Raw genomic sequence first — 56,108 nt, forward strand, 5'->3', positions numbered from 1 at the left:
CTCGGCGCGCCCAACTACCCCGGCGACACGATGGTGCTGACCGGCGCCGTCACCGCCAAGCACGACGAGGACCACCGGGTCGAGATCGCCGTACGCGGCGTGAACGACCGGGGCGTCCACGTCTCCGGCACCGTCGCCGTACGGTTGCCGGCCGCAGACCCGAAAGCCGCAGACCCGAAGGCCGCAGATCTCAAGGCCGCAGACCCGAAGAAGGGGACATGAGCAGCCGCCCCCATCCGCTCAGCGGCGCCGCGGCCGTCGCGGGTATCGGCGCCACGGAGTTCTCCAAGAACTCCGGCCGCAGCGAGCTGCGGCTCGCCTGCGAGGCCGTGCTCGCCGCCGTCGCCGACGCCGGGCTGAAGCCGTCCGACGTCGACGGGATGGTCACGTTCACCGCCGACAGCAGCTCCGAGATCCACATCGCCCGCAACACCGGGATCGGCGAGCTGACCTTCTTCTCCCGCATCGGTCACGGCGGCGGCGCGGCCTGCGGCACGCTCCAGCAGGCGGCCATGGCCGTCGCGACCGGCGTCGCCGAGGTCGTCGTCTGCTACCGGGCGTTCAACGAGCGCTCGGGCGAGCGTTACGGCCTCGGCCAGGCGGACCGGCCGATGGACACCAGCGCCGACCGCGCCGCCTACTCCTGGATGACGCCGTTCGGCCTGGCGACGCCGGCGCAGTGGGTCGCCATGTTCGCCCGGCGCTACATGCACGAGTACGGCGCCACCAGCGAGGACTTCGGCCGGGTCGCGGTCGTGGACCGCCGGCACGCCGCCACCAACCCGGCGGCCTGGTTCTACCAGCGGCCCATCATCCTGGAGGAGCACCAGGCGTCGCGCTGGATCGCCGAGCCGCTGCGCCTGCTGGACTGCTGCCAGGAGACCGACGGCGGGCAGGCGCTGGTCGTGGTCTCGGCCGAGCGGGCCCGCGACCTGCGGCACCCGCCCGCCGTCATCCGCGCCGCCGCCCAGGGCTCGGGCGCCGACCAGCACATGATGACCAGCTACTACCGCCCCACGATCAGCGGCATCCCGGAGATGGGGCTGGTGGGCCGGCAATTGTACGGGCAGAGCGGCCTCGGCCCTGGCGACATGGACGCGGCCATCCTGTACGACCACTTCACGCCGCTGGTGCTCCCGCAACTGGAGGAGCTCGGCTTCTGCGGCAGGGGAGAGGCCAGGGACTTCGTCGCCGACGGCCACCTCGAACTGGGCGGGCGGCTGCCGTTCAACACGCACGGCGGTCAGCTCGGCGAGGCGTACCTGCACGGCATGAACGGCGTCGCCGAGGCCGTCCGGCTGGTCCGCGGCACCTCGGTCAACCAGCCGGAGGGGGTGAGCCACGTGATGGTCACGGCGGGCACCGGCGTACCCACCAGCGGCCTCGTCCTGGGCGCGGACGGCTGAGCCGCGCGGACGGTCGAGCCGCGCGGACGGTCGAGCCGCGCGGACGGTCGAGCCGCGCGGACGGTCGAGCCGCGCGAGGCGGGCGGCCCGGTCAGGTCCGCGTGGCCGTGTAGCGGGCCGGGAACTCGCCTCCGCCGTGCACCGCGAGGTCCGCGCCCGTCACGTAGGACGCGAGATCGCTGGCCAGGTAGAGGCAGGCACCGGCGACGTCGGCCGGCACCGCCATCCGCTTCATCGGGACGACCGCGGCGACCGCCGCGCCACCGTCCTCGCCGTAGACCGCCGCCGCCGCCTCCGTACGGGTCAGGCCGGTGGTGATGTGGTTGACCCGCACCTTCGGCGACCACTCCAGCGCCAGCGCCTTGGTGAGCATGAGCAGGCCGGCCTTGGCGGCAGAGTAGGCGGCGGTGCCCGGCTGGGGGTCCACGCCGGAGACGCTGCCGATGTTGATGATCGAGCCGCCCGTCTCCTGGGCGCGCATGACCAGGTTGGCGGGCTGGGCCACGTAGAAGGGGGCGAGCAGGTTCAGGTCCACGATCCGGGCGACGAACCTCGGCGAGACCGTCGCGGCGTCGGCGTCGGGGGAGCCTCCGGCGTTGTTGACCAGCACGTCGAGCCGTCCGAGCAGCTCGACCGTACGCTCCACCAACTGGACGGCGGCGCCCGCGTCGCGGACGTCGGCCGCGACGAACCGGGCCGTCCTGCCGCCCGCGCTCGGCAGCGTCTCCGGCTCGCCGCGGCCGCACACCACCACGTCGGCCCCCGCGGCGAGGAACGCCCGCGCGATCTCGAAGCCGATGCCCTTGGTGCCGCCGGTGACCAGCACCGCCCGGCCGCCGAAGTCCAGCGTCACATCCACCGAAGTCCTCCCGCACAGTCCACTCGCACCGTCCACCCGAACGATCCCCGGACGATCCCTCGGAGGGTACGGGCCGCACGGCCGGACGCGGGGAGCGGATACCGGCCAGCGGGACGGCTGTTCCATCAAGCCCCGGTCACTTGCCACCATGGGGCCGTGACGCACGCGTGGCGCGACACCGACGCCGCCGCGACGGGCCGCGTCCGGACTGAGAAGGCAGGGATGTTGTGAGCGACAACGAGGCACTGACGATTCCCGGCGTCCTTGCGCGGGCGGCCCGCGAGTTCCCCGGCACCGAGGCGGTGGTGGACGGCGCGTCCCGGCTGACCTATGGGCGGCTGCTGGACCGGGTGCGCGAGGCGGCCCGTGGGTTCCTCGCGCTCGGCGCCCGGCCGGGGGACCGCGTCGCGATCTGGGCGCCGAACGGCCTGCCCTGGATCATCACCGCGCTGGGCGCGATGAGCGTCGGCGCGGTCGTGGTGCCGATCAACACCAGGTACAAGGGTGAGGAGGCGCGCTGGCTGCTCGGCCGCAGCCGGGCCCGGTTCCTGTTCGTCGAGGACGGTTTCCTCGGCAACTCCTACCTCGCGATGCTCGGCCTCCCTTCGGCCGAGGGGAACGGCGCGGCCGGGCTGCCCGATCTGTCGGCGGTGGTGACGTACGACGACGGGGCACGGCCGGGAGCGACCTCCTGGGCGGACTTCGTGGCCGGGGCGGCCGGCATCCCCGAGGAGGAGGCGGTCGCCCGCGCCGCCGCGGTGCGTCCCGACGACGTGGCCGACATCCTGTTCACCTCCGGCACCACCGGCCGGCCCAAGGGCGTCATGTGCACCCATCGCCAGAACGTCCGCACCTACCTGGCCTGGAGCGAGCGCAACGGGCTGCACCACGCCGACCGCTACCTGATCGTCAACCCGCTCTTCCACACCTTCGGGTTCAAGGCCGGGGTGTTCGCCTGCGTGCTGCGGGCCGCCACGATGGTGCTCCAGCCGGTGTTCGAGGCGGGGGAGACGATGCGGCTGATCGAGGCCGAGCGGATCACCGTGCTGCCCGGGGCGCCGACCATTTACATCACCATGCTGGACGCGCCCGAACGCGACCGCTACGACCTGTCGTCGCTGCGGCTCGCGGTGACCGGTGCGGCGGTGGTGCCGGTCGCCCTGGTCCAGCGGATGCGGGCCGAGCTCTTCCCCGAGGTCATCACCGCGTACGGGCTGACGGAGGCGTCCGGCACGGTCACCGCCTGCTCGCTCGACGACGACGACGAGACCGTGGCCGGCAGCGCCGGGCGGGCCATCGAGGGCGTGGAGGTGCGCGTGGCGGACGCCGCGGGCGAGCCTGTGCCGACGGGGGCGGACGGCGAGGTGCTGGTCCGGGGCCACAACGTGATGCTGGGCTACCTCGACGACGAGGAGGCGACCGCCGCGACGGTCAGGGACGGCTGGCTGGTGACCGGCGACCGGGGCCGGCTCGACGACCGCGGCAACCTGACCATCACCGGCCGCTCCAAGGACATGTACGTGGTGGGCGGCTTCAACGTCTACCCCGCCGAGGTCGAGCAGGTGCTGGCCGCCGCCGAGGGCGTCGCCGAGGCGGCGGTGGTCGGCGTGCCGGACGCCCGGATGGGGGAGGTGGGCCGAGCGTACGTCGCGGCCCGGCCCGGCGCGGACCTCGCCCCCGACGCGCTGATCGCCTACTGCCGGGACCGGCTGGCCAACTTCAAGGTGCCCCGCGAGGTCGTCCTCGTCGACCGCCTGCCCCGCAACGCGGCCGGCAAGATCGACAAGGCGGGTCTGCCCGCCCTCGCCCCAGAGTCCCGGTAGGGCGGGCGCGCGCGGGGCGTTCGGTCAGGCGCCGTAGACGGGCTCCGGCGGGGTGGCGTCGGCGAGGAGGGCGGAGATCCGGGGGCCCAGCTCGGCCGGCTCCCAGCGGTCGCCCTTGTCGGTGGCCGGGCCATGACGGAAGCCCTCCATCACGCAGATCCGGCCGCCCTCGACCTCGAAGACCCGGCCCGTCACATCTTTGGACTCGGCGGAGCCGAGCCAGACGACCAGCGGCGACACGTTCTCGGGCGCCATGGCGTCGAACGTGCCCTCCTCGGGGGCCGCCATCGTCCGCGCGAAGACCTCCTCGGTCATCCGGGTGCGGGCGGCGGGCGCGATGGCGTTGACGGTCACGCCGTAGCGGCCCAGCTCGGCCGCCGCGACCAGGGTGAGCCCCACGATGCCCGCCTTGGCGGCCGAGTAGTTGCCCTGCCCGACGCTGCCCAGCAGCCCCGCCCCGGAGGAGGTGTTGATCACGCGGGCGTCCACCGGCCGGCCGGCCTTGGACTCGGCCCGCCAGTGCAGCCCGGCGTGCTTCAGCGGCAGGAAGTGCCCCTTCAGGTGGACCCGCGTCACCGCGTCCCACTCCTCCTCGGACAGGTTGACCAGCATCCGGTCGCGGACGAACCCGGCGTTGTTGACCAGCGTGTCGAGCCGCCCGAAGTGCTCCAGCGCGCTCGCCACCAGCCGCCGCGCCCCCTCCTCGGTGGCGATGTCGGAGCGGTCGGCCACCGCCTCGCCGCCCAGCGCGCGGATCTCCTCGGCCACCATCTGGGCCGGGCCGTCCGACCCGCCCTCGCCGGAGGGGCCGACCCCGAGGTCGTTGACCACGACCCGGGCGCCCTGCCGGGCGAACTCCAGCGCGTGCGCGCGGCCGAGGCCGCGCCCGGCGCCGGTCACGATGACGACTCGGTCTTCGCAGATCATTTCTCGGGTCTCCTTGCGGTCTTACGAAGCGACGTGCGGTCCTGCGGAGCAGCGTGCTCACCGAGCCGCGTGCGGCCGTGCGGTCCTTGCGGTCTTGCGGTCGTGCGGTCTTGCGGAGAAATCGGGCGGCGTCGAGGAAAACGGGCCGCTCTGCTAGCTTAGTTTCTAACAAATGTTAGGTCGAAAGGTAGCTTATGGGAATCTCCACCAGCACCCACGGCGAGGGCATCGCCGAGGTCGTGATGGACGTGCCGCCGGTCAACGCGCTGACCGTGCGGGGCTGGTTCGACCTGGCCGACGCCGTACGAGAGGCCGGACGTGACCCCGGGACCCGCGTGGTGGTGCTGCGCGCCGAGGGCCGGGGCTTCAACGCCGGCGTCGACATCAAGGAGATGCAGGCCACCAGCGGCTTCGAAGCCCTGGTCGGGGCCAACCGGGGGTGCTACGCGGCCTTCGAGGCGGTCTACGAGTGCGAGGTTCCCGTGATCGCCGCCGTGCACGGGTTCTGCCTGGGCGGCGGGGTCGGCCTGGCCGGCAACGCCGACATCGTGGTGGCCTCCGACGACGCCTACTTCGGGCTGCCCGAGGTCGAGCGGGGCGCGCTCGGCGCGGCCACCCACCTGGCCCGGCTGGTGCCCCAGCACCTGATGCGCGCGATGGTCTACACCTGCCGCAACGTCACGGCCGCCGAGCTGCACGCGTTCGGCTCGGTGCTGGAGATCGCGCCCCGCGACGGGCTGCGCGACGCCGCGCTGGAGGTGGCGGCCCGGATCGCCGACAAGGACCCGTACGTGATCCGGCGCGCCAAGGAGTCCCTCAACGGCATCGACCCCGTTGACGTCAAGCGCAGCTACCGCTTCGAGCAGGGCCTCACCTACGAGCTCAACCTGATGGGCGCCGGTGACCGGCACCGGGACGCCTTCGTCGCCGAAGGGGGCAGCTGATGGGCGCCGTGATGTCCGTGGAGGAGATCGTCGGCTCGCTGGAGAGCGGCATGACGATCGGGATCGGCGGCTGGGGCTCGCGGCGCAAGCCGATGGCCCTGGTCCGGGCGATCCACCGGTCCTCGCTCAAGAACCTGACCCTCGTCTCGTACGGCGGGCCCGACGTGGGCCTGCTGTGCGCCGCCGGCAAGGTCCGCCGGGTCGTCGCCCCGTTCGTGACGCTCGACTCCGTCGCCCTCGAACCGCACTTCCGGGCCGCCCGGCAGAGCGGAGCGATCGAGTTCACCGAGTACGACGAGGGCATGTTCATGTTCGGCCTGCTGGCCGGGGCGCACCGGCTGCCGTTCCTGCCGACGCGGGCCGGGCTCGGCTCCGACGTCATGCGGGTCAACCCCGGCCTGCGCACCGTCCGCTCGCCGTACGAGGACCAGGAGGAGCTGGTCGCGATGCCCGCGCTCACCATGGACGCGGCGCTCGTGCACCTCGATCTGGCCGACACCCGGGGCAACGGCCGCTACCTCGGCCCCGACCCCTACATGGACGACCTGTTCGCCAAGGCCGCCTCCCGCTGCTACCTGTCCTGCGAGCGGATGGTGGGCCCCGGAGAGCTGACCGGCCCGCCGCAGACGTTGCTGGTCAGCCGCATGCACGTCACGGGCGTGGTGGAGACACCGGACGGCGGCCACTTCACCGACCTCGGCTCCGGCCGGGACGAGGCGTTCCAGCGGCACTACGCCGCCTCGGCGGCCGACCCGAAGGAGTGGGCCGCCTTCGAGGACCGATTCCTGTCCGGTGACGAGGACGCCTACCGGCAGGCCGTACGGCAGTGGCGCGAGGAGCAGCGGCAGGAAGGGGCGGGACGATGAGCGCGACCCGAGCGGAGATCTGCGTGGTGGCCTGCGCCGAGGCGTGGCGGGGCGACGGCGAGATCCTGGCCGCGGCGATGGGCACCTGCTCGATCCTGGGCGCCCGGCTGGCCCGGCTCACGTTCGAGCCCGGCCTGCTGACCACCGACGGCGGCGCGCTGCTCACCGCCGAGCCCGTGCCGTTCGGTGCGCCGGCCGGACCGGTCGAGGGGTGGCTGCCATTCCGTGAGCACCTGTGGCTGGTGCAGAACGGCCGCCGGCACGTGATGATGGGCGCCTCGCAGATCGACCGGCACGGCAACACCAACATCTCCGCCGTCGGCGACTGGGCGCGGCCGAAATCGCAGCTCCTGGGTGTGCGCGGCGCGCCGGGCAACACGATCTGCAACCCGACCAGCTACTGGATCCCCCGCCACTCGGCCCGCGTCTTCGTGCCGAAGGTCGACGTGGTCAGCGGAGTCGGCACCGACCGGGCCGCCGAGCTGGGCGCCGGGGCGGCGCGGTTCCACGACCTGCGCCGCGTGGTGACCGACCTCGCGGTGTTCGACTTCGGCGCCCCCGACGGGGCGATGCGGCTGCTCTCGGCGCACCCCGGGGTCGAGGTCGAGCAGATCCTGGCCGCCACCGGGTTCGAGCCGGTCATCGAGGGCGACGTGCCCGAGACCCGGCAGCCGTCCGCCGAGGAGCTGCGCCTGATCCGCGAGGTGCTCGACCCGCGCTCCCTGCGCGACCGCGAGGTCCGCTCGTGACGGGGCAGGGTCTGGACACGCCGCTGACCCGGCTCACCGGCGTCCGCCATCCGGTGGTGCAGACCGGCATGGGCTGGGTGGCGGGCCCGCGGCTCGTCTCCGCCGTGGCCGCCGCCGGAGGGCTCGGCATCCTCGGCTCGGCCACCATGACCCTCGACGAGCTCGCCGCCGCGATCAAGGAGGTTCGCTCCCGCACCGACGCCCCGTTCGGAGTCAACCTGCGCGCTGACGCCTCCGACGCGGCCGGCCGCATCGACCTGCTGATCCGGAACCAGGTGAAGGTCGCCTCGTTCGCGCTGGCCCCGCGCCAGGAGCTGATCGCCAAGTTGAAGGACGCCGGGGTCGTGGTGATCCCGTCCGTCGGCGCGCGGCGGCACGCCGAGAAGGTGGCGGCCTGGGGCGCCGACGCCGTGCTGGTGCAGGGCGGCGAGGGCGGCGGCCACACCGGCGCGGTCGCCACCACGCTGCTGCTGCCCCAGGTGGTCGACGCCGTCGACATCCCGGTCATCGCGGCCGGCGGTTTCTTCGACGGGCGCGGGCTCGCGGCGGCTCTCTCGTACGGCGCCGCGGGCATCGCGATGGGCACCCGGTTCCTGCTCACCTCCGACAGCTCGGTGCCCGAGGCGGTCAAGCGGACCTACCTCGGCATGTCCGAGACCGTGGTCACCCGCCAGGTGGACGGCATGCCGCATCGGGTGCTGCGGACCAAGCTGGTCGACGGGCTGGAACGGTCGGGCCCGGTGTCCGGGATGGTCCGCGCGGTGCGCAACGCGGCGCGGTTCAAGAAGATCTCCGGGATGTCGTGGCCCGCGATGATCCGCGACGGGCTGGCCATGAAGCACGGCAAGGAGCTCACCTGGTCGCAGGTCCTGATGGCGGCCAACACCCCGATGCTGCTGAAGGCGGCCATGGTGGACGGCCGCCCCGACCTCGGCGTGCTCGCCTCCGGCCAGGTCGTGGCGCTCATCGACGACCTGCCCTCCTGCGCGGAACTGATCGACGGGATCGTCGCCCAGGCCGCCGGCGTGATCCGCGGCCTCGACGCCAACCTGGCGAGCTGACCGCGACGGCTCCACGGCCGAACGGAACGAACGCTTCGCCCGGCCGGCCCCACATCAGGGCCGGCCGGTCGGGTCAGGGGCCGGTGAGGGCCGACATCACGCGGGCGCGGTGGTCGGCGGGGGAGCCCCAGGCCGCGCGCAGCGCCCGGGCCTTGCGGATCAGCAGGCTCGGGTCGTATTCGTCGGTGTAGCCGATCGCGCCGTGCACCTGCAGCGCGATCCGGGCCGCCCCGTACGCCGCGTCCGACGCCATCGCCTTGGCCGCCGACACCTCGCGGGAGAAGTCCGGCGACCCGTACGCGAGGGCCGCGCCGTGCACCAGCGGCCGGGCGTACTCCAGCTCGACCAGCGCGTTCGCCAGATGATGCTTGACCGCCTGGAACTCGCCGATCGGCCGCCCGAACTGCCGCCTGGTCCCGGCGTAGTCCACCGACACCTCCAGCAGCCGGCGCCCGACGCCGACGAGCTGGGCGGCGCAGGCCAGCGTGCCCAGGTCGCGTGCCTCCCCGGCGGCCGCCGCCACCTCGGGACCCGCGGCCAGCACGTCGCCCGGCACGACCGGGGACAGCCGCCGGGCCGGGTCCAGCGACTCCCGGACCTGGCCCGGAGCGGCGGTCCGCAGCTCGTCGCCCTCGACGGTCAGCACCACGCTCGCGACGTCCGCGTCCAGCGCGTACGGCACGAGCGGAGGCAGCGCGAGCGACGCCACGACCGTGCCTTCGGCGATACCGGGCAGCCACGCCTCGGCCGTTCCCTCGGCGAGGAAGGACGACGGGGCGTCGGGCGTACCCTCGGCGGCGCCGGACCTCCGGACGGCGGCGGCGCCTTCGGCGGGACCTTCGGCGAGGATGGACAGCCGGTCGAGCAGCACCGCGGTGGCGACGGTCTCGGCGTAGGGGCCGGGCACGCCGTGTCTGCCGAGCTCGTGGAACGCGGTCACCAGCTCGACGGGCAGCACGCCCGCGCCGCCCGCCCGCTCGGGCACGGCGACCGCGAACAGCCCGGCCTCGGCCAGTGACCGCCACAGGGCCAGGCCCGGCTCCGGCCGGCCGGCCGCCCAGTCGCGGGCCACGGCGGGCGTGCCCGCCTGGGCCAGCAGCTTGTCCAAGGTCTCGCCGAACAGCCGCTGCTCGGCGTCGAGGATGAACTTCACGGCCGCCCCGCTCTCGGCAGGCCGAGCACGCGCTCGGCGATGACGTTGCGCTGAATCTCGTTGGTCCCGGCGTAGATCGGGCCGGCCAGGGAGAAGACGTAGCCCTCCAGCCACTCGCCCGCCAGCTCGCCGTCCGGGCCGAGCAGGTCGAGGGCCGTCTCGTGCAGCGCCACGTCCAGCTCCGACCAGAAGATCTTGTTGACGCTGGACTCCGCACCGGCGTCCTCGGTGCGGGAGATCGTCTCGAACCCCTTGAGCCGGTAGGCGCGGGCTCTGATCCACGCGTCGGCCACCCGGTCGCGCAGCGCGGTGTCGGCGGGATCGCCGTACGCGTGCCAGAGCTCCACCAGCCGGTCGGCGGCGGCCAGGAACCGGCCCGGGCTGCGCAGCGTGAGCCCGCGCTCGTTGCCCGTGGTGCTCATCGCGACCCGCCAGCCCGAGCCCGGCTCGCCGATGACGTCGTGGTCGGGCACGAACACGTCGTCGAAGAACAGCTCGGCGAAGGCGGGCTTGCCGTCGATCCGGCCGATCGGCCTGCGGGTGAGGCCCTCGGCGTCCAGCGCGAACATCAGGTAGGTCAGGCCGTGGTGCCGCCCGGCCTCGGGGTCGGAGCGGAACGGGCCGAAGCCGCGGTCGGCGAAGGCGGCGCGCGAGCTCCACGTCTTCTGGCCGTTCAGCCGCCAGCCGCCGGCGACCCGGGTCGCGGTGGCCCGCAGGGACGCCAGGTCGCTGCCCGCGCCCGGCTCCGACCAGGCCTGCGCCCAGATGACCTCACCCGAGGCCATCGGCGGCAGCACGCGGGCGAGCTGCTCGGGCGTGCCGTGCTGGAACAGGGTGGGCGCGAGCAGGTTGATGCCGTTCTGGCCGACCCGGCCCGGCGCCCCGGCCGCGTAGTACTCCTCCTCGAAGACCAGCCACTCCAGCGGCGTCGCGTTCCGGCCGCCGTACTCCTCCGGCCAGGACACCACCGACAGGCCGGCCGCGTGCAGCTCGCGCTCCCAGGCGCGGTGGGCGGCGAAGCCCTCCTCGGTCTCCAGCGACGGCAGGGGAGCGGCGGGCACGTGGGCGCGCAGCCACGCGCGCACCTCCGCGCGGAACGGTTCCACGGACGACAGGTCAAGATCCATCGGCGGCCGCCTTCATGCTCTTGGGGTCCATCCCGGCCAGGGAGTCGGCGGCGGTCTCGGCGTTGTGCGCGTGGGCGAGGTGGTGCAGGCCGAAGACGGAGTCCATGCCGGCGTGCATCCCCTGCAGGTCCTCGGCCTGGTTGACCGCCTTCTTGGTGAGCGCGAGGCCCATCCGCGGCATGGCCGCGATCCGCTCGGCCAGCGCCAGGGTCTGCGCCTCCAGTTCCTCACGGGGCACCAGCCGGTTGACCATCCCCACCTCGTACGCGCGCCGCGCGGGCATCCGGTCGCCGGTGTAGAGGAACTCCTTGGCGATCCGCGGCGGCATCGCCCACGGGTGGGCGAAGTACTCGACCCCCGGGATGCCCATCCGCACCACCGGGTCGGCGAAGAACGCGTCCTCCGAGGCGACGATCAGGTCGCACACCCAGGCCAGCATGAGCCCGCCCGCGATGCACGCGCCCTGCACCATCGCGATCGTCGGCTTGGGGATCTCCCGCCACCGCCGGCACATCCCGAGGTAGACCTCCGACTCGCGGGCGAACCGGCTCTCCGCGCCGTCCTTGCCCACGTGGTCCCACCACAGCCCCGCCTTACGCTCGAACGAGACGTGCGCGTCGCGCTCGGGGGTGCCGATGTCGTGGCCGGCGGAGAAGTGCTTGCCCGCTCCGGCCAGCACGATCACCTTGACCTCGTCGTCGGCGGCGGCCCGGTAGAAGGCCTCGTCGAGCGCGTAGGTCATCGCCGAGTTCTGGGCGTTGCGGTAGTCGGGGCGGTTCATGGTGACCACCGCCACGGGTCCGCGCCGTTCGTAGTTCACCACGGTCATGGGGCCCTCGCATTCTTTCTAACAACTATTTGGTAGAGTAAACCACGTGAAGCTCAGCGAGGAGGAGGACCCGGCTCGGGTCCCTGCCGGTCCGCCGGCCTATGTTCCCGGTCACGGTCTGCTGCGCGGCCGGGTGGCCGTGGTCACGGCCGCCGCCGGCACCGGCATCGGGGGCGCGTGCGCCCGCCGCATGCTGGAGGAGGGCGCGCGGGTGGTGATCAGCGACGCCCACGAGCGCCGGCTCGGGGAGAGCCTGGCGGTCCTGGAGGGCGAGTACGGCGCCGCGGTGACCGCGGTGCCGTGCGACGTCACCTCCGAGGAGCAGGTCCAGCACCTGTTCGCGACCGCCGAGGAGCGGTTCGGCCCGGTGGACGTGGTGGTCAACAACGCCGGGCTCGGTGGCACGGCCAAGCTCGTCGAGATGACCGACGAGCAGTGGAGCCGGGTGCTGGACGTGACCCTGGGCGGCACGATGCGCTGCACCCGGGCCGCGCTGGCGCGCATGCAGCCCCGAGGTCGCGGCGTGATCGTCAACAACGCGTCGGTGATCGGCTGGCGGGCGCAGGAGGGCCAGGCCCACTACGCCGCGGCCAAGGCCGGCGTCATGGCGCTGACCCGGTGCGCGGCGATCGAGGCCGCGCCGTACGGGGTGCGGATCAACGCGGTGGCCCCCTCGCTGGCCATGCACCCGCACCTGGCCAAGGTCACGACCGAGGAGTTGCTGACCGAGCTCACCGGCAGGGAGGCGTTCGGCCGCTACGCGGAGCCGTGGGAGGTCGCCAACGTTATCGTCTTCCTCGCGAGCGACTACTCCTCCTACATGACCGGAGAGGTCGTCTCGGTCTCCAGCCAGCATCCCTGAGAGGTCGCCTTCCGATGAGCGCACGACGCCGAGATTCCCAGAGCACCGCCGCCGCCCGGGCCGGGCGGCGGGCGGAGCTGCTCGCGACCGCCGCCGAGGTGTTCGCGTCACGGGGATACGCGGCCACGACGGTTCGCGAGGTGGCCGACGCCGCCGACATCCTCGGCGGCAGCCTCTACTACCACTTCGACTCCAAGGAGGCGATGGTCGACGAGATCCTGTCCGTCTTCCTCGCCGACATGTGGTCCGCCTACGACAAGGTGATCGCCTCCGGCCTGGGCGCCCGGGAGACGTTCGAGGCGCTGATCACCGAGTCGTTCCGGTGCATCGAGCGCTACCGGCCGGCCGTGGTGATCTATCAGAACGAATCCAAGCATCTGGCGACAAATCCGCGTTTCTCGTACTTGGTCGACTCCCAGCAGCGGTTCCGCGAGATGTGGCTGTCGGTGCTGGATCGAGGGGTCACGGACGGGATCCTGCGTGCCGACCTCGACACCGGACTCATCTACCGCTTCATCCGCGACACCGTGTGGGTGGCCGCGAGCTGGTACCGAACCGACGGCCCACTGCCCGCCGAAGAGATCGCCAGGCAGTACATAGCGATGGTCCTGGAAGGGATCCTGACAACCTGAGGAGTTTCCGATGGCGGAGGCATACATCGTCGAAGCGGTGCGCACCCCTGTGGGCAGGCGCGGCGGCGGGCTTTCCGGCGTGCACCCGGCCGACCTCGGCGCGCACGCGCTGACCCAGCTGATGGCCCGCTCCGGAGTCGATCCGGCGGCGGTGGAGGACGTGGTGTTCGGCTGCCTCGACGCGGTCGGCCCGCAGGCCGGTGACATCGCCCGCACCTGCTGGCTGGCCGCAGGGCTGCCCGAGGAGGTGCCGGGCGTCACCGTCGACCGGCAGTGCGGCTCCTCCCAGCAGGCGCTGCACTTCGCGGCCCAGGCCGTGATGTCGGGCACCAGCGACCTGGTGGTGGCCGGCGGCGTGCAGAACATGTCGATGATCCCGATCGCCTACGCCTCGCGCGGCGCCACCGACGCGCTCGGCCTCACCGAGGGGCCGTACGCCGGCTCGCGCGGCTGGCAGGCCCGCTACGGCGGCCAGGACGTCTCCCAGTTCCGCGGCGCCGAGATGATCGCCCACGACTGGGACATCTCCCGCGAGGACATGGAGGCGTTCGCCTTCGAGTCGCACCAGCGCGCCATCCGCGCGATCGACGAGGGCCGCTTCGACCGGGAGATCACGCCGTTCGAGGGCGTCACCACCGACGAGGGGCCGCGCCGCGACACCTCCCTGGAGAAGATGGCGAAACTGAAGACCCTGGAGGAGGGCGGCCGGCTCACCGCCGCCGTCGCCTCGCAGATCTCCGACGGCGCCGCCGCCCTGCTGATCGCCTCCGAGGCCGCGGTGAAGGCGCACGGACTGCGCCCCCGTGCCCGCGTCCACCACCTGTCCGCGCGCGGAGAGGACCCCATCCGGATGCTGTCCGCCCCGATCCCGGCCACGGCGTACGCGCTGAAGAAGAGCGGCATGTCCATCGACGACATGGCGGCGGTCGAGATCAACGAGGCGTTCGCCTCGGTCGTGCTGGCCTGGCTGAAGGAGACCGGGGCCGACCCGGCGAAGGTCAACCCGAACGGCGGCGCCATCGCGCTCGGCCACCCGCTCGGCGCCACCGGCGCCCGCCTGATGATCACCCTGCTGCACGAGCTGGAGCGCACCGGTGGCCGCTACGGCCTGCAGACCATGTGCGAGGGCGGCGGCCAGGCCAACGTCACCGTCATCGAGCGCCTCTGACTCCTTCGCACGCGGGCCGTCCGGGCCACCCGCCCGTACGGCTCGCACAACCTCCTCAGGCCGTCGCGCCAGGGGCGAGCGGCTTGTAGGTGAGAGCCGCGCCGGGCCGGACGAACACCGGGTCGGCGGTGTGCCAGCCCGCCTCCCGCAGCGAGCGCCTGAGCACCTTGCTCGTGGCCGTGCGCGGCAACTCGGCGGTGACCCGGACATACCGCGGCGGCCACTTCGTGCCGAGATCCGGCTGACCGGCCAGAAACGCGCCGAAGGCGCCCGGGTCGAACTCCCGCCCCTCCGCCAGCACCACCGCCGCCATCACCTGGTCGCCGACGTCCGGATCCGGCACCGCGTAGACCGCCACGTCGGCGAACGCCCCGAACCGCGACAGCAGCCGCTCGATCGGCGCGGCGGCGACGTTCTCCCCGTCCACCCGCAGCCAGTCGCTGTCGCGACCGGCGAAGTACCAGAACCCCGCGGCGTCGCGGTAGGCGAGGTCACCCGACCACGACCAGCCGCCCCGGATCCGCCGCGCCGTCGCCTCCGGATTGCGGTAGTAGCCCTCGAACACCGCCGCCCCCGCCTTGTTGACGATCTCCCCGATGGCCTCGTCGGCGTTGAGCAGCGCGCCGTGCTCGTCGAACACCGCGCGCGGGCACTCCTGTCGCGTCTGCGGGTTCACCACCACCGTGCCCTCCTCGGCCACCCCGAGCGAGCCGGGCGGCGTCCCCGGCACCCGGCTGATCCGGATCTCGCCCTCGCTGGAGCCGTACGCGTCGATCACGGCGCAGCCGAACCGCCGGCCGAACTCCGCGATGTCCCGCTCGGACGCCTCGTTGCCGAACGCGATCCGCAGCGGGTTGTCGGCGTCGTCCTCCCGTTCCGGCACGGCCAGGACGTAGTGCAACGGCTTGCCGACGTAGTTGAAGAAGGTCACGCCGTGGCGGCGTACGTCGGGCAGGAACGCCGAGGCGGAGAACCTGCGGCGCAGCACCACGCAGCCACCGGAGCTGACGGCGGGGGCGATGCCGGCCATGATCGCGTTCGAGTGGAACATCGGCATCACGACGTAGAAGACGTCGTCGCGGCCGAGGCTCCTGCGCTCCCGCTGCTGCACGGCGATCCGGCCGATCCGGCCCTGGCTGCAGATCACCGCCTTGGGCGCGGAGGTGGTGCCGGAGGTGAAGACCAGCGAGAAGATCGTGGCGGGCTCGGGCCGCGGGTCGCCGGCGCCCAGGGGAGAGGCGGCAGCGAGCGTCCGCGCGTACTCATCGGTCCCGGTGACCAGCACGCGGCCAGCCGGGCGGTCCAGGTCGAGCCCGTCCAGCAGCGGCCGCCGCGCGGGCTCGGTGACGATCAGCCCGCAGTCGGTGAAGTCGATGTCGGCGGCCAGCTCGGCGCCCCGGCGGGTGGGGTTGATCCCGACGACGGCCGCCCCGGCCAGCGCCGCCCCGAGCAGCCAGAACAGGTGCTCGGGGGTGTTGTCCAGGAGCAGCCCGACGTGCCAGGGGCCGGGGCGGCGCAGGTCGCTGGCGAGCCCGGCCCGCGACCGCGCCTCCGCCACGACCTCCCGCCAGGTCCAGCACCGGTCCTCGAACCTCAGCCCGGCCCGGTCGTCCTCCGCCCGCGCCTCGATCAGCTCCGCGAACGTGACCTGGCTCGCCGGACGGTCGTCCGTCAGCGCGCCCACGGAATCCTCACGGCTGCTCACCTCTGGCACGGTCCTCTCCTCGTGGTACGGGGCGCACACCGCCGCCTCGCTGGACAGCAGAGCAAGCCGGCTCCGGCCTTCTCGACCGCGATCCCGCTCACCGGGACGCGCGTCGACACCGGGACGAAGGTCCCCTCGCTTCGAAGACCTACGGCACTGCCGCCCCCCGAGGCGGGAGCCCGATGCTGGACACGGGATGAGAACCATCCCCGCTCGCGAGCGAGCCCATGCCGTCGGAGGAGAGGGCTGATGATCGACCGCGCCAGCGCATCGGACATGGCCATTCTGGCCATGGGGGTGGGCACGTCGATGTCCCAGCGAGCCGGCGCGGTCCTCATGCTGGAGACGGGACCGGAGTTCGAGGTGGCAGAGGCGACGGCGGTGCTCGCCGACCGGATCCGGTCCGTGCCGCGGCTGAGGCAGCGACTGGTGTCCGTGCCCCTGGGCTGCGGCCGGCCGGTGTGGGTGGACGACCCCGGATTCGACATCCGGCTGCACGTGCGGCAGCTCACCTGCCCCTCGCCGGGGGACGAGCGGGCGTTGCTGGACATGGCCGCCGCCGTACTGACCGGCCCCCTGCCGCCCTCGCGGTGGACGGCGATCTTCGTCACGGGGCTGAACGATGGCGCGGTCGCGTTGATCGTGGCCCTCGACCACGTGCTGGCCGACGGGATCGGCGGACTCGCCGTGCTCGCGGCGCTCGTCGACGAGTCCGCACGGCCCGCTCCTGCGGGCTTCCCCCAGCGCCCGCCGCCCTTACAGCGCCTCGCCGCCGACGCCCTCGCCGAACGCCTGCGGGCCCTCGGCCGGATGCGGCCTTTCTGGCGGGGCGCCAAGGCCGCCACCGCCGCGACGGGCGGGATGTGGCCGGAGCCCACCGCCCGCTGCTCGTTGCTGCGGCCGACCGGCGCGCGGCGCACGTTCGCCCTCGTACGAGCCGACCTGGCGGCGGTGCGAGCCGCGGCGCATCGTCACGGTTGCACCGTGAACGACGCTCTACTGACGGCTGTCACCGGAGCGCTCCGCAGACTGCTGGAACGGCGTGGCGAGCACGTCGGAGCGCTGACGGTCTCGGTGCCGGTGTCGGTCCGGCGCACCACCACCTCCACCGACCTCGGCAACCGGTTCGGCGCGTTGATCGCCAGCCTGCCCGTCACCGGTCCCCCTGAAGAGCGGCTGGTGAAGATCGGCGCCCTGCTCGCGGAGCGCAAGAAGCAGGCCGCCGACGGCTCCGCGGCCGGCCTGTTCGGCCCGCTGTTCCGGGTGCTGGCGGCGATCGGGCTCTACCGCTGGTACCTACGCCGACAGCGACGCATCCACACCCTGGTCAGCAACGTGCGCGGCCCCGACCAGCCCTTGACCTTCGCCGGCGCGACCATCCGCCGGCTGATCCCCGTGGCGGTCGCCGAGAACGGCAACGTGACGGTGACCTTCGAGATCCTGTCCTACGCGGGCACGGTCACGATCACTCTCATCGCCGATCCCGAGGGCGTCCCCGACCTGGACGAACTCGCCGCCCATCTAAGTGATGAGCTCGCCGGCATCACGGCCTCAGGCGCCGCCTGACGAGGTCGCCCTGGCCGGCGAAGTCCGGATAAGGACTCCCCGGCTGGAGCCCCAACGGCGCCGGCGCGACTGGATCGGCCGGGAACCGCCGCCGGAGCGCTGAGACCGCAGGCCGGTCGAAGGGGCGAGAAGTCGCCGCGCGGGTGCCGGGAGAGTGGGGCTTGGAACTCTCCCGGCACCCGCGGGCGGGTCATCGGGGTGTGCCGCGGCCGGTGGCGACCCGCTTGGGCCTGCCGCGTGACGCCCGGGGGAGCCGGTCCTCGTCGCCGCGGAACAGGATGGCGCGGGCGGCCACGAAGACACAGAAGGCGCCCAGCAGCAGGCCCCAGGCGACGTCGGTGGGGAAGTGCATGCCCCGGTACAGGCGGGAGAAGGCGACCATGAGCGGCGCGGCGAGGCCGAGCGTCCAGATCACCACCCGGAGCGTCCGGTTACGGAGGTGCGTGGTCAGGACGAGCGCGAGCCCGCAGTAGAAGGCCACGGCGGCGCTGGTGTGCCCCGAGGGAAAACTGGAGGTGGGCGGGGCGGGGTCGAGGTGCGGCACCGGCGGGCGGCTCCGCTGGATGAGCACGGTGGTGGCGAGGAAGACGAGCGACTGGCTCCAGACGGCCACGATCAGGAAGATCGACTCCCGCCAGCGCTTGTGGACGAGCCTGAAGACGATCGCGGCGATCGCGGTGAACCCCACGATGTACGGGGTGTCGGACAGGCTGCTGCCGAAGTCGGTCAGGGTGTTCCACAGCGAGGTCCGCTCGGCGGCCAGGTCGCCGTTGGCGGATGCCTCACCGGTGCGCAGCGCGAGGATCAGCCTGCCCACTCCGTACGTCACGCCGAGCATCAGCAGCAGCGGTAAGACGACGGCCAGCGCGTAGTACTTCGCGTGCTCAGTTCTGGTCATGGGTCACCTTCACGGATTCGGGTTCCACTCCTTCGGTCAGCGGTGTCGCGGGCCTGCGGCCCTGCTCGCGCCGCCACGTCTCGAACGCCGCCGCCGTGGCGGCCACCACGGCCACGCCCAGCACGGTCCCCGCGGCCACGTCGCTCACCCAGTGCACGCCGAGGGCGATCCTGGTGTAGCCGACCGAGAGCACCACGAAGACGCCGACAGCCCAGGCGACGTACCGCCCCCATCGGGGCAGCGAGGGCAGGACGAGCAGCATGATCACCCCCACGCCCAGGGTCACGTTCACCGCGTGGCCCGAGGGAAAGGAGTCACCGGGCGCCAGCGCCACGGGATCGGGCAGGTGCGGCCGGGCCCGCGCGACGATGACCTTGAGGGCGAGGCCGAGCAGGCCGCCCACGGTCAGCGTGGTGACCGCCCAAAGGGCCAGCCTCGGGGCGCCCTTGTAGACCAGCCAGCCGGCGTACACGGCCACCGCGATCCGCCACGGCCAGGGCCCGAACAGGTCGGTCCACACGATGAGCACGTTGGTCATCACGGGATGGTCGAGCGCGTACGCGTGCAGGTTCTCGGCGACCTGGGCGTCCAGCCGGTTCATGGGCATCTTGGCGACGACGAGCAGCAGCGTGAACGGGATCATGGCCAGCATGATCGCGACGCTCGCGACCCCCAGGCGCACCCCCAGGCCGCGGTCGGCTCTGATGTCTGATGAAGACCGGTCCTCGTTCCGCATTCGCACATCGCTACCCGGAAGGACGCCGGTGAGTCCTCATCCGACACGCCGAAGAAGATCCGGTGAAAGCCGCGGCGGAGGGTAGTCCCGGTGCATGTCTCCCACCATCGCGGTCGTCGCGCATCGTAAGAAGACGCTCGGCGCGGGCCTGGACAGGCTGCGCGTCCTGATCAGTGAGCAGGATGTCGGTGACCTGCTCTGGTACGAGGTGCCGAAGAGCAGGAAGGCGCCGAAGAAGGTTCGCAGGGCGCTGAAGGAGGGCGCCGAGCTGGTGTTCGTCTGGGGCGGTGACGGCATGGTGCAGCGGTGCTCCGACGTGCTGGCCGGCTCCGGCGTGCCGATGGCGATCCTCCCGGCGGGCACCGGCAACCTGTTCGCCGGCAACCTCGGCATCCCCGCCGACCTGGAGGAGGCGGTCCGGATCGGCTTCGAGGGCCGGCGCGAGCGGCTGGACCTCGGGGTGGTGAACGGCGAGCACTTCGCGGTGATGGCCGGGGCCGGGTTCGAGGCCGAGATGATCGCCGACGCCGACGGGCAGGCCAAGCGGCGGCTCGGCAAGATGAGCTACGTCAAGGCGGCCGTCCGGCACGTGGGCGGGCCACTGGTGCCGATGCGGATCAAGATCGACGGGGAGACCTGGTTCGACGGTGACGCGAGCTGCCTGCTGCTGGGCAACGTGGGCACGATCGCCGGCGGCATCGAGGCGTTCGACGACGCCCGGCCCGACGACGGCTGGCTGGAGGTGGGCGTCTCCACCGCCCAGGGGCCGGTCCAGTGGGCCCGGGTGCTCGGCCGCATGGCCACCGGCCGCTCCGAGGACTCGCCGCTGGTCCGGATCACCCGTGCCCGCAAGGTCTCCGCCCGCTTCGGCAGGCCGCTGCTGTACGAGCTGGACGGCGGCGAGCGCGAGGCCACCGACCGGCTCAAGGCCAGAGCCGTGCCGGGCGGGCTGACCGTCTGCCTGCCCTGACCTCGGCCGGTCAGCCGGTGGGGTGGCCGGCGCCGCCGAGCTCGGCGGCGAGCAGGGCCTTGAGGCGGTCCTGGCTCACCTTGAGCGACGGCGTCCGGGGCAGGGCGTCGACCACGACGAACGCCGTCGGCACCTGGTAGGCGGCCAGCCGGCCACGAACCCACGCGGTCAGGGACTCCGGGTCGAACGCCGCCCCGCGCGCGACCTCGACCGCCGCCACGGGCACCTCCCCGAGCCGCCGATCCGGCAGGCCGACGACCGCCGCGTCACGCACCGACGGATGCTCCTTGACGACCTCGGCGACCCTTCCGGTCGAGACCTTGAACCCGCCGCGGATGATGACGTCGTCGGTCCGGCCGACGACCCAGACGAAGCCGTCCCCGTCGACGCGCGCGAGGTCGGTCGTCTCCTGCCATGTGCCGGGATCCGTGCCCGACTGCGGGGAGCGGACGTCCAGCCGGCCGACCTCGCCGGCCGGCACGGACTCGCCGGTCTCCGGGTTCCTGACCCGGACCTCGACGCCCGGGTGCACGCGGCCGACGCTGCCGCGCTTCGTCTCACGGAACGCCTGCCGGTCCTTGAGCGTCCATCCCGCGATCCCGCCGGCGAACTCGGTCGCTCCGTACACGACCAGGACGGCGACGTCGTACCTCTCCTCGAACCGCTCCGCCACGTCCGGGCTGAGCGGCGCGGTCCCGCAGATGACGACGCGGACGTGCGTGAACACCTCCGGGGCGACGTCCGCGTCCAGGATCATCGCCAGCGACGCCGGGGTGAGGGCCAGCACGTGCGAGTCGTACGCGCTGACCAGCCGCACCAGCCCGTCGACCGTGAACTTCTCCAGCATCGCCACGCCGCGGCCGTCGAGCAGGTTGAGCAGCAGCCGGAACAGCCCGCTGGTGTGCAGGAGGGGCGCCACGAGGATCGCGACCCCGGAGCGGAGCCGCGCCTGCCAAGGCCGCCCCGACTCGTAGTGCGCCGCGCCGGCGAAGCTGGCCGCCAGATTGCGGAAGCCGACCGGGACCCGCTTCGGCGGGCCGGTCGTGCCGCTGGTCAGCATGCTCACCGCGACTCCCGGCAGCGCCCGCGTGCCGATCTCGGCGGGCGTCAGCGAGCACTCGGTGACCACCTCGACCTGGCGCGGATCATCCGCCCGTACCGACAGCCCGAGCACGCCGGCCGCGCCGGCCGCGGCCCGCAGGCCCTCGTCCGCCCAGTCCTCCTCGTCGGCCACCACGGCCACCAGATCGAGGGCCGCGACGTCCCCGGCCAGGGCGGCCCCCGGCTGCAGGTGGCTGAGCGAGACGATGCTGCGGCGCGACACCAGCGCGCCCGTCACCGCGCCGACCACGCCGGGCCGGTTCCGCATCACGATGCCCACCTTGGCGCCCTCGGGAGCCCCGGCGCGCCGCAGGTGCGACTCGACGGCGCCGGCGGTCGCGGCCAGGTCGCCCCATGTGTGCCATCGGCCGTCCAGTTCGAGCGCCGGGGCCGTGGGGTCCACCTCCAGGACGGCTCTCAGCCGTGAGGGCAGGTCGAAGCCCGCCGCGCCGTTCCCAGCGGACATCCGTCCTTCTTCCCGCGCTGAGGCTTCCCGCGCTGAGGCTTCCCGCAGTGAGGACTCCTGCGCTGAGGCCTCCTTCGCGAACGCGTCGTTCTCCAGCGCGACAGACGCGTCCCAGCGCGCGAACACCGAGCGCAGCGCGGCGACGAGCGGGAGCGGCTGGTCGAGCATGACGTGATGTCCCGAGTCGGCGATCTCGATGACCGGCAGCGAGCTGCCCACCCGCTCGTGCATCAGGCGGACCGCCTCGGCGCTCGGCAGGCCGTGCTCGGCGCGGATGAACGCCACCTCGCACCGCGGCGGGAACAGCTGACCGGGGGTCAGCGAGCTCTGGCCGAAGAGACGGGGGTCGAACTTCCAGGTCCAGCCCGCTTCGGTCTCCCGTACGGACGTCTCGGCGAGGTGGTCCACGACGTACTGGAGAGCCCGTCCGACCTCGGGGATGGGGTGGAACCTCGCCATCGCCGCCTCGCGGGTCGGGTAGAGGCGAGGCTGCCGCAGGGCCCGCTGCCGCCGGATGAACATCTCCTCATTCGTGACGTCGCGCACCGCGGAGTCGACGCAGACGACCCCGGCGAGCCGCTCGCCGAACGAGAGCGCCGCCCGCAGCGAGACCAGGCCGCCCATGCTGTGGCCGACGAGGATCGGGCGGCCGGCGATCCCCGCGTCGCCCGCGACGTGGCGGACCTGCTCGGCCCAGCTCTCGTGGCTGTAGCGCTCGGCGTGGTCGCTGTCGCCGTGCCCGGACAGATCCAGCGCCACGACGCGGTGCTCGCCGGCGAACTGGGGGGCGACGTGGTCCCACCACCGCGCGTGGGCGGCCCCGCCGTGCACGAACACGATGCCCGGCCGGCCCTTCCGGCCCCAGGCCCGGTAACGGATCCGGGTCCCGGCGACGACCACGTCGCCCTCGTCCGCCGGACACGCCAGCGCGTCGCGGAACCAGGAGGGAGCAGCGCGCATGATCTAGTACCCCTGTGCGGGGTCGACGGGATTGATGACCGGTTCGCCGGACTCGACGCGCCGGACGTTCTCGGCGAACAGATGGGCCAAGCGCGCCGGGTAGTCCGGGGAGCTCCACGACACGTGCGGCGTGAGGATGGTGTTGGGCGCGCCCCACAGCGGGCTGGTGACCGGCAGCGGCTCGCGTTCGAACACGTCGAGCGCGGCGCCGCCCAAGGAGCCCGCGCGCAGCCTGGCGGCCAGCGCCTCCTCGTCGACGACCTCGCCGCGCGAGACGTTGACGATCAGGCAGCCGGGACGGCATCTGCCGAGGACAGCGGCGTCCAGGAGACGCCGCGTCCGCGCCGTCGCGGGGACCGCCATGACGATGGCGTCGGCCCGCGCGGCCAGCTCCGCGAAGCGCTCGGCGCCGTGCGTCTCGTCGAACTCCGCGACCCGGCCCGTGGTCCGGCGCACCCCGATCACCCGCATGCCGAGCGCCCTGCCGCGCTTGGCCACCTCACGCCCCACCGGCCCGGCGCCCACCACGAGGAGGGTCGCGCCCGAGACCGTCATCGGCGGGTGCCGCCGCCACTCGCGGGCCCGCTGGCTGGCCAGCACGTCGGGCACCCGCTTCGCCAGGGCGAGGAGCATCGCGACGGCGAACTCGGCCATGGCCGGCGCGGACAGGCCCCGCGCGTTGGCCACCCGCACGTCCGGCGACAGCCCCTTCGCGGGGAGCAGGCTGTCGACGCCCGAGCCGATGAGATGGACGAGCCGGAGCCGCCCGGCCACGGACCAGTCCTCCACCGGCATGCCGAAGCCGAGGACGGCCTCGACGCGATGGAGCTCTCCGGCGAACTCCGGCGCCGTCCGGCAGGCGACCAGCTCACGACCGCCCAGGGCCTCCTTCGCGGCCTCCAGGGCGCCGCTGGCGAACCCGCCGTAGCAGTGCACCCTCTCGATCCCGCCGACGCGCATCGATCCGTTCCCGCCGCTCAGTCCGCCCTCTATGATGCCATCTATATTATTATATATATATTAGCGTGGCAATCGTGCGTAGACGGGCCGGGGGGCGCGAGCCGTCAGCCCGGGCCCGGAGCGGATCGCTGACATCTTCGGCCCCTCGTACGTGTACGCGATCCTCACCGATCCGCGGATCGCACTGGGACATGAGCGATGGCCCGGCACGTGACCCGGGTCGCGCGCCGGCCGGGTCAGGAGCGGCCGGCGGCGATGGTGTCGTAGTCGGGGATACGCGAGGCGATGGAGGCGCCGGTGAAGTCGCCGACCCAGCCGTCGTCGTCGTGGAAGAACCTGATCGCGGTGAAGTCGGGCGTGGTGCCCATGTCGAACCAGTGCGTGGTCTTCGCGGGCACGCTGAGCAGGTCGCCGGGCTCGCACAGCACGGCGTGCACCTTGTCGTCCACGTGCAGGTAGAAGATGCCGGAGCCGCTGACGAAGAAGCGCACCTCGTCGTCGTCGTGGGTGTGCTCGTTGAGGAACTTGGCGCGGGCCGCGGCGGCGCGCTCGGCCCAGTCGGCGGTGTCGTCAGGGTGGAGCTGGGCGACGTCGACGAACGTGTAGCCCTCCTCGGCGACGACCTTGGCCACCTGCTCGCGGTAGGCCTCGAGGATCTCGTCCTGCCCGGCGCCGGGGGGCAGATCGTCCACGACGTCCCAGTGGCGCAGCAGGACGTCGATCTCCTTGAGCGCGGCGGAGATCTCGGCCGGGTCCTCGGTGCGCAGGAGTGTCTCGGGGGTGTCGGCGTCCGTGTACACGGTCAGGTATGTCATACCCTGATTGTGCTACCAACCGGACAGTGGTACAAATCCTACAGGAAAAGTGGACAATCGCGGTGACCTGCGCTTAGCATCCGCATGTGATCCGTGCAAGACATATCGGAGCCGCTTTCGCGCTGAGCGTTCTCGCGCTCGCCGGCTGCTCCCAGGGAACGACCAACTCAGGCGCCGCCCCCGTCTCCTCCGAACCCCCGCCGAGCCCCCAGACGGCCCCCACGGCCGCCGTCCCCACCGAGTTCGCGTCCGGCGACGTGCGGATCGCGCTGGTCAGGCAACTCTCCTCGGGTGACTACTTCGAGCAGTGGCTGGCCGGAGCCGAGGCCGAGGCCAAGGCGCTGAACGTGAAGCTGGAGATCTCCAGCGGCGACGGCAACAACGACAAGCAGGCCCTCAACCTGGAGCAGGCCGTCAACCAGAAGGCCGACGCGATCATCGTCGACCACGGCTTCGCCCAGACGGTGCAGCCCGCCGTCAAGAAGGCCGCCGACGCGGGCATCCCGCTGGTCGCCTTCGACGTCGATCCCGGCACCCCCAAGGCCGTCGTGCTCTCCCAGGACGACCACCAGATCGCCGAGCAGGCGCTCGGAGCGCTCAAGGCCGACACCGGCGGCAGTGGTGAGGTCCTCTACGTGTACGTCGCCGGGTTCGCCCCGCTCGACCGGCGCGACGAGACCTGGACCCAGTTCAAGAAGGACAACCCGGGCATCAAGCAGGTCGCGCAGATCGGCGTGGTCAACAGCTCCACCGCGTCCGCCGTCGCCGACCAGGCCAAGGCCGCGCTCCAGGCCAACCCGGACGTGAAGGCGATCTTCGCCCCGTACGACGAGTTCGCCAAGGGCGCCACGCTCGCGATCAAGGAGCTCGGCCTCCAGGACAAGATCAAGGTCTACGGCGCGGACATCTCGACCGCCGACATCGGCGTCATCACCGAGCCGAACAGCCCTTGGGTGGCCACCTCCACCACCGACCCGTCCAACGTGGGCCGCGTCGCCGTTCGCGCCGCCGCCCTGCTCGTCGCCGGTGAGAAGGTGGACCCCGAGCTGAAGGTGCCGCCGGCCCTGGTCACCCAGAAGCAGCTGCGCGACGGCGCGATCACCAACATCGAGCAGCTCACCCAGGCCATCCCCGCCCTCAACACGCCGGACGTGGCCCGCGTCCCCTGGGCGGCGTCGTGACCGAGCCCGCGATCGCGGTGTCCGGGCTGTCCAAGACCTATGGCGCGACCCGGGCACTCGACGGGGTCACGCTGGACGTGCGGCCCGGAGAGATCGCCGGGCTGATCGGCACCAACGGCGCGGGCAAGTCCACCCTGATCAAGGTGCTCTCCGGCGCCACCCGGCCGAGCGCGGGCACGCTCACGCTCGGCGGGCGCCGTTTCGCGCCCAACAGCCCGCTCGACGCCCAGGCGGCCGGTGTGCAGACCGTGCACCAGAACATCGACGACGGCGTCGTCTTCGGCACCACGGTGGCCGAGAACCTCACGCTCGACTCCATCGCCCAAGGCGGCGGCTGGTTCACCACGCGCCGCTCCATCGTGGCGCGGGCCCGGTCGATCGCCGAGGCGGCCCGGCTCCCGCTCCCGCTCGACGCGCCGGTCGAGACACTGCCCGCCAGCGCGCGCCAGCAGATCGTGCTCGCCCGCGCCCTGTCGCGCCAGGCGCGCCTGCTCATCCTGGACGAGCCCACCTCGACGCTCTCCACGAGAGAGGCCGACGCCCTCGCCGTCAAGGTCCGCGAGGCCGCCGCGTCGGGGGTCGCCGTCCTGTACGTGTCGCACCGCCTGGCCGAGATCGAGTCCCTGTGCGACCGCGTGATCGTCCTGCGCGACGGCCGGGTGAGCCGGACCTTCACCGCCCCGCTCACCGGCGCGGCCATCGTCGGGGCCATGCTCGGCGAGTTCGCGGCGCCCGCCACAGCCTCGGCCACGACGTCCGTGGCGGAATCGGCCACCGCCTCCGCCACCGCCACCGCTTCCGCCACCGCCGCCGAGACCGCGACGCCGGGCGACAGGGGAGCGGTCGTGCTGGCCGCCACCGGAATCCGGGTCGCTCCCGGCAGGGAGGCGTTCGACCTGGAGGTGCGCGAGGGCGAGGTGCTCGGCGTCACCGGACTGGTCGGAGCGGGCAAGACCGAGCTGCTCGAACAGCTCGGCGGCGCCCGGCCGCTCGTCTCCGGCGAACTGCGGCTCGACGGCGCGCCGTACCGCCCCCGGGATCCGCACGCGGCGATCGCGGCCGGCGTCGCGTTCGCCGCGGAGGAGCGCTCCGCCCAGGCGATCGTGCCCGGCTGGTCCGTGCGCGCGCACGTGTCGCTGCCCATGCTCCGCGCGCACAGCCGCGGCGGCCTGCTCCGCCGCCGCTCGGAGGCCGCCGCGGCGCGCCGCGTGGCCGGCCGCTTCGGCGTACGCGGACCAGGCCTGTCCGCCACCGCCGAACCCGGCAGGTCCGGCGCGACCGAGAGCGGGAGGCCCGCCGCGGGTGCCACCGGGACGTCGGGCGTGCCCGGAACCGGGACGTCCGGGGGCGATCAGGGCGGGATGTCCGGAAGGAGTCGCGGCGGGACGTCCGGCCGGCGCGGCCACGGGATCGAGGCTCCTATCGAGACGCTGTCCGGCGGCAACCAGCAGAAGGTCGTGGTCGGCCGCTGGCTGGAGGCCGCGCCGCGCGTCCTGCTGCTCGACGAGCCGTTCCGCGGCGTCGACGTGGGCGCCCGCGCCGACATCGGCCGGGTGGTCCGCGAGGCCGCCGGCATGGTGGTGGTGGTCGCCTCGTCCGACCCCCAGGAGATCGTCGAGCTGGCCGACCGGGTCCTGGTGCTGCACGACGGCACGCCGACCGGCGAACTGGCCGTCGCCGAGGCCACCCCCGAGCGCCTGGCGGCCCTCATGTCGGGGACCGAGACGTCGACGACCCCGCCGGGGACCGAGACGTCGACGACCCCGCCGGGGACCGAGGCGCCGACGACCCTGCCGGGGACCGAGACGTCGACGGGAGGAACGGCATGACGGCGGCGGCGCAGCGGACCGAGGACGTCGACGGCGCCGCTCGCCCGACGAACGCGCGGGGCGCGAAGGTGGCGTCGGTGGCCTACCGGTACGGGCTGGTCGTGGTGCTCGTCGCGATGCTGGTGATCTTCGCGGCGCTCCGGCCCGCGTTCGGCACGTTCGCCAACGCGCTGATCGTGCTGCAGTCGGTGGCGGTCGTCGGCGTGGTCGCGCTCGGCGTCACCGTCTCGATGACCACCGGCGGCTTCGACCTGTCCGCCGGCGCCTGCGTCGGCGCGGTCGTGATGGTGACCGCGCTCGCCATGGTCAGGTTCAACCTCACCGGCGCCACCGCGATCGTCGCCGGCCTGGTGACGGGGCTGCTCGTGGCCGGGGTCAACGCGCTGCTCACGGTGGTGGCGCGGGTGCCCGACCTGGTGGCCACGCTCGGCACGATGTTCCTCTTCCAGGGGCTCGCGCTGATCATCACCTCCGGCCAGTCGGTCTCGGCGGGCATGACCGTCGACGGCGCGCCGGCGCCCGGCCGCTACACCGAGGGCTTCGCCTGGCTCGGCGGCGGCAGGATCGGGCCTGTCCCGGTGCCCGTGGTGATCTTCGCGCTGCTCGCCGTCGCCGTGTACGTGCTGCTCAACCACACCCGCTGGGGCCGCGCGCTCTACGCGATCGGCGGCAACGCCGAGGCGGCCAGGCTCGCCGGCATCCGGGTCGCCCGCTACCGGGCGCTCGCCTACGTCGTGTCCGGGCTGTGCGCGGCGGTCGCCGGGATCATGCTGTCCGCCCGGCTGGGCCGGGGAGACGTGGGAGCGGGCGACCCGTACCTGCTCCAGTCGGTGGCCGCGGCGCTCATCGGCTTCGCCGTGCTGGGCGCCAACCGGCCCAACGCGCTGGGTACCGTCGTGGGGGCGCTGTTCATCGGTGTGATGATCAACGGCATGACGATGCTCAACGCCCCTTACTACGCACAGACCTTCGTCCAGGGAGCGCTGCTCGTGAGCGCGCTCGTCGTCAGCTACACCCTGACACCCGGACGTGGAGAGAGGAGCATCCGTTGACCCTGGTGGCGGACGCGGGGCAGTCCTACGAACTGCTCAGCGTCGAGAACGTGCCCGCCTACATCGCCGGCCGGCCCGCGCTGGCCCGGCTCGTCGACCCGGCGCGGATCACGCGGGTCCGCGAGGTCGGCGACGGCAACATGAACCTCGTGTTCGCCGTCGAGGCCGAGGACGGCCCGGGCGTGGTGCTCAAGCAGTCGATGCCGTACGTGCGCGTCGACCCCGACTGGCCCATGACCCCCGACCGCAACCGGATCGAGGCCGCCGTGCTCGCGGCGCACGGCGCGGCGGCGCCCGGGCTGGTGCCCGCGCTGTACGACGTCGACGAGGCCAGGCACGTGGTGGCACTGGAGAACCTGTCCGACCACCAGGTGTGGCGCGGACGGCTCAACGAGGGCCTGCGCGACGAGGGAGTGGCCGGCGACCTCGGGCGCTACGTGGCACGGGTGGGCTTCGGCACGTCGGTGTTCGGCCTCGGCGCCGAGGCGCACAAGGCGGGGCTGGCCGCGTCGGTCAATCCGGAGCTGTGCGAGATCACCGAGGACCTCGTCTTCACCGAGCCGTACATCGAGCACGAGCACAACCGGATCCTGCCCGCCAACGAGCCGGACGTGGCGGCCTACACGGGGGATCCCGGGGTGCGCACCGCCATCGGGCTGGCCAAGCTGGCGTTCATGACGCACGCCGAGGCGCTCATCCACGGCGACCTGCACACCGGGTCCGTTCTCGTCCGGGCCGAGGAGCCCGGCGTCACCCGCTCGACGCGCGCGTTCGACGTCGAGTTCGCCTTCTACGGGCCGGTCGGGTTCGACATCGGGGCGCTGTGGGGCAACTACGTGCTGGCCGCGGCGCGCGGCTTCGCGCTCGGCGACGACGAGCACGCGGCGTGGGCGCTCGGGCTGGCCGCGCGGACATGGGAGGCGTTCGAGGCCGAGTTCACCGCCCTGTGGCCGGACCGCGCCGACCCGCGCGTCTACGGCGACGGCGTCCTCGCCGCCTACCTCGCCAAGGTCCACGCCGACGCTGCGGCGTTCGGCGCGGCCAAGGCGGCCCGCCGGGTGATCGGCTTCTCCCGTGTCACCGACATCGAGACCCTCCCGGAGGAGCGGCGCGTCAAGGCCATCCGCGGCGTCCTGCACGCCGCCCGCCACCTGCTCACCCAGGCCGCCGACCGGCCCGGGCCGCTGTTCGACCGCGTCGGCGCCCTCCTGGCCGACGCGACTTAGCGGATGGCGACTTAGCGGATGGCGGATCAGCGGATGGCGGATCAGCGGATGGCGATGGCGTAGGCCAGCAGCCACTCCACGCACTCGGTGATGTGGCGGGCCCGCTTCAGCGTCGGCGCCCAGGTGTAGAGGCCGTGGTCGGCGACGATCACCCCAGGGGTGCGCGGGTCGTAGGCGGCCTCGAAGCGGTCGCCCAGCTCGGTCATGTCCTGGCTGTTGGTGATCACCGGGATGACCACCTCGTCATCGTGGGCGAGGCGGCCGATGCCTTTGAGGGTTTCGACGTCGCGCAGCCGCACGCCCTCGGGCCAGTGGTGGCCGGCCAGCACCGCGTTCAGCGCGTGCACGTGCACGATCGCGTCGGCGCCGGTCAGCCCGGCGATCCGGGCGTGCAGCCCGGCCTCGGCCGAGGGCGTCAGCGGGGCGATGCCGCCGACCTCGACCGGCGCGCCGTCCGGCCCGACCACGGCGACGTCGGAGGCGGTGAGCTCACCCTTGTCCAGGCCGCTGGCGGTGACCGCGAGCCGCAGCGGATCGCGGGTCACCACCTCCGACAGATTGCCCGAGGTGCCGCGCATCCAGCCGAACGAGGTGAAGCGGGCGGCCTCGACGGCGAGCCGGGCGCCCGCGTCGAGCACGCCCTGCCTGGTGGGGACGTTCACTTGATCTCCTCGATCTCCTTGAATGACGCGACCACGGGATGGGCGCCGAAGCCGGCCTGCTCGCTCGGCTCTCCCGGCCGGCGCACGCCGGTCGTCCGCCAGCCGGCCGCCGCCGCCGCGTCCAGCTCGGCCGGTATGTCCGACAGGAACAGCAGCTCGCCCGGCGGCGTCCCGAGGGCCTCGGCGATCTTCAGGTAGGAGTCCGGCTCCCGCTTCGGCCCCGCGTTGACCGTGTCGAAGTGCCGCTCGACCAGCAGTGACAGGTCGCCGGCCGTCGTGTGCCTGAACCACGGCCGCTGGCTCGCGACCGACCCCGACGAGAACACCGCGAGCCGGCGCCCCTCCTCGTGCCACCGGCGCAGGACGGGTGGCACGTCGGGGAAGAAGTGCGCGGTGAGCTCCCCGGCGGCGAACCCGGCCGCCCAGATCTGCCCCTGCAGCGTCTTCAGCGGCGTCGCCTTGACGTCGCCGTCCATCCAGCCGTGCAGGATCGCCACGGTCTCCTCCGTCGTGGCGCCGCCGGTCTCCGCCACCGCCGCGGCCACGTCGGGATCGTCGCGGTGCGCGTCGATCCACGGGCCGAGCCGAGGACGGGCATAGGCGTACAGCCCCACGTGGACGGACTCGGTCGAGCTCGTCGTGCCCTCGATGTCCAGCACGATCCAGCTGGGCGGGTTGCTCATCTGGTCAGCACCTCCACGAAATCGGCGACGAAGCGCGGCGCGTCGACCGCGGTGATCACCCGCGTGTCGGGCGCCGGCTCGTACGGGAAGGACGGCGGCAGGCCGTCGTGGGTGCGCATCAGCCGCGCCCTCGACATGAAGCCGTCACTCATGATGTTGACAGGCCCGTCGGCCCAGGCGGTGGCGAAGCCCCGGTCCAGCAGGATGCCGGCGGCCAGCGGGTCGTGCAGCGGGATGATCCGGCGGCCCCACTCGTTCTGGTAGAAGTCCATGTAGGCGTCCAGGATCCGCACGGCGAACCTCGCCTTCGGCGTGTCCGTGGCCCGCAGCGCGGCGATGGCCCGCTCGTGCAGGATGGTCGTCCCGGTGACGTTGACGCCGACCATCACCAGCTCGGCGCGCGGCGCGGCGAACACCGCGGCGGCCGCGACCGGGTCGTTGGCGATGTTCGCGTCGACCATCAGCACCGTGCCGGGCGGAGCGTACGGCCCCGACCCGCCCATCAGCACCACCGACCGATACCTCGTGAGCAGGTCCGGGTCGAGGCGCAGCGCCTCACCCAGGTTGGTCAGCGGCCCGAGGGCCAGCAGGTCCAGCTCGCCCGGCTGCTCGGCCGCCAGCCGTACCAGCAGCTCGGCGGCGCTCTCGCCGGTGACCTCGGGCATCGGCCGGTCGTAGCCGAGGTCGCCGAGGCCGTCCTTGCCGTGCACGTAGCCGGCGATGCGCGCGACTCCGGCCAGCGGCTCGGCCGCGCCGCGCGCCACCGGCACGTCCAGGCCGAGCAGCCCGTTCACGTAGCCGATGTTGCGCACCGCGTCCTCCTCGACGCAGTTGCCGAACACCGAGGTGACCGCGACGATCTCGGCGTCGGGCCGCCCGGCGAGGTAGAGCAGGGTGTGGGCGTCGTCGATGCCGGTGTCGGTGTCCACGACAATCCGTCGTGTCTCGGTCATACTGCCTCTTTCACGTGTTCGGGACGGTAGACGCCGCGTTCGGTCACGATGCGCGTGACCAGGCGCGGCGGGGTGGTGTCGAAGGCGGGGTAGTAGCCGGAGACGCCCTCGGCGGCGGTCCGGGCGCCGAGCACGCTCAGCACCTCGTCGCCGTCGCGGTGCTCGATCTCGACGTCGGCCGCGCCGGGCGCGAGCGGGTCGGGCGCCTGCACCAGCACGTAGAACGGCACCCCGAACTCCCGCGCGGCGAGCGCCACGCCCAGCGTGCCGACCTTGTTGACCACGTGCCCGTCGAGCGTCACCCGGTCGGCGGCGACCAGCGCCACGTCGGCGAGCCCGTCGGCCAGGGCGGCGGCGACCATGCCGTCGGTGATCAGCGTGGGCCGGTAGCCCATTTCCACCAGCGTCGCCGCCGTGAGCCTGGCACCCTGCAGGTAGGGGCGGGTCTCGGTGCAGACGAACTCCAGCCGCTTGCCCGCCTCGCGGGCCGCCTGGACGGTCGCGATCAGGTAGGCGTCGGCCCAGCAGTGGGTCAGCACCCGCGCGCCGTCGTGGAGCAGGCCCGCGGCGTGCCGGCCGAGCGCCGCGCTGCGCGCCCGGTAGGCCGCGTCGTGCCCGGCCGCCGCCGCCTCGACCGCGCCGGCCAGCTCCTCGCCGGACGCCTCCGCGAGCGGCCCGTCGGCCGTGTCGTCCAAAATCGCGCGCACGGCGTCACGGATGTGGTTGTTCGTCGGCCGGGTCGCGATCAGGCGGGCGCCCGCCGCCCGCAGCCGCTCGGCCGCCGCGCCCGGCGGCTCGCGCCGCGCCTCCCGGGCGGCCAGGACCATGCCGGCCGTGGTCGCGTACAGCGGGCCCGAGCTCTGCGTGACCATCTGCTCGATGGCCACCGCGACGTCCTCGCTGGTGGCGCAGCGCACCCACCGCCGCTCGAACGGATAGACGCGGCGGTCGAGGATCTCCACCGCGTCACCCGCGAAGCGGACGGAGTCGGCCAGCACGGGGGTTCCCGCCCCAGATCCGGTCAAGAGATCTCCTTCGGGCGCCGCCTGGCCGCCACACCGGCCAGGATCAGCGCGAACAACGTGATCACGTACGGTGCGGAGTCGGCCGCCTGTTGCGGCAGCCCCACACCCTGGAGCCGGAAGCCCACCGCCTCGGCGACGCCGAACAGCAGGCAGGCGAGCAGTACCCGCCAGGGGAGCACGCCGCCCAGCATGACGGCGACCACCGCCACCCAGCCGCGCCCCGCGCTCATGCCCTCGCTGAACAGCGTCACGTTGCCGAGCGCGAGCTGGGCGCCGGCGAGCCCGCACAGCGCGCCGGCCGCCAGCACGACGCCGTGCCGGTAGCCGCCGACCTTCAGGCCGAGCGCGGCGGCGGCCGCCTGGTGCTGGCCGATGCCGCGCAGCCGCAGCCCGGAGCGGGTCCGGCGCAGCCACCACGCGACGACGGCCACCAGCGCGAACGCGAGCAGCACCAGTGCCGACTGCGATCCGAGCACCGGCACGTCGAGCCCCAGCTCGGCGAGCGTTGGCAGCCCGGCCAGGTCGGGCGAGCTGTAGGTGCCGCCGCTGCCGAAGATCTGCCGCATCAGGAACGCGGTCAGCCCGAGGGCCAGCAGGTTGGTGCCCACGGCCACCACGATCGGGTCGGCCCGGAAGGTCACCGAGGCGATCGAGAGCACCGCCGCGTAGAGCAGGGTGGCGATCATCGCGCCCAGGACGCCCGCCCAGGCGCTGCCGGTCAGGTGACTGAAGACGACCGCGGTGAACGCGCCCCACAGCAGCTGGCCCTCCAGCGCGATGTTGAACACGCCGGCCACCTGGCAGATCAGCCCGCCGAGCGCGGCGAGCACGACCGGCGTCGTGGCGGTGAGCACGGCGGCCAGGAACGACGCCTCGAAGATGTTCACGCGCCCGCCCCCCGCCGCGCCCTCAGGTGCCGGACGGTCGCGAACACGGCGACGATCACGATGATGAGCCCCTGTACGATCTGCGTGAGCTGGCTGGGCACCCCGGCCTCGCGTTCCATTCCCTGGCCGCCCACCTGCAACACGGTCAGCAGCGCCACGGCGAACGGCACGGCGATCGGCCGCGCGGTCGCCAGCAGCACCGCGGCCACGGCGGTGAAGGTGTAGCCCGGGGCGGTGAGCGCGCCGTCCACGTACCTGTAGGGCGGGCCGAGCACGATCAGCGCGCCGACCAGGCCGGCGAACGCGCCACCGCCCGCCAGGGTGACGGCGGCCAGGCGGTTCACGGCCACGCCGCCGTAGCGGGCGAAGTCGCGGTTCTGCCCGGTCGCGCGGATCTCGTAGCCGAGAACGGTCCGCGAGTCGGCGTACAACCAGGCGACGGTGAGCAGCACGATGAGCGGCAGCCCGATCGTGACGTACGAGCTGCCGGCCAGCGCGGGCAGGTGCGTCGCGTCGGGCAGCGGCGGGGTCTGGGCGATGCCGGTGCCCTGCTCGCCCAGCGGGAAGCGGACCAGGTAGGAGGCGAACGCCACGGCCGGGGTGCTGATCAGCAGCGTGGTCACGATGGCGGGAATGCCGAGCCGGGTGCGCAGCGGCGCGGACAGCCCCGCGACCAGCCCGCCGGCCAGCGCGGCGGCGGCCAGCGGCAGCACGACCGCGACCCCGGCCACCATCGGCAGGTGCAGCGCGATCGCGGCGGCGGTGACGCCGCCGATCGCCATCTGGCCGTCGCCGCCGAGGTTGAACTCACCGGCCCGCAGCGGGATCGCGAACGCCAGCGCCATGCCGAGCGTCGGCACGAACGCGGCGATCGTGTACTCCAGGTTGCCGTCGGCCAGGGCGCCCCGCAGCAGCGCCGGATAGGCGAGCGACGGGTCCACCCCGACCGCCAGCATCACCAGCGTGGTCAGAACCAGCGCGCCGCCGATGGCGAGCACCGGCGTCGACAGGACGATCCGGCGCGCCCATCCGAGGACGCGCCCTCCCGGCTCCGGCCCGCCGCCTGGCGGCTGTCCGCCCGGGGCGACGGTCGTGCCGGGCGCGGGCGCGGTCATGCCGGGTCTCCACTCGTGGCCACGGTCGTGTTTCCGGTCGTGTCTCCGGTCGTGTCTCCGGTCGTGTCTCCGGCCGTGGTTTTGACCGGGGCGCCGGTCATCGCCTGGCCGAGGAGGGACTCGGTGGCCTCGTCGCCGCTGTACTCGGCGACCACCCGGCCCTCGAACATCACCAGGATCCGGTCCGACAGCGCGCGCAGCTCCGACAGCTCACTCGACTGCACCAGCACCGCCTGGCCCCGGTCGCGGGCCTCGGCCAGCAGCGTGTGGATCCGTTCCTGCGCGCCCACGTCCACGCCCTGTGTCGGCTCCTCGACCACGATCACGGGAGTCCGCCTGGACAGCTCGCGGGCCAGCACCGCCTTCTGCGCGTTGCCGCCGGACAGCGCGCCGATGGGCACGTCCACCGACGCCGCGCTGATCGAGAACCTCTCGACCAGGTCGCGCGCCCGGGCCCGGACGGCCGCCCTGGACAGGCCGATCCGCCCGGCGTGGCCGCCCGGCCGGCGCTGGTCGCCCATCAGCAGGTTCTCCGCCAGCGACATCTCGGACGCGGTGCCCCGGCCGTGGCGGTCCTCGGGCACGTAGGCGACCTCCGGGTCCCTGCCGCGTCGCACGGGCGCGTCGCCGAGCAGGACCTGCCCGGAGTCGTGCTGCCCGGGGACGTTCAGGCCGGTCACCGCGTCGATGAGCTCGCGCTGCCCGCTTCCGGCCACGCCGGCGATGCCGACGATCTCGCCCGGCCGCACGCCGAACGACACGCCCGACAGCCGCGCCACGCCGTCGCGGTCGCTCACGCTGAGGTCGCGCACCTCCAGCGCGTACGCCTCCTCGCGGGGCCCGGTCGTGGGCCGGGCGGGTCCGGTGGAGCCGAGGGCGCGGCCGATCATCGCCTGGACGAGCTCGGCGGCGGTGGTGCCGGCCGTGTCGAATCGCCCCGTGACGCGGCCCTGGCGAAGGACGGTGACGCGGTCGCCGGCGGTCAGCACCTCGCTGAGCTTGTGCGTCACGAGCAGCACGGACGCGCCGGTGCCGGTGACCGTGCGCAGGACCTCGAACAGCCGGGTCGCCTCGCCGGGGGTGAGCACGGAGGTCGGTTCGTCCAGGATCAGCACTTCGGCGCCCCGGTAGAGCGCTCTGAGGATCTCCACCCGCTGGCGCACGCCGACCGGCAGCGTGCCGACCTGGGCCGCCGGATCGGCCCGCAGGCCGTACCGTTCGCCCAGTTCCTCCACCGCGCGCCGCGCCGCGGCCCGGTCGACCGCGCCGCGATGGACCGGTTCCGCGCCGAGCACGACGTTCTCCGCGACGGTCAACTCGGGGAACAGCCGGAAGCGCTGGTGCACCATGCCGAGCCCGTGCGCGATGGCGTCGGCGGGCGAGCGCAGCCGGATGCGTTTCCCGTCGCGCAGCACGTGCCCGGCGTCCGGCCGGTGCAGGCCGTAGAGCACGGACATCAGGGTGGACTTGCCGGCGCCGTTCTCACCGACGACGGCGTGGATCTCCCCTCGGGCGACCGCCAGGTCGATCCCGTCGTTGGCGAGCACGGGACCGAACCGTTTGGTGACGCCGACGAGCTCGGCGGCGGGCGCCGCCGAGCCGTCGCCGGTGGCGGTGACGCTCATGCCTAGCCCTTGAGCGGGTCGGCCACGGTGATCTTGCCGGCCACGATGTCGTCACGCGCCTGCTTGACCTTGGAGATCACCTCGGGGCTGTCGGCGATGGTGCATCCCGAGGAGGCCACGTCGTCGTCCAGCGCGTTGACGCCCACGCCGCCCTCGGCTAGGCCGTAGACCTTGACGCCGCCGGTCTTGCCCTCGGCGATCTCCTTGATCGCGGCGACCGTGGCCACGTCCACGTGCTTGAGCACGTTGTCGATGATGTTGCCCGCGCTCGACGCGCACTGGTTGACGTCCACGCCGAACGCCTTCGCGCCCGAGGCCGCGACCGCCTCGAAGACGCCCTGGTTGCCGCCCGAGGCCGCGGCCGAGACGATGTCGGCGCCGCGCCCGGTGAGCGTCTGCGTCTGCGACTTGGCCCGCGCCGGGTCGCTGAACGGGTTGTTGCCGCCCACGTAGAGCGGGGTGCCGGTGACGCTCGCCTTGACCGAGGTGGCGCCGGCGAAGAACGGGTCGATCCACCGGTGCACGAACGGCGAGTCGATGGCCGCCACGACGCCGATCTTGTCGCTCTTGGTGAGCAACCCCGCCTCGATGCCGGCGAGGTAGGCCGCCTCGTGCTCCTTGAACGACACGCACGCCAGGTTGGCCGCCTGGTCCTTGGCGCAGGAGTCCACCTGCAGGAACTGCTGCTCCGGATGCTGCTTGGGCACGGTGTTGAACACATCGTCGAAGGAGAAGCTGATGCCCACGATGACGGTCGGCTTGGCGCGGACCGCCGCGTCGACGTTCTGCGCGATGCTGGTCGGGTCCTTGCTCTCGTAGAGCTTGAAGGACGCGCCGATCTCCTTGGCGGCAGCCTCGGCGCCCTTGACGCCGAGCAGGAGGAAGCTGTTGGTGCCCACCGGGTTGGGCGTGATCAGGATGATCGACTTGTCGGAGGAGGCGGAGGCGGCGGAACTGCCTGAGCTGTCCGCATCCTGACCGCCGCACGCGGCGAGGGCGAGGAGCGCGGCGGCAGCGGTGAGCGCTGGAGTGATTCGCATGGTTCCTGGTTCTGTCTGCCGGAGGGGGCGTGTACCACCGGGGCTGTCCATCCTGGTGGGTGAGTATATCTCCACATTTCCGACAGGAACAACCTGATTTGCCATATTTCGGACGACCATATCGTACGGTCCGTGATAGGGCCTATGTCTCTCGGGTCCAGGTGGCGGAATGGGGTCGAACCACCCGGCTACACCTTGGGGGGCGTGGGGAAGGCCTCGGGGCCGGCCAGGCCGGTGCTCTCCAGCAGGCGCTGATGGTTCAGCACCGCCGCGTTGCAGGCTTCGGCGAAGCGCCGGATCAGCGTGTTCTGGGTGCTGCCGCGCACCGCGCCGATCAGCGCGAAGATCTGCCCGTGCGCCAGCCGCAGCCACTTCACGTACGTGACGTCGTACGACCTGCCCGACCGGCCGGAGATGTCGGCCATCCATTCCTGCTGGGTGTCGGTCGGCCTGACCGGCAGCTGGATCTCCAGCTTGGTGGCCAGGGCGCGGGCCTGCTCGTCCAGCCCGTGGTGCTGCTCGGCGATCTCCTCACTGATCGTCCTGATCCGGGCGCTGTCGCCGCGTTGCATGGCCTGCTGGGCGATGGTCATCTCCCACAGGGTGGCGAGCCGTACCTTCTTGACCAGGTCGCGGTCGGCGGCCGACAGCGGGCCCCACTTGGACTGCCAGGTGCTGTCGTCGGCCTCGGCGCCGGCCGTGGGCGTCGCCGACTCCGCGGGAGGGTCGAGGTCCAGGTCCGGGAGGCTGGTCGCGGGCGGGGCGGTCCCCACGGTGACGACGTTCGCCGTGCCGGTGGGCTGGTGACCGAGCCCGCAGGCGCCCACGGCCACGAGCGCGGCGCAGGCGGTGATGAGAACGGGACGGCCACGTGGAGGTCGCACTGCCGTCAGCCCCTTCCGGATGGTCGGATGCGGCCAGCCAGCCACTGGTGGTCACCAGGAGATACGCGGCACCGGCCGGAGCGGTTCACGGCGGCGCGCAAGAACCGCCCAGATCAGCGGCGAAGCACGAAGTGCTGCTCGGAGAGGCCGTCGGAGACTCCTGGGCCGGCCGAACCGACCGCCCACAAGGTGGTCGTACCGGGGACGCGGGTGATGCCCAGCCGGTTGATCCGATTGTCTTCCTCGTCTTCCACGGACGCTCCGGTCCGCATCGGCGGGCTGTACTCCCGAGTCCAGCCGGTTCCGTCGAAGTGCAGGAAAAGCGCCTGGCCCGCATGGTCGGCGTCGATCCCGCCGACCCACACGTCGCCGGTGCCGGAGGCGACGACGTCGTACAACTCTCCGCGTGTGATCGGCACCTGCACGCGAGACCACTTCGAGCCATCCCAGCGCATCACCAAGGGGCGATTTCCGTGGTCGCCATGGGAGTGGATGGTGCCTACCGCCCACACGTCGGATGATGAGACCTGCGAGATCCCATTCAGCGCTCCCAGCGGGATTTCCGGCGTTTCGGGCTGCTCCGTCGATTCTCTGCCGAGAACGCGGTGGTAGATCAGCGGCTTGCGTGGGTGGTTTTCACCGTCTCCCACCAATCCGGCCGCCCACAGGTGCCCGTCCTTGACACTGATCGAGTTCAGGACGGCTCCCTCATCACCCAGGCCGCTGTCAAGGAGATGGAACTCGTCACCGTCCCACTCCACGACGATCGCTCCCGTGGAGCCGCTCCCGGCGAACCACGCCCTGCCGTCCGTCGCTGTCACGTCACTCAAGAACTGCTCCCCGCTCACGCCGAAGGGGCGTCGATCGATCCAGCGCCGCCCGTCCCAGTGCGAGACGAACGCACGATCAGAACCGGTGTGGTCCCTGCCGGTCACCCACACGTCGTCCGGATGCTCGGCGCTGACAGAGTGCAGGAGGGCATCGGGATTCTTGGCTGCCCGCGGTCTCGGTGCCCTGCGCCAGCGGCTTCCGTCCCAGCGCAGCAGCACGGTTTCACCGATGCGGTTCTCGGCGGCGTCCTCGAAGCCCACGGCCCAGGCCTCGCGAGGTCCACTCGCGGAGATGCCGACCAGTCCCGTGTCACGGTCGCCCGGTTCGGGGCTCGCGATGCGCTTCCATGCCGCCGAAGCAGTGGCCGGGCGGGTCGGTGCGGTACGGGCCGTAGGGTTCGTCGCCGGCGAGTCCGGCAGAGGAGCACTCGTGCCGCCCTTCTGGCTCGGTGCGGGAGCCCCTGGGACGGTGACGCACGCGACCAGCAGGGACACCCCGACTACCAGGAGCCCAGCGCATCGAATGATGGTCATTGTCCTCAGCGTACAGAAATGATCATCCGCAAGGCGTGCGGGAGGCGGCCCCGCTGACGCCGTCGGCCGGGCGCCGGAGGATTCGGTGTCCGTGAGGCATCGCGGCGAAGGCCGTGGTGGCGCACAATGGACCCGGTCGGCCTAGGAGGCTCCTGTGAGCAAGCGATCGCGCGGGCGACGCATGCTCACCATGGGCCGGCCCCCCGGCTTCGGCCCGGGAGAGCCCCCCGGTCCCGCCGCCCGGCAAGGTGACCAGGACGCCCGTGCCCGGCTGACACTGGCCAGAGCTCGTCCGTCCAGATGGGACCATCTGTGGAGGGATTTATCCCGTTAGGTGTGCTGTACCTCAGCAGGACGGATTGTGATGTCAGATTCAGAGTTCCCCCTCGTCCAGTTCATGCGGGAGGGCTTCGATCCGGTGGCGGAGCTCGCTCGCATCCGAACCGAGCAGCCGATCTTCCCGATGCCGATCCCCGGAGGCCAAACGGCCTATCTGGTCACCCGCTACCACGATGTGCGGGCCGTGCTCGGCGACCACGAGCGCTTCAGCAACGACTTCGGCAACGTGATCGGGTTGGGCTCCAACCAGGATGACCCGGGCGGCCTCGGCTTCCGCGACCCGCCCGAGCACACCAGGCTGCGCAAGTACCTCACGCCCGAGTTCACCATGCGCAGGCTGCGCAGGCTGGAGCCGCGCATCGAGGCCATGGTCGAGGAATATCTGGACAAGATGGAGGCCAAGGGCCCCCCGGCCGACCTGGTGGAGTCGTTCGCGCTGCCCATCCCGTCGCTCGTGGTCTGCGAACTGCTCGGCGTGCCGTACGAGGAGCGGGCCGACTTCATGAAGCTCAGCGTCGACCGCTTCGACTTCACGGCCGGGCCCGAGGCGTCGCTGCAGGCGATCAACGACGCGACGACCTACCTCATCGACCTCGTCGCCCGCGAGCGGCTGAACCCTGGCGACGGGCTGCTCGGCCAGCTGCTGCGCGACCACGGTGACGAGCTCGACGACCGGATCCTGGCCAGCATGGCCGACGGCATCCTGACCGGCGGCCACGACACCAGCACCAGCATGCTCGCGCTCGGCACCCTCTGGATGTTGGAGAACCCCGAGCAGGCGGCCAAGGTCCGCGAGGTCGACGGCTACGTCGTCGAGGTGGTCGAGGAGCTACTGCGCTACATGACGGTCGTGCAGGTGGCGTTCCCGCGCTTCGCCCGCGAGGACCTGGAGCTGGAGGGGCAGCCCATCAGGAAGGGCGAGTTGGTGCTCTGCTCGCTCGCCGCCGCCAACCGCGACCCCAGCCTGGGCGACGACATGGACGAGGTCAAGCCCTATCGCGCCACGGTGGGCTCGCACCTGTCGTTCGGCCACGGGATCCACCGGTGTGTCGGCGCGCCGCTGGCCCAGATGGAGATGCGCATCGCCTTCCCCGCGCTGCTGCGCCGTTTCCCCGACCTCCACGTCGCGGGCGAGGTGCCGTTCCGGCCGCTGTCCATCGTCTACGGCGTCGAGAAGCTACCCGTCGCCTGGTAATCCGGCTACGTTCACAAGTGTGAACGAGCCCGCCATCGACCTGACCACGATCAGCGCCGTCGTGTTCGACACCGACGGTGTGGTGACCGATACCGCCCGAGGGCATGCGGCCGCCTGGAAACACGTGTTCGACGCCTTCCTGCGCGGCCGCTCCGCCGCCGCCTTCGACATCAGGGCCGACTACCTCCAGCATGTCGACGGGCGGCCACGCCTCGACGGTGTCCGCACCTTCCTGGCCTCACGCGGCATCGACCTGCCCGAGGGCGGCCCCGACGACGAGCCGGGCGCGCCCACCGTCCACGGCCTCGGCCTGGCCAAGGACCGCGTCTTCATGGCCCAGGTGGACAAGTACGGCGTGGCGGCGTTCCCGGCCACCGTGGCGCTCCTCTACGAACTGCGCCGCCGGGGCGCGCGCGTCGCCGGTGTCTCGGCCAGCCTGCACGCCCGCAGACTGGTCACCTCGGCGGGCGTGGCCCACCTGTTCGACCTGCTGGTCGACGGCAACGACGCGGCCCTGATGCGGCTGCCGGGCAAACCCGACCCGGCGCTGTTCCTGGAGGCGGTCCGCCGGCTGGCCCTGCCCGCGGCCAGGGCGGCCGTGGTGGAGGCGGCCCTGCCGGGCATCGAGGCCGGGCGGAAGGGCGGCTTCGGCCTGGTGATCGCCGTCGACAAGGACGGCGCCGCCGCGGAGCTGCGCGAACACGGCGCCGACCTGGTGGTCACCGATCTCGGCGAGCTCGCCGTGCGCGGCAGGGTCCTACCCTTGACATCGTGACGGTGCTCATCGATCCTCCGCACTGGCCGGGGCCGCGCGATCTCATGTGGTCGCACCTGGTCAGCGACCACTCCCTGGACGAGCTGCACGCCTTCGCCGGGCGGCTCGGCATGCCGGTGCGGGCCTTCGACCGCGACCACTACGACGTGCCCGAGACCGTCCACCGGATGGCGGTCGACCTGGGGGCAGAGGCGGTCAGCTCGCGCGAACTATTGCACCGCCTGATCGCCGCCGGGCTGCGGCGCCGCAAGCGCCGCTAGCTCGCCGCCCAGGTTGGCCCGGGCCGCCGCCTCCCACAGCGTGTACGCCTCGGGGGTGCGGTAGAGCCGCGGCGTGGCCAGCAGCCTGCGCAGCACCTCGGCCCGCCCCCGCCTGAACAGCTCGGCGGGCACGTGCGCGTACTCCTGCCGGATCCTGGCCGCGTAGTCGTCGTAGCCGGGCCCGGCCAGCACCGCCAGGTCGGCGTCGCACAGCACCTCGCCGTCGTGGTCGCCCGGGACCAGCCGGTCGTGCGCGGCCGTCAGCCGCACCAGCCGGGCCACCTCGGCGACCCGGGCGGCCGGCACGCCGCAGCGGGGGAGTGCCGACTCGGCCAGCTGGGCGCTGCGCTCCTCGTCGCGGCCGGGCCGGCCGTCGTAGACGGCGTCGTGGAACCAGGCGGCCAGCCGCACCGCCGCCGGGTCGCCGGCGGCGCCCGCCAGCCGGTCGATCGCGGTGAGCACGGCGGCCAGGTGCTCCAGCGTGTGGTAGCGCCGGTGCGGCTCCGACCAGCGGGCGACCAGCTCGGCCCCCACCGCCTCGGCCGCCCGCGACCGCCCCGCGACCGCGCGCCAGCTCGTCAGCATGGCCCCCACGATAGAGCCGCAGCGCGACGCGGGGGTCATGGGTTGCTAGCGTGAAGGTCATCGAGCATGAATCGGACGACCCTCGGCGCCTGCCTCGCTGGCGGGAACTGCGGGCCGTGCTGCCCGCCCGCCCGCACCTGCTCCCGTCGCGCGAGCGGCGGCTCGCGGCGGCCGCCGACCTGGGCGACATCCGGCGGCTGGCCCGGCGGCGGGCCCCGCGCGTGGTGTTCGACTACGTGGACGGCGCGGCCGAGTCGGAGCTGTCGCTGGCCAGGTCGGTCGAGGCGTTCGCCAGGGTGGAGTTCCGGCCCCGCGTGCTGCGCGATGTGGCCGAGGCTCCCACCGGAACCGAGCTCCTGGGCAGGCGCGTCGCCATGCCGGTGGTCCTCGCGCCGACCGGGTTCACCCGGATGATGCACCGCGAGGGGGAGCGCGCCGTCGCGCGGGCGGCGGCCAGGGCGGGCGTGCCGTACACCCTGTCCACGATGGGCACCACGAGCGCTCGCGACGTCACGGGGGCGGCGCCCAGCGGCTGGAACTGGTTCCAGCTCTACGTGGTCCGTGACCGCGGGCGCAGCCGTGAGACGCTCGACGCGGCCCGCGAGGCCGGCATGGACGTGCTCGTCGTCACCGTCGACGTGCCGGTCGCCGGGGCGCGGCTGCGCGACGTGCGTCACGGCATGACGATGCCGCCGTCGCTGCGCTGGCGCGGCGTCCTGCAGGCGGCGCTCCGCCCGGCCTGGTGGTTCGACTTCCTCACCAGCGAGCCGCTCAGTTTCGCCACCGTCGAGGGCGCCCCCGACGACCTGGCCGGGATCACCAACCTGATGTTCGACCCCACGGTGACGCTGCGCGACCTGGAGTGGGTCCGCTCCGTCTGGCCGGGGCCGCTGCTGGTCAAGGGCGTGCAGCGGATCGACGACGCCAAGGACCTGGCCACCGCCGGCGTCGACGGCCTGGTCGTCTCCAACCACGGCGGACGCCAGCTCGACCGCGCCGCGACCCCGCTGGAACTGCTGCCCGGTGTCGTGGATGCGGTCGGCGACCGCACCGAGGTGTTCCTCGACGGCGGCGTGCGCAGCGGCGCCGACGTGGCGGCCGCGGTAGCGCTCGGCGCGCGGGCCTGCTTCGTCGGCAGGGCCTACCTGTACGGCCTGATGGCCGGCGGCGAGGCGGGCGTCGACCGGGTGCTGTCGCTGCTTCGCGCCGAGCTCGTCCGAACGTTGCGGCTGCTGGGCGCGGGCGGCGTCGGCGACCTCGGCCCCGACCTGGTCCGCTTGCGTTGACCTCGGCCCCGACCTGGTCCGCTTGCGTTGACCTCGGCCCCGACCTGGTCCGCCCGCGTTTGGAGCACCGCCGGGGCGCCCTTGCGGGCGCCGTCTTCACGAGCTGCCGGCCAGCGCCTCCGGAGCGTCCTGCGCCGGGCCCATCCTGGTGCGTCCGAGGTCGGCCCGCCGCCCCGCGGACACCCCGTCCCGGTAGCCGGTGCCGCTGGTGCGCGGGACGCTCATCCGCACCCTCGGATAGCGGGCCGTCACCGCCCGCTCCACCTCCGCCCGCCGGTCGGCCAGCACCAGCGCGGTACCCGCCACGGGCGCCTCGGCCTCCGCTCGCCTCTCGGCGTCGCACAGCAGCCGGTACACCTCGTCCGCGAAGCCGAGCAGCCACGACCGTCGGTAGGCCCGGGCCGAGGCCGCGTCCCGCGGCGGGCGTACCCCGGCCAGGCCGGAGGCCATCTGCAGCAGCAGCGACGTCGCCAGGACGTCGGCGCGTTCCAGGTCGGCGGCGAAGCCGAAGACGTGCACCCGCTGCCCGCCGCCGTCTCCAGGGAGCGCGCCGATGAGCAGCGGACGGCAGCGCACCGCCTGCGCCACCAGGCTCACCAGCCGGGCCTTCTCCCTGGCCCAGGGGGCGCTCAGCGTCACGATCCGGTCGCCGGGGACCTGACGGCCCGAGCCGGGGCCGGGGTCGAGGGTGTCGATGCCGTGCTTGGCCATCAGGGCCGACGCCGCCGCCATGAACGTGGCCCGCTCATGCTCGTTGTCGGTGCGCTCGGCCTTGGCCAGCAGTTTCCTGACCCGTTCGAGTGTGCGCTCCCTCATCGGGACTTGGTCAGCACCCGCCCGTCGTCGGCGATGGCCGGGAAGGCGCCGGTGTCGACGATGCCGTGCTGGTGGTACAGGGCCTCGATGAGGGCGTGGGCGGCGGGCTCCAGCTTCCACAGCGCGCGATACTCGCGGGCCGCGGACAGCGAGAGGCCGATCTCCTGGGCGATGTCGACCGTGCGCGGCACGATGCCCTTGGCGATCTGCCGGTCCCAGTAGTCGCGCGCGGCCCGCATCAGCGCCGCCCGCTGGGCGGTGTCGACGACCTGCGGGGTCGTGTCGAGCACCTCGACGTCCTCGTCCTCGTCGTCCACCAGCTCGGCGAGTGCCGGGGGCAGCGCCGGGCGGGCCGGCACCGGGTGGTGGTCGGCGTGGGGCTCCCAGGGCACGCGCGGGTCGGCGTCGATGAGCGCGGAGGTGTTGTAGAGGGCGGCGATCTGGGCCAGCAGCGCCTCCTGGCGGCCCGGGTCGACGGCCAGGCCGGTGTGCTCGACCGCCTGGTCCATGGCCTTGTCCAGCCGGGCCAGCGCGGCGCGCATCTTGCGCTCGGGGGCGCCGCCCTCGCGCAGCGCCTTGGCCTTCTTGGCGGCCAGCGCGACACGGGTGAGCCGCCGGTGCGCGTCGACCTCGCTCGCGGTGCGGTCGCTCACCTCGGCCAGGCCCATCCGCACCATCAGCCGCTCGGGGGTGAGCCTCCAGTTGATGCGGCCGGTGCCCCTGATGCGGTGGCGCTCGATGGCCATGCCGCGCTCCCACAGCCAGGCGGCCACGAGCGGCGCCGCGAGCCGGAACAGCGCCTCGGGCAGGCTGCGCGCGTCCATGCTGGACAGCACCGCGGTCAGGCAGGTCAGCGCCCACACGGCGATGCCGTCGATGCCGGCGGAGAAGTTCTCCCGCATGTTGCGGCGGGCCCGTACGGCCGAGGTGATGATCGCGACCTCGATGAACGCGAACAGCAGCAGCCGCAGCGGGCCGTCGAGCCCGAGCACGTCGCCGGAGAAGCGCCACATGCCCTGCGCGGACACGCCCGTAGCGATGGACGCGGCCACGATGGTGAGCACGTCCTCGATGGGACGGGGGGCGACGTAGCGGGTGAACAGGAAGGCCCCGGCCCGCCAGGTGACCCTGAGCAACAGGAACGCGAGCACGAGCGAGGCCAGGCCCAGCAGGGCGATGACAGCGGTGGCGAACGGCTTCTCGGTGACGAAGGCGGCTATTTCGTCGAATGTGGGCATCAGTCACTATCCGTGAGGATCGAACTCCGGCTGTATAACGACGAGATCATTGCAGAATGTTGGCATCTTGTATGCCAAACAGCCGCTCCAGCCCCGTTTTGCCCAGCTTTATCGCACTCGTTTTTCATCCCAAGGCGGCTGAAACGAGGGACCGCGCCTCCTCCTGCACCTTCGCCAGATGCTCCGGACCCCGGAACGACTCGGCGTAGATCTTGTACACGTCCTCGGTCCCCGACGGCCGGGCCGCGAACCAGGCGCTGCGCGTGGACACCCTGACCCCGCCCAGCGGAGCCCCGTTGCCCGGCGCCGACGTCAGGACCGAGGTGATCGGCTCGCCCGCCAGGCTGGTCGCGGTCACCTGCTCGGCCGACAGGCGCGCGAGCACCGCCTTCTCCTCGCGACTGGCCGGCGCGTCGACCCGGGCGTAGGCGGGCTCGCCGAAGCGGGCCGTCAGGTCGCGGTAGCGGGCGCTCGGCGACTCGCCCGTGACGGCCAGGATCTCCGAGGCCAGCAGCGCCAGGATGATGCCGTCCTTGTCGGTGGTCCACACCGAGCCGTCGCGGCGCAGGAACGACGCCCCGGCGCTCTCCTCGCCGCCGAAGCCCAGCGAGCCGTCGAGCAGCCCGGGCACGAACCACTTGAACCCGACCGGCACCTCGTACAGCCGACGGCCCAGCGACTCGGTCACCAGGTCGATGATCCGGCTGCTGACCATCGTCTTGCCCACCCCGGCCCCGGCGGGCCAGCCGTCACGGTGCGCGTAGAGGTAGGAGATCGCCACGGCCAGGTAGTGGTTGGGGTTCATCAGCCCGTCGGGCGTCACGATGCCGTGCCGGTCGGAGTCGGCGTCGTTGCCCGTGGCGATGTCATAGGTGTCGCGGCCGGAGATCAGGGAGGCCATCGCGTACGGCGACGAGCAGTCCATCCGGATCTTGCCGTCCCAGTCGAGCGTCATGAACCGCCACGTCGGGTCCACCAACGGGTTGACCACGGTCAGGTCGAGCCGGTGCCGCTCGGCGATCTCCCCCCAGTAGGCCACAGCGGCCCCGCCCAGCGGGTCGGCCCCGATGCGCACCCCGGCCGACCGGATCGCGTCGAGATCGACCACCGAGGGCAGATCGTCGACGTAACGGCCGAGGAAGTCGTGGCGGCCCGCAGCCCGCAGCGCCCTGGCGTAGGGGACGCGGCGCACGCCCGCGAGGCCGGCCGCCAGCAGCTCGTTGGCGCGGTCCTGGATCCACGTCGTGGCCTCGGTGCCGGCCGGTCCGCCGTCCGGCGGGTTGTACTTGAAGCCCCCGTCACGCGGCGGGTTGTGCGAGGGCGTGACCACCACGCCGTCGGCGAGCCCGGACTCGCGGCCGCGGTTGTGGGTGAGGATGGCGTGCGAGACGGCCGGGGTCGGCGTGTAGCCGTCACGCGAGTCGACGACCACGCTCACGTCGTTGGCCGCGAACACCTCCAGCGCCGACACGCGGGCGGGCTCGGACAGCGCGTGCGTGTCGGCGCCCAGGAACAGCGGCCCGTCGGTGCCCCGCGCGGCGCGGTATTCGCAGATCGCCTGGCTCGTGGCCAGGATGTGGTCCTCGTTGAACGCGGTGTCGAGCGACGACCCCCGGTGCCCGGAGGTGCCGAACGCCACCCGCTGGCCCACCTCGCCCGGATCGGGGTGGAGCGCGTAGTAGGCCGTGACCAGCCTGGGGACGTCGACCAGGTCGGCTGGCCGGGCCGGCTGTCCGGCGCGCTCGTTGCTCATGGGTCCCACCCTACAAAGCGCGTTTCGCGAGGCCCGACGGAGATCGCCGTGTCGGGCTGGGGTTACCACCCTGGCCGTGGTTAGACTCACCGTGACCCCAAAATTAGAATGGAGTTCGGTGGCCATGCGAATCGGACTGATGCTCAACGAGCCCACGGGCTCCGAGCCGTTCAGCGAACTGCGCGACGCCATCGCCGCCGCGCACGCCGACGGCTTCGCGTCCGGCTGGATGTCGCACATCTTCGGTCTCGACGCCCTCACCGCGCTGGCCGTCGCCGGCAGCCAGGCGCCGGGGATCGAGCTCGGCACCGGCGTCGTCCCGACCTACCCGCGCCACCCGGCCGCGCTCGCCCAGCAGGCGATGACGGTCAACGCGGCGCTCGGCGGGCGGCTCACGCTCGGCATCGGCCTGTCCCACCAGATCGTGATCGAGAACATGTTCGGCTACAGCTTCGACCGGCCCGCCAGGCACATGAAGGAATACCTCGACATCCTGCTGCCCGCGATCCGCGGCGAGCACGTCCGAGCCGAGGGCGAGACCCTCAAGGCCGACATCCGGCTCAGCACGCCCGGCGCCGGCCCGCAGGTGCTGATCGCCGCCCTGGCCCCGCGCATGCTCAAGCTGGCCGGCGCCAAGGCCGACGGCACCATCCTCTGGATGACCGGCCCCAGGACGGTCGCCGAGCACATCGCGCCCGCCATCACCGCCGCCGCCGAGGAGGCCGGGCGCGGCCGGCCGCGCATCGTCTGCACGCTGCCGATCTGCGTCACCGACGACCCTGCCGCCGCCAGGGCGCGCGCCGCGGAGGTCTTCGCGATGTACGGGCAGCTGCCCTCCTACCGGGCCATGCTCGACCGGGAGGGCGCGGCCGGCCCCGGGGACGTGGCGATCGTCGGCGACGAGGAGAGCGTGCGCGCCCAGATCGACACGCTGGCCAAGGCCGGGGTCACCGACTTCGTGGCCGCCCCCTACTCCAAGCGGGAGCGCACCAGGGAGCTGCTGAAGCAACTGCTCTGACCGGCGAGTCGGGGGCCTGACCGGGAGGCATCCGAATAAACTCCCGCAAGGTGAAGCGCTTGCTGCAAGGCATAGACGTGTCCAACTGGCAGGGCTCCGTTGACTGGTCGGCGCACGCCCGGGCCGGGGTCGCCTTCGCCTTCGCCAAGGCGACCGAGGGCGGCGACTACGTCGATCGCTTCTTCGCCCGCAACTGGGAGGGCATGCGGGCGAACTGGATCGTCTGCGGCGCCTACCACTTCGCCCGCCCCAAGGGAGACCCCGTCGAGGGAGCGCGCAACTTCCTGCGCACGATCACCCTGGCCGGCGGGCTGCGCCGCGGCGACCTGGTCGCGATCGACCTGGAGACGACCGACGGGCTGCGGCCCGAACAGGTCGCCCGGCACGCCCGCCGCTGGTGCCACTACGTCGAGCGGCACGGCGGACTGCGGCCGCTCGTCTACACCTACCAGTCCTTCGCCCGATCGGGCGCCTGCGCGGGCCTCGGCGAGTATCCGCTGTGGATCGCGAGCCCCGACCAGCCAGGCGGCGACCCCATGGTGCCGGGGCCGTGGACCGAGTGGACGATCCACCAATATTCCAACAGGCCCGTCGACCGCAACGTCTTCGACGGGACCCGCCAAGCACTGACCAGGTTGGGGTTTCACAAGCGATAGCATCGATAACCACCATCGACGAATCGACCCCAGGGAGTCACCGTGTCAGCCGAGCTACGCATCACCCTCGCCGGAGCCGAGCGTGTGGTGGCGGCCGGCACGACGGCCGGTGACGCGCTCCAGGCCGACGGCCGCTCCGTCATCGCCGCCCGGGTCAACGGCGAGCCGCGCGACCTGGCCGCCCCGCTCGCCGACGGCGACGTGGTGGAGCCGATCGAGGTCTCCAGCGACGAGGGCAGGGCGATCGTCCGCCACTCCACCGCCCACGTCATGGCGCAGGCGGTGCAGGAGCTGTTCCCCGAGGCCAGGCTGGGCATCGGCCCGCCGGTCGACAACGGCTTCTACTACGACTTCGACGTGGCGCAGCCGTTCCACCCCGACGATCTCAAGCGGGTCGAGAAGCGCATGCGCGAGATCGTCAAGCAGGGGCAGCTGTTCTCCCGCCGGGCCGTCAGCGACGACGAGGCCCGCGAGGAGCTGGCCGGCGAGCCGTACAAACTGGAGCTGATCGGGCTCAAGGGCGGTGGCGCCGACGCCGAGGAGAGCGTGGAGGTCGGCGAGGGTCAGCTGACCATCTACGACAACCTCGACCCCAAGTCCGGCGAGCTGTGCTGGAAGGACCTGTGCCGCGGCCCGCACGTGCCGTCCACCCGGTCCATCCCGGCGTTCAAGCTGATGCGCACCGGCGGCGCCTACTGGCGCGGCAGCGAGAAGAACCCCCAGCTGCAACGCATCTACGGCACCGCCTGGGAGTCGCGCGACAAGCAGGACGAATACCTCAAGCTACTGGAGGAGGCCGAGAAGCGCGACCACCGCAAGCTGGGCGCCGAGCTCGACCTGTTCAGCTTTCCGCCCGAGCTGGGCAGCGGGCTGCCGGTCTTCCATCCCAAGGGCGGGATCATCCGCAAGGAGATGGAAGACTACATGCGCCGCCGGCAGGGCGAGGCGGGCTACGAGTTCGTCAACACCCCGCACATCACCAAGTCGCAGCTGTTCGAGACCTCCGGGCACCTGCCGTGGTACGCCGAGGACATGTTCCCGCCCTTCGAGCTGGAGGGCATCGAATACCGCGTCAAGCCGATGAACTGCCCGATGCACAACCTGATCTTCCGGGCGCGCGGGCGCTCCTACCGCGAGCTGCCGCTGCGGCTGTGCGAGTTCGGCTCCGTCTACCGCTACGAGAAGTCCGGCGTGGTGCACGGCCTGACCCGCGTGCGCGGCATGACGCAGGACGACTCGCACATCTACTGCACCAGGGAGCAGATGGGCGGCGAGCTGAAGAGCCTGCTCGCCTTCGTGCTGAGCGTGCTGCGCGACTTCGGCCTGTCGGAGTTCTACCTGGAGCTGTCCACCCGCGACGAGTCCGAGAAGTTCATCGGCGATCCGGCCGACTGGGACGAAGCCACCGAGGCGCTGCGCCAGGCGGCCGAGGAGTCCGGGCTGGAGCTGGTGCACGACCCGGGCGGCGCCGCCTTCTACGGGCCGAAGATCTCGGTCCAGGCCAAGGACGCCATCGGCCGCACCTGGCAGCTGTCCACCATTCAGCTCGACCTCAACCAGCCCAAGCGGTTCGAGCTCGAATACCAGGCGGCCGACGGCAGCCGCCAGACGCCCGTCATGATCCACCGGGCGTTGTTCGGCTCGATCGAGCGCTTCCTCGGGGTGCTCACCGAGCACTACGCCGGCGCCTTCCCGCCCTGGCTGGCCCCGGTGCAGGTGGTCGGCATCCCGATCGCCGACGCCCACGCCCCCTACCTGCAGGACGTGGCCAAGCGGCTGCGCGAGCGCGGCATCAGGGTCGAGGTCGACACGGCCGACGACCGCATGCAGAAGAAGATCCGCAACGCGCAGAAGTCCAAGGTCCCCTTCATGCTGCTGGCCGGCGACGACGACATCGCCAACGGCGCGGTGTCGTTCCGCTACCGCAGCGGCGATCAGAAGAACGGCGTGCCGGTCGACCAGGCGATCTCCGAGATCGTCGACGCGGTCGAGCGCCGTACGCAGGTCTGACCTTCCCGCGCGTGCCGCGGAGCGGGGGTTCCGCTCCGCGGCACCTCGCGTCACTTCGCCAGGGGCTGTCCCTGCTTGTCGTTGAACTTGCCGATCAGGATCATGATGAAGTCGATCAGCACCCAGACGCCGAGGCCGCCCAGGGTGACGATCATCAGGATGCCGGTGCCGATCTTGCCCACGTAGAACCGGTGCACGCCGAGCGCGCCCAGGAAGAAGCAGAGCAAGACGGCAACGAGCCATGACTTGGCCATGGAATGATCCTTTCGATTTCGGGAGGTGGGCCGGGCGACGCGCATAAGCCGCCCGGCCGGCTTGGACTGCGGGGGTGATCACCGCAGCGCCTGAACCTAGCAACCCGCCGGCATGCTCGTCAGCAATTCGGCGCTATGTCTGGACAATGCGTCCAATATCGCTAAACGTGATCTCGGTGGCTAGATAGGCGAAATGCGACGTCTGCCAGCTTTGTCTTCCTGGAAAGGCCGGTCATCCCATGGAGCCGTCCTCCCTGGAAGCTGCCCTCCCTGAGCACGTGGTCCCTGAGGCCGTCGTCCGTGGGCACCTCGTCCCTGGGCAGGCCGTCCCTGGGCAGGCCGTCCCTGGAGGGCCTTGTCTAGAAGGGGTCCTGTTCGGGCGGCTCCGCGACGGGACGGGCCTCGCCGGGCAGGCGGACGTCGTCGACCGTGACGTTGACCTCGGTGACCCGCATGCCCAGCATGCGGCTGACGCTCCTGGCCACGTTGCTCTTGACCTCCGAGGCCACCTCCATCACCACGTGGCCGTACTCGACCACGATGGTGAGGTCGACGGCCACCTGGCGGTCCTGGATGTCGGCGCTCACGCCCTGGGTGCCGCGCCGGGAGCCGACGCCGATGCGATCGCGTACGGCCTCGAAAACGCGGGCCAGGTCGCCGCCCATGTCGGCGACCCCGGCCACCTCCAGCGCGGCGAGCGCCGCCACCTTCTCCACCACTTCGTCGGCCACCTTGATCCGGCCCTTGACGACCGGGGCATCGGTGGTGGACTGCCCGGCGGAGAGCGGGAAGGGGGCCGGGGCGGTGCGAGGGACGGGCTGGTCGTAGGAGCCGGTCGTCTCGCCGTCACCGTCGGCCACATCGGCCACGTCCGGGGCGTTCGCGTCGGCTGGGGCGGAGTGCTCGGCTACGGTGTCGGACATCGCTGCCTCCTCGTGACGATGCCGAGCATTGTGCCGGAAGGGCACCCCGTTTGTCCGGAAAGCCAGGGCCCTATGCTGCTAGATATGCACGATCAGGCAGGAGCGGGGGAGCCCGACAACTTCCAGCGGCTGTGGACCCCGCATCGGATGGCCTACATCAAGGGCGAGAACAAACCGACCGGGACAGGCCCCGATGACGGCTGCCCGTTCGACGTCATCCCCAAGATGAGCGACGAGGAGGGCCTCATCGTCGCCAGGGGCGAGCTCGTGTACGCGGTGCTCAACCTCTACCCCTACAACTCCGGCCACCTGATGGTCGTGCCCTACCGCCACGTGTCCGACTACGACGAACTCGACCCCGCGGAGCTCGTGGAGCTGGGCCAGTTCACCCAGCGTTCGCTGCGGGCGCTGCGCAAGTCCGGCGGCGCGCAGGGATTCAACGTCGGCATGAACCTCGGCCACGTGGCAGGCGCGGGCATCGCCGCCCATCTGCACCAGCACGTGGTGCCGAGATGGGGCGGCGACACCAACTTCATGCCGGTGGTCGCCCGCACCAAGGTGCTGCCGGAGCTGCTGCGCGACACCCGCCAGGCACTCGCCGACGCCTGGTCCTGACCCGGCCGCGGCCCCCGAGCCGGGCGCGGGGACCACGGCGAAGGCCACGATCAGGCCGAGGGCGAGGAGAGCACGATTCTTGAGGCCGCTGAGGGCTCGGGTCCGCTCTGGAACCCTCAGTGTCCACACGGCAGAGACCAGTCATAAGATCATCGGCCGGGGATCGGCGGCTACTTCGTGACCTCGACCCTGACGGCCTTGCTCTCGTGGTCCAGCCGGTCCAGCGCCGTCACCAGGTAGGTGCCGTCGGAGGGGGCGGTGTACGCCGGCCGCTCGACCACGGCGACCAGGTCGCGCGCGTCGGTCGTGTGGCAGTCCTCGCCCGACTTCGGCAGCTTGTAGACGGCGTAGGAGCGGGCGCCCGGCGACGGCTCCCACGACAGCGACCTCCCCGCGGCCTTGACGCCGGTGGGCTCGGGCGGGGCCTCCCCGCCGAGGCTCTTGATCAGGGGCAGCAGGGCCGGGCGGCTGTAGTGCTCCTTGAAGATCCGGTCGAGGGCGCCCAGCGGGTTGGTCAGCAACTGCTTGGCGCTGAAGTAGACGTCGCCCTCGACCTGCTTGTACTTGCGGTTGAACGTCAGGTGCGCGGACAGCTCGCCCGGCCTGGTCCACGCCTTGTCGTCGGTGGCCCCGACCCGGTAGAGCGCCTGGCCGATGTAGAGGTCGACGCCGGTGCCCTTGACCTCGTTCGCCCACCACGGCACCAGGACGTTGTAGTCGGCGGCCTTGAACCCGCGCGGCCAGTACAGCTGCGGCAGCACGTAGTCGACGGTGCCCGCCTTGATCCAGGCCCGGGCGTCGGCGTAGATCGAGTCGTAGGCCGACATCCCCGCCGTGCGGGAGCCGGTCGGGTCGTTGGACGTGTTGCGCCAGATGCCGAACGGACTGATGCCGAACTTGATGTACGGCTTGATCTCGTGAACGGCCTTGTCGACCTGGGCGACCAGCGTGTTGACGTTGTCGCGCCGCCAGTCGGCCAGCCGCTTGCCCTTGCCGTACTTTGTAAAGGTGGCGGAGTCGTTGAACGTGGCGTTGCCGCTCGGATAGGGGTAGAAGTAGTCGTCGAAGTGCACCCCGTCGATGTCATAGCGCTTCACCACGTCGGTGACGACCTCGGTCACGTGGTCACGCACCTGTGGCAGGCCGGGGTTGAAGTAGAGGCGGTCGCCGTACTTGACCGTCCAGCCGGGGTGCCGGCGGGCCAGGTGATTGGCCGGCAGCTTGGACACGTCGCCGTCGTAGGACGCGCGGTAGGGGTTGAACCACGCGTGAAACTCCAGGCCGCGCTTGTGGGCCTCGCTCACCAGGAACGGCATCGGGTCCCAGCCCGGGTCCTTGCCCGGGGTGCCGGTCAGGAAGCGTGACCACGGCTCCAGCGGCGACTTGTAGATCGCGTCGGCGGCGGGGCGCACCTGGACGAAGACGGCGTTGAAATTGAACTTGGCGGCGGTGTCGAGGAGCTTGACGTATTCGGCTCGCTGCTTGTCGGCCGAGAGCCCGGCGCGCGAGGGCCAGTCGATGTTCTGGACCGTGGCGATCCAGACGCCGCGCATCTGGCGCTTGGGGTAGCGGGCGTCGGGGGTGCAGTCGGCGGCCGCGACCGTGGCGGTGCCGGGGGTCTTCTTCTCGGTGCGGGCCGCTGGGCTCTCCCCGGCTCCGGGGCCGAAGAGGTAGGCGGCGCCGGTGGTGACGGCGGCCAGGGCGGCGGCTGCGGCGAGAGGTCGTCCGGTTCGCATAATGCCCCAGTGTGGCATTGGGGCACACCCGCTTAGTCCCGAAGAAAAGAAATGAATTCGTGATGTATTTGTGGCGAGAGTAAACCGATGGGCCGGGAAGGACGGTGTCCCACCCGGCATCGGCCCGGTCTACGCCTGGTCTTGACCTGCGCTCAGCCGCTCGCCGCGAGCTTGTCCGCCAGGTGCGGAGGCAACGGCTCGTAGCGCAGGAACGCGCGGTGGAAGCTTCCGGTGCCGTGTGACATGGATCGCAGGTCGATCGCGTACCGGGTGATCTCCAGCTCGGGCACCTCGGCCTTCACCAGCGTGCGTCCGGTGCCCACCGGCTCGGTGCCGAGCACCCGCCCGCGCCGTGACGACAGGTCGGACATCACCGAGCCCACGTGGTCGTCGGCCACCAGCACCGACAGCTCGTCCACCGGCTCCAGCAGCAGGGTCGACACCTTCGAGGCGGCCTCCTTCAGCGCCAGTTGCCCCGCGATCTGGAAGGCCATGTCGGAGGAGTCGACGGAGTGCGCCTTGCCGTCGTAGAGCGTGACC

General features: G+C 72.4%; 53 protein-coding genes (2 of these 53 running past the window's edge). 24 read left to right on the plus strand and 29 right to left on the minus strand.

Translation table 11 applies throughout. The annotated features are described in order from the left end of the window. Window positions 1-222, plus strand: the final stretch of a protein-coding gene (locus AB0I38_RS25075; RefSeq protein ID WP_358472033.1) for a MaoC family dehydratase. The gene continues 264 nt to the left of window position 1, outside the view; the window shows 222 of its 486 coding nt (coding positions 265-486); its start codon lies beyond the left edge, outside the window; the stop codon is at window positions 220-222. Continuing rightward, the gene (locus AB0I38_RS25080) at window positions 219-1,406 is read left to right on the plus strand and encodes a lipid-transfer protein (protein WP_358472035.1); all 1,188 of its coding nucleotides are present in this window, start codon (window positions 219-221) and stop codon (window positions 1,404-1,406) included. The genes AB0I38_RS25075 and AB0I38_RS25080 overlap by 4 nt, the downstream gene beginning before the upstream one ends. Before the next feature lie 91 nt (window positions 1,407-1,497). On the opposite strand, the gene AB0I38_RS25085 is transcribed toward AB0I38_RS25080, so the two are convergent. After that, the gene (locus AB0I38_RS25085; protein ID WP_358472037.1) at window positions 1,498-2,265 is read right to left on the minus strand and encodes an SDR family oxidoreductase; all 768 of its coding nucleotides are present in this window, start codon (window positions 2,263-2,265) and stop codon (window positions 1,498-1,500) included. A gap of 227 nt (window positions 2,266-2,492) precedes the next feature. Between AB0I38_RS25085 and AB0I38_RS25090 the strand changes: the two genes are divergently transcribed. Beyond that, a complete protein-coding gene (locus tag AB0I38_RS25090; RefSeq protein WP_358472039.1) occupies window positions 2,493-4,088 on the plus strand; it encodes a FadD3 family acyl-CoA ligase in 1,596 nt (531 codons plus the stop codon). A gap of 24 nt (window positions 4,089-4,112) precedes the next feature. Here the strand turns inward: AB0I38_RS25090 and AB0I38_RS25095 are convergent, their stop codons facing one another. Continuing rightward, entirely contained in the window at window positions 4,113-5,015 is a 903-nt protein-coding gene (locus AB0I38_RS25095; protein ID WP_358472040.1) for an SDR family oxidoreductase, read from the minus strand. A gap of 194 nt (window positions 5,016-5,209) precedes the next feature. Between AB0I38_RS25095 and AB0I38_RS25100 the strand changes: the two genes are divergently transcribed. From AB0I38_RS25100 to AB0I38_RS25115, 4 genes are all read left to right on the plus strand, one after another. Then, the gene (locus AB0I38_RS25100) at window positions 5,210-5,959 is read left to right on the plus strand and encodes an enoyl-CoA hydratase family protein (RefSeq protein WP_358472042.1); all 750 of its coding nucleotides are present in this window, start codon (window positions 5,210-5,212) and stop codon (window positions 5,957-5,959) included. Further along, window positions 5,959-6,825, plus strand: coding sequence for a CoA transferase subunit A (locus AB0I38_RS25105; RefSeq protein WP_358472044.1), 867 nt, complete (start codon window positions 5,959-5,961; stop codon window positions 6,823-6,825). The genes AB0I38_RS25100 and AB0I38_RS25105 overlap by 1 nt, the downstream gene beginning before the upstream one ends. Next, a complete protein-coding gene (locus tag AB0I38_RS25110) occupies window positions 6,822-7,574 on the plus strand; it encodes a CoA-transferase subunit beta (protein ID WP_358472046.1) in 753 nt (250 codons plus the stop codon). Before AB0I38_RS25105 ends, AB0I38_RS25110 begins: the two co-directional genes overlap by 4 nt. A gap of 68 nt (window positions 7,575-7,642) precedes the next feature. Further along, window positions 7,643-8,635, plus strand: coding sequence for an NAD(P)H-dependent flavin oxidoreductase (locus AB0I38_RS25115; protein WP_436838780.1), 993 nt, complete (start codon window positions 7,643-7,645; stop codon window positions 8,633-8,635). Between the two features lie 73 nt (window positions 8,636-8,708). Here AB0I38_RS25115 and AB0I38_RS25120 read toward each other — a convergent pair whose 3' ends face one another. The 3 genes from AB0I38_RS25120 to AB0I38_RS25130 are packed head-to-tail and all read right to left on the minus strand — an operon-like array spanning window position 8,709 to window position 11,744. Further along, the gene (locus AB0I38_RS25120) at window positions 8,709-9,788 is read right to left on the minus strand and encodes an acyl-CoA dehydrogenase family protein (protein WP_358472050.1); all 1,080 of its coding nucleotides are present in this window, start codon (window positions 9,786-9,788) and stop codon (window positions 8,709-8,711) included. Beyond that, window positions 9,785-10,915: an acyl-CoA dehydrogenase family protein gene (locus tag AB0I38_RS25125; RefSeq protein ID WP_358472052.1), complete on the minus strand. Its 1,131-nt coding sequence runs from the start codon at window positions 10,913-10,915 to the stop codon at window positions 9,785-9,787. Before AB0I38_RS25125 ends, AB0I38_RS25120 begins: the two co-directional genes overlap by 4 nt. Next, on the minus strand, window positions 10,905-11,744 hold the full coding sequence (locus AB0I38_RS25130) for an enoyl-CoA hydratase (RefSeq protein ID WP_358472053.1): 840 nt from the start codon (window positions 11,742-11,744) through the stop codon (window positions 10,905-10,907). Before AB0I38_RS25130 ends, AB0I38_RS25125 begins: the two co-directional genes overlap by 11 nt. A 46-nt stretch (window positions 11,745-11,790) precedes the next feature. Here AB0I38_RS25130 and AB0I38_RS25135 point away from each other — a divergent pair, with 46 nt between their 5' ends. Genes AB0I38_RS25135 through AB0I38_RS25145 form a run of 3 tightly spaced genes read left to right on the plus strand, consistent with a single transcriptional unit; the run spans window position 11,791 to window position 14,406 of the window. Further along, window positions 11,791-12,606 carry an SDR family oxidoreductase gene (locus AB0I38_RS25135; protein ID WP_358472055.1) on the plus strand — a complete coding sequence of 272 codons (816 nt, stop codon included), beginning with the start codon at window positions 11,791-11,793 and terminating at the stop codon, window positions 12,604-12,606. Between the two features lie 14 nt (window positions 12,607-12,620). After that, entirely contained in the window at window positions 12,621-13,238 is a 618-nt protein-coding gene (locus AB0I38_RS25140) for a TetR/AcrR family transcriptional regulator (RefSeq protein ID WP_358472057.1), read from the plus strand. Between the two features lie 10 nt (window positions 13,239-13,248). Next, on the plus strand, window positions 13,249-14,406 hold the full coding sequence (locus AB0I38_RS25145) for an acetyl-CoA C-acetyltransferase (protein ID WP_358472059.1): 1,158 nt from the start codon (window positions 13,249-13,251) through the stop codon (window positions 14,404-14,406). 55 nt (window positions 14,407-14,461) lie between these two features. Here AB0I38_RS25145 and AB0I38_RS25150 read toward each other — a convergent pair whose 3' ends face one another. Then, window positions 14,462-16,120 (minus strand): AMP-binding protein, encoded by a 1,659-nt coding sequence (locus AB0I38_RS25150; protein ID WP_358472061.1) that lies wholly within the window; start codon window positions 16,118-16,120, stop codon window positions 14,462-14,464. Between the two features lie 240 nt (window positions 16,121-16,360). Here AB0I38_RS25150 and AB0I38_RS25155 point away from each other — a divergent pair, with 240 nt between their 5' ends. Then, the gene (locus AB0I38_RS25155) at window positions 16,361-17,677 is read left to right on the plus strand and encodes a wax ester/triacylglycerol synthase domain-containing protein (RefSeq protein WP_358472063.1); all 1,317 of its coding nucleotides are present in this window, start codon (window positions 16,361-16,363) and stop codon (window positions 17,675-17,677) included. Window positions 17,678-17,867: 190 nt separating this feature from the next. Here the strand turns inward: AB0I38_RS25155 and AB0I38_RS25160 are convergent, their stop codons facing one another. Beyond that, a complete protein-coding gene (locus tag AB0I38_RS25160; RefSeq protein ID WP_358472065.1) occupies window positions 17,868-18,575 on the minus strand; it encodes a phosphatase PAP2 family protein in 708 nt (235 codons plus the stop codon). Continuing rightward, entirely contained in the window at window positions 18,562-19,311 is a 750-nt protein-coding gene (locus AB0I38_RS25165) for a phosphatase PAP2 family protein (RefSeq protein ID WP_358472067.1), read from the minus strand. The genes AB0I38_RS25160 and AB0I38_RS25165 overlap by 14 nt, the downstream gene beginning before the upstream one ends. A gap of 94 nt (window positions 19,312-19,405) precedes the next feature. On the opposite strand from AB0I38_RS25165, the gene AB0I38_RS25170 reads away from it, so the two are divergent. Further along, window positions 19,406-20,281, plus strand: coding sequence for a diacylglycerol/lipid kinase family protein (locus tag AB0I38_RS25170; RefSeq protein ID WP_358472068.1), 876 nt, complete (start codon window positions 19,406-19,408; stop codon window positions 20,279-20,281). Window positions 20,282-20,291: 10 nt separating this feature from the next. Here AB0I38_RS25170 and AB0I38_RS25175 read toward each other — a convergent pair whose 3' ends face one another. The 3 genes from AB0I38_RS25175 to AB0I38_RS25185 all read right to left on the minus strand — a co-directional run bounded on the left by AB0I38_RS25175 (window position 20,292) and on the right by AB0I38_RS25185 (window position 24,583). Beyond that, complete coding sequence (locus AB0I38_RS25175) at window positions 20,292-22,808, minus strand: alpha/beta fold hydrolase (protein ID WP_358472070.1); 2,517 nt, start codon at window positions 22,806-22,808, stop codon at window positions 20,292-20,294. 3 nt (window positions 22,809-22,811) lie between these two features. Next, the gene (locus AB0I38_RS25180; RefSeq protein ID WP_358472072.1) at window positions 22,812-23,768 is read right to left on the minus strand and encodes a D-2-hydroxyacid dehydrogenase; all 957 of its coding nucleotides are present in this window, start codon (window positions 23,766-23,768) and stop codon (window positions 22,812-22,814) included. Between the two features lie 236 nt (window positions 23,769-24,004). Beyond that, a complete protein-coding gene (locus AB0I38_RS25185; protein WP_358472073.1) occupies window positions 24,005-24,583 on the minus strand; it encodes a 1,2-dihydroxy-3-keto-5-methylthiopentene dioxygenase in 579 nt (192 codons plus the stop codon). A gap of 86 nt (window positions 24,584-24,669) precedes the next feature. Here AB0I38_RS25185 and AB0I38_RS25190 point away from each other — a divergent pair, with 86 nt between their 5' ends. From AB0I38_RS25190 to mtnK, 4 genes are read left to right on the plus strand one after another with little or no spacing between them, the layout of a single operon-like run. Next, entirely contained in the window at window positions 24,670-25,764 is a 1,095-nt protein-coding gene (locus AB0I38_RS25190; protein WP_358472075.1) for a substrate-binding domain-containing protein, read from the plus strand. After that, window positions 25,761-27,593 carry a sugar ABC transporter ATP-binding protein gene (locus tag AB0I38_RS25195; protein ID WP_358472076.1) on the plus strand — a complete coding sequence of 611 codons (1,833 nt, stop codon included), beginning with the start codon at window positions 25,761-25,763 and terminating at the stop codon, window positions 27,591-27,593. Before AB0I38_RS25190 ends, AB0I38_RS25195 begins: the two co-directional genes overlap by 4 nt. Continuing rightward, window positions 27,590-28,645 (plus strand): ABC transporter permease, encoded by a 1,056-nt coding sequence (locus tag AB0I38_RS25200; RefSeq protein WP_358472077.1) that lies wholly within the window; start codon window positions 27,590-27,592, stop codon window positions 28,643-28,645. The genes AB0I38_RS25195 and AB0I38_RS25200 overlap by 4 nt, the downstream gene beginning before the upstream one ends. Window positions 28,646-28,650: 5 nt before the next feature. Continuing rightward, complete coding sequence (gene mtnK, locus AB0I38_RS25205; protein ID WP_358472227.1) at window positions 28,651-29,871, plus strand: S-methyl-5-thioribose kinase; 1,221 nt, start codon at window positions 28,651-28,653, stop codon at window positions 29,869-29,871. Window positions 29,872-29,912: 41 nt separating this feature from the next. Here mtnK and mtnB read toward each other — a convergent pair whose 3' ends face one another. The 10 genes from mtnB to AB0I38_RS25255 form a co-directional block, all read right to left on the minus strand. Then, window positions 29,913-30,533: a methylthioribulose 1-phosphate dehydratase gene (gene mtnB, locus AB0I38_RS25210; protein ID WP_358472078.1), complete on the minus strand. Its 621-nt coding sequence runs from the start codon at window positions 30,531-30,533 to the stop codon at window positions 29,913-29,915. Next, window positions 30,530-31,216 (minus strand): acireductone synthase, encoded by a 687-nt coding sequence (gene mtnC / locus AB0I38_RS25215; protein ID WP_358472079.1) that lies wholly within the window; start codon window positions 31,214-31,216, stop codon window positions 30,530-30,532. Before mtnC ends, mtnB begins: the two co-directional genes overlap by 4 nt. Continuing rightward, window positions 31,213-32,169 carry a nucleoside hydrolase gene (locus tag AB0I38_RS25220; protein WP_358472080.1) on the minus strand — a complete coding sequence of 319 codons (957 nt, stop codon included), beginning with the start codon at window positions 32,167-32,169 and terminating at the stop codon, window positions 31,213-31,215. The genes mtnC and AB0I38_RS25220 overlap by 4 nt, the downstream gene beginning before the upstream one ends. After that, window positions 32,166-33,194 carry a s-methyl-5-thioribose-1-phosphate isomerase gene (locus AB0I38_RS25225; RefSeq protein WP_358472081.1) on the minus strand — a complete coding sequence of 343 codons (1,029 nt, stop codon included), beginning with the start codon at window positions 33,192-33,194 and terminating at the stop codon, window positions 32,166-32,168. Before AB0I38_RS25225 ends, AB0I38_RS25220 begins: the two co-directional genes overlap by 4 nt. Then, window positions 33,191-34,081, minus strand: a complete 891-nt coding sequence (locus AB0I38_RS25230; RefSeq protein WP_358472083.1) for an ABC transporter permease — start codon at window positions 34,079-34,081, stop codon at window positions 33,191-33,193. Before AB0I38_RS25230 ends, AB0I38_RS25225 begins: the two co-directional genes overlap by 4 nt. Further along, window positions 34,078-35,196, minus strand: a complete 1,119-nt coding sequence (locus tag AB0I38_RS25235) for an ABC transporter permease (protein ID WP_358472085.1) — start codon at window positions 35,194-35,196, stop codon at window positions 34,078-34,080. Before AB0I38_RS25235 ends, AB0I38_RS25230 begins: the two co-directional genes overlap by 4 nt. Further along, the gene (locus AB0I38_RS25240; RefSeq protein WP_358472087.1) at window positions 35,193-36,821 is read right to left on the minus strand and encodes an ABC transporter ATP-binding protein; all 1,629 of its coding nucleotides are present in this window, start codon (window positions 36,819-36,821) and stop codon (window positions 35,193-35,195) included. The genes AB0I38_RS25235 and AB0I38_RS25240 overlap by 4 nt, the downstream gene beginning before the upstream one ends. A 2-nt stretch (window positions 36,822-36,823) precedes the next feature. Beyond that, window positions 36,824-37,861 (minus strand): BMP family ABC transporter substrate-binding protein, encoded by a 1,038-nt coding sequence (locus AB0I38_RS25245; RefSeq protein WP_358472089.1) that lies wholly within the window; start codon window positions 37,859-37,861, stop codon window positions 36,824-36,826. A 188-nt stretch (window positions 37,862-38,049) separates the two neighbouring features. Further along, entirely contained in the window at window positions 38,050-38,745 is a 696-nt protein-coding gene (locus AB0I38_RS25250) for a DUF4142 domain-containing protein (protein ID WP_358472091.1), read from the minus strand. 113 nt (window positions 38,746-38,858) lie between these two features. After that, window positions 38,859-39,836 (minus strand): hypothetical protein, encoded by a 978-nt coding sequence (locus AB0I38_RS25255; RefSeq protein ID WP_358472092.1) that lies wholly within the window; start codon window positions 39,834-39,836, stop codon window positions 38,859-38,861. A gap of 637 nt (window positions 39,837-40,473) precedes the next feature. Here AB0I38_RS25255 and AB0I38_RS25260 point away from each other — a divergent pair. From AB0I38_RS25260 to AB0I38_RS25270, 3 genes are read left to right on the plus strand one after another with little or no spacing between them, the layout of a single operon-like run. Further along, window positions 40,474-41,643 (plus strand): cytochrome P450, encoded by a 1,170-nt coding sequence (locus tag AB0I38_RS25260; protein ID WP_358472094.1) that lies wholly within the window; start codon window positions 40,474-40,476, stop codon window positions 41,641-41,643. 19 nt (window positions 41,644-41,662) lie between these two features. After that, on the plus strand, window positions 41,663-42,418 hold the full coding sequence (locus tag AB0I38_RS25265; RefSeq protein ID WP_358472096.1) for an HAD family hydrolase: 756 nt from the start codon (window positions 41,663-41,665) through the stop codon (window positions 42,416-42,418). Further along, entirely contained in the window at window positions 42,415-42,678 is a 264-nt protein-coding gene (locus tag AB0I38_RS25270; protein WP_358472098.1) for a DUF4031 domain-containing protein, read from the plus strand. The genes AB0I38_RS25265 and AB0I38_RS25270 overlap by 4 nt, the downstream gene beginning before the upstream one ends. Here AB0I38_RS25270 and AB0I38_RS25275 read toward each other — a convergent pair. After that, window positions 42,628-43,263 (minus strand): HD domain-containing protein, encoded by a 636-nt coding sequence (locus tag AB0I38_RS25275; protein WP_358472100.1) that lies wholly within the window; start codon window positions 43,261-43,263, stop codon window positions 42,628-42,630. The two genes, AB0I38_RS25270 and AB0I38_RS25275, sit on opposite strands and share 51 nt — an antisense overlap. A 50-nt stretch (window positions 43,264-43,313) precedes the next feature. Here AB0I38_RS25275 and AB0I38_RS25280 point away from each other — a divergent pair, with 50 nt between their 5' ends. After that, entirely contained in the window at window positions 43,314-44,549 is a 1,236-nt protein-coding gene (locus tag AB0I38_RS25280) for an alpha-hydroxy acid oxidase (RefSeq protein WP_358472102.1), read from the plus strand. A gap of 96 nt (window positions 44,550-44,645) precedes the next feature. Here AB0I38_RS25280 and AB0I38_RS25285 read toward each other — a convergent pair whose 3' ends face one another. The 3 genes from AB0I38_RS25285 to pgm all read right to left on the minus strand — a co-directional run bounded on the left by AB0I38_RS25285 (window position 44,646) and on the right by pgm (window position 48,356). Next, the gene (locus AB0I38_RS25285; RefSeq protein WP_358472104.1) at window positions 44,646-45,365 is read right to left on the minus strand and encodes a DUF2786 domain-containing protein; all 720 of its coding nucleotides are present in this window, start codon (window positions 45,363-45,365) and stop codon (window positions 44,646-44,648) included. Then, entirely contained in the window at window positions 45,362-46,603 is a 1,242-nt protein-coding gene (locus tag AB0I38_RS25290) for a hypothetical protein (RefSeq protein WP_358472106.1), read from the minus strand. Before AB0I38_RS25290 ends, AB0I38_RS25285 begins: the two co-directional genes overlap by 4 nt. A 124-nt stretch (window positions 46,604-46,727) precedes the next feature. Beyond that, the gene (gene pgm, locus AB0I38_RS25295; RefSeq protein ID WP_358472107.1) at window positions 46,728-48,356 is read right to left on the minus strand and encodes a phosphoglucomutase (alpha-D-glucose-1,6-bisphosphate-dependent); all 1,629 of its coding nucleotides are present in this window, start codon (window positions 48,354-48,356) and stop codon (window positions 46,728-46,730) included. Window positions 48,357-48,480: 124 nt separating this feature from the next. Between pgm and AB0I38_RS25300 the strand changes: the two genes are divergently transcribed. Genes AB0I38_RS25300 through thrS form a run of 3 tightly spaced genes read left to right on the plus strand, consistent with a single transcriptional unit; the run spans window position 48,481 to window position 52,040 of the window. Continuing rightward, window positions 48,481-49,374, plus strand: coding sequence for a TIGR03564 family F420-dependent LLM class oxidoreductase (locus AB0I38_RS25300; protein WP_358472109.1), 894 nt, complete (start codon window positions 48,481-48,483; stop codon window positions 49,372-49,374). 59 nt (window positions 49,375-49,433) lie between these two features. After that, on the plus strand, window positions 49,434-50,030 hold the full coding sequence (locus tag AB0I38_RS25305; RefSeq protein WP_358472110.1) for a glycoside hydrolase family 25 protein: 597 nt from the start codon (window positions 49,434-49,436) through the stop codon (window positions 50,028-50,030). Between the two features lie 42 nt (window positions 50,031-50,072). Further along, window positions 50,073-52,040, plus strand: a complete 1,968-nt coding sequence (gene thrS / locus AB0I38_RS25310; RefSeq protein ID WP_358472112.1) for a threonine--tRNA ligase — start codon at window positions 50,073-50,075, stop codon at window positions 52,038-52,040. Between the two features lie 50 nt (window positions 52,041-52,090). On the opposite strand, the gene AB0I38_RS25315 is transcribed toward thrS, so the two are convergent. Further along, window positions 52,091-52,294 carry a TM2 domain-containing protein gene (locus AB0I38_RS25315; protein WP_189125738.1) on the minus strand — a complete coding sequence of 68 codons (204 nt, stop codon included), beginning with the start codon at window positions 52,292-52,294 and terminating at the stop codon, window positions 52,091-52,093. Window positions 52,295-52,653: 359 nt separating this feature from the next. Further along, the gene (locus AB0I38_RS25320) at window positions 52,654-53,217 is read right to left on the minus strand and encodes an Asp23/Gls24 family envelope stress response protein (RefSeq protein WP_358472114.1); all 564 of its coding nucleotides are present in this window, start codon (window positions 53,215-53,217) and stop codon (window positions 52,654-52,656) included. A gap of 84 nt (window positions 53,218-53,301) precedes the next feature. On the opposite strand from AB0I38_RS25320, the gene AB0I38_RS25325 reads away from it, so the two are divergent. Next, window positions 53,302-53,832 carry an HIT family protein gene (locus AB0I38_RS25325; protein ID WP_358472116.1) on the plus strand — a complete coding sequence of 177 codons (531 nt, stop codon included), beginning with the start codon at window positions 53,302-53,304 and terminating at the stop codon, window positions 53,830-53,832. 170 nt (window positions 53,833-54,002) lie between these two features. Here the strand turns inward: AB0I38_RS25325 and AB0I38_RS25330 are convergent, their stop codons facing one another. After that, on the minus strand, window positions 54,003-55,568 hold the full coding sequence (locus AB0I38_RS25330; protein ID WP_358472118.1) for a glycoside hydrolase family 10 protein: 1,566 nt from the start codon (window positions 55,566-55,568) through the stop codon (window positions 54,003-54,005). Between the two features lie 152 nt (window positions 55,569-55,720). Further along, window positions 55,721-56,108 carry the 3' end of an elongation factor G-like protein EF-G2 gene (locus AB0I38_RS25335; protein WP_358472120.1) on the minus strand. 1,751 nt of this gene lie beyond the right edge of the window, so only the last 388 of its 2,139 coding nucleotides appear in the window; its start codon lies beyond the right edge, outside the window — the gene reads right to left on this strand; its stop codon occupies window positions 55,721-55,723.

The organism is Nonomuraea cavernae (assembly GCF_040655715.1).
In the GTDB taxonomy this organism is placed as follows: Bacteria; Actinomycetota; Actinomycetes; order Streptosporangiales; family Streptosporangiaceae; genus Nonomuraea; species Nonomuraea cavernae_A.

Bases quoted from the DNA above. Each gene is read 5' to 3' on its own strand.
- AB0I38_RS25125 (WP_358472052.1), bottom strand. From the start codon at position 10,915: ATGGATCTTGACCTGTCGTCCGTGGAACCGTTCCGCGCGGAGGTGCGC.
- AB0I38_RS25175 (WP_358472070.1), bottom strand. From the start codon at position 22,808: ATGCGCGCTGCTCCCTCCTGGTTCCGCGACGCGCTGGCGTGTCCGGCG.
- AB0I38_RS25260 (WP_358472094.1), top strand. From the start codon at position 40,474: ATGTCAGATTCAGAGTTCCCCCTCGTCCAGTTCATGCGGGAGGGCTTC.
- AB0I38_RS25170 (WP_358472068.1), top strand. From the start codon at position 19,406: ATGTCTCCCACCATCGCGGTCGTCGCGCATCGTAAGAAGACGCTCGGC.
- AB0I38_RS25220 (WP_358472080.1), bottom strand. From the start codon at position 32,169: ATGACCGAGACACGACGGATTGTCGTGGACACCGACACCGGCATCGAC.
- AB0I38_RS25290 (WP_358472106.1), bottom strand. From the start codon at position 46,603: ATGCCCACATTCGACGAAATAGCCGCCTTCGTCACCGAGAAGCCGTTC.
- mtnC (WP_358472079.1), bottom strand. From the start codon at position 31,216: ATGAGCAACCCGCCCAGCTGGATCGTGCTGGACATCGAGGGCACGACG.
- AB0I38_RS25160 (WP_358472065.1), bottom strand. From the start codon at position 18,575: ATGACCAGAACTGAGCACGCGAAGTACTACGCGCTGGCCGTCGTCTTA.
- AB0I38_RS25180 (WP_358472072.1), bottom strand. From the start codon at position 23,768: ATGCGCGTCGGCGGGATCGAGAGGGTGCACTGCTACGGCGGGTTCGCC.
- AB0I38_RS25110 (WP_358472046.1), top strand. From the start codon at position 6,822: ATGAGCGCGACCCGAGCGGAGATCTGCGTGGTGGCCTGCGCCGAGGCG.
- AB0I38_RS25080 (WP_358472035.1), top strand. From the start codon at position 219: ATGAGCAGCCGCCCCCATCCGCTCAGCGGCGCCGCGGCCGTCGCGGGT.
- AB0I38_RS25235 (WP_358472085.1), bottom strand. From the start codon at position 35,196: ATGACCGCGCCCGCGCCCGGCACGACCGTCGCCCCGGGCGGACAGCCG.
- AB0I38_RS25185 (WP_358472073.1), bottom strand. From the start codon at position 24,583: ATGACATACCTGACCGTGTACACGGACGCCGACACCCCCGAGACACTC.
- AB0I38_RS25240 (WP_358472087.1), bottom strand. From the start codon at position 36,821: ATGAGCGTCACCGCCACCGGCGACGGCTCGGCGGCGCCCGCCGCCGAG.
- AB0I38_RS25140 (WP_358472057.1), top strand. From the start codon at position 12,621: ATGAGCGCACGACGCCGAGATTCCCAGAGCACCGCCGCCGCCCGGGCC.
- AB0I38_RS25130 (WP_358472053.1), bottom strand. From the start codon at position 11,744: ATGACCGTGGTGAACTACGAACGGCGCGGACCCGTGGCGGTGGTCACC.
- AB0I38_RS25115 (WP_436838780.1), top strand. From the start codon at position 7,643: ATGGGCTGGGTGGCGGGCCCGCGGCTCGTCTCCGCCGTGGCCGCCGCC.
- AB0I38_RS25320 (WP_358472114.1), bottom strand. From the start codon at position 53,217: ATGTCCGACACCGTAGCCGAGCACTCCGCCCCAGCCGACGCGAACGCC.
- AB0I38_RS25325 (WP_358472116.1), top strand. From the start codon at position 53,302: ATGCACGATCAGGCAGGAGCGGGGGAGCCCGACAACTTCCAGCGGCTG.
- AB0I38_RS25100 (WP_358472042.1), top strand. From the start codon at position 5,210: ATGGGAATCTCCACCAGCACCCACGGCGAGGGCATCGCCGAGGTCGTG.
- AB0I38_RS25145 (WP_358472059.1), top strand. From the start codon at position 13,249: ATGGCGGAGGCATACATCGTCGAAGCGGTGCGCACCCCTGTGGGCAGG.
- AB0I38_RS25095 (WP_358472040.1), bottom strand. From the start codon at position 5,015: ATGATCTGCGAAGACCGAGTCGTCATCGTGACCGGCGCCGGGCGCGGC.
- AB0I38_RS25105 (WP_358472044.1), top strand. From the start codon at position 5,959: ATGGGCGCCGTGATGTCCGTGGAGGAGATCGTCGGCTCGCTGGAGAGC.
- AB0I38_RS25200 (WP_358472077.1), top strand. From the start codon at position 27,590: ATGACGGCGGCGGCGCAGCGGACCGAGGACGTCGACGGCGCCGCTCGC.
- AB0I38_RS25275 (WP_358472100.1), bottom strand. From the start codon at position 43,263: ATGCTGACGAGCTGGCGCGCGGTCGCGGGGCGGTCGCGGGCGGCCGAG.
- AB0I38_RS25155 (WP_358472063.1), top strand. From the start codon at position 16,361: ATGATCGACCGCGCCAGCGCATCGGACATGGCCATTCTGGCCATGGGG.
- pgm (WP_358472107.1), bottom strand. From the start codon at position 48,356: ATGAGCAACGAGCGCGCCGGACAGCCGGCCCGGCCAGCCGACCTGGTC.
- AB0I38_RS25315 (WP_189125738.1), bottom strand. From the start codon at position 52,294: ATGGCCAAGTCATGGCTCGTTGCCGTCTTGCTCTGCTTCTTCCTGGGC.
- AB0I38_RS25245 (WP_358472089.1), bottom strand. From the start codon at position 37,861: ATGCGAATCACTCCAGCGCTCACCGCTGCCGCCGCGCTCCTCGCCCTC.
- AB0I38_RS25165 (WP_358472067.1), bottom strand. From the start codon at position 19,311: ATGCGGAACGAGGACCGGTCTTCATCAGACATCAGAGCCGACCGCGGC.
- AB0I38_RS25330 (WP_358472118.1), bottom strand. From the start codon at position 55,568: ATGCGAACCGGACGACCTCTCGCCGCAGCCGCCGCCCTGGCCGCCGTC.
- AB0I38_RS25300 (WP_358472109.1), top strand. From the start codon at position 48,481: ATGCGAATCGGACTGATGCTCAACGAGCCCACGGGCTCCGAGCCGTTC.
- AB0I38_RS25285 (WP_358472104.1), bottom strand. From the start codon at position 45,365: ATGAGGGAGCGCACACTCGAACGGGTCAGGAAACTGCTGGCCAAGGCC.